At 72.1% G+C, this 48,553-nt stretch carries 36 protein-coding genes; 9 read left to right on the top strand and 27 right to left on the bottom strand.

Annotation, left to right across the window (positions count from 1 at the left end; all coding sequences use genetic code 11):
- Positions 1-352: 352 nt before the first annotated feature.
- From CW362_RS27415 to thyX, 3 genes are all read right to left on the bottom strand, one after another.
- Complete coding sequence (locus tag CW362_RS27415) at positions 353-2,038, bottom strand: ribonuclease J (protein WP_103552231.1); 1,686 nt, start codon at positions 2,036-2,038, stop codon at positions 353-355.
- Between the two features lie 132 nt (positions 2,039-2,170).
- A complete protein-coding gene (dapA, locus tag CW362_RS27410; RefSeq protein WP_103552230.1) occupies positions 2,171-3,070 on the bottom strand; it encodes a 4-hydroxy-tetrahydrodipicolinate synthase in 900 nt (299 codons plus the stop codon).
- Between the two features lie 211 nt (positions 3,071-3,281).
- Entirely contained in the window at positions 3,282-4,022 is a 741-nt protein-coding gene (thyX, locus tag CW362_RS27405) for an FAD-dependent thymidylate synthase (protein ID WP_103552234.1), read from the bottom strand.
- A 268-nt stretch (positions 4,023-4,290) separates the two neighbouring features.
- On the opposite strand from thyX, the gene CW362_RS27400 reads away from it, so the two are divergent.
- Both CW362_RS27400 and CW362_RS27395 read left to right on the top strand, forming a co-directional pair.
- Positions 4,291-4,554 carry a hypothetical protein gene (locus CW362_RS27400; RefSeq protein ID WP_103552229.1) on the top strand — a complete coding sequence of 88 codons (264 nt, stop codon included), beginning with the start codon at positions 4,291-4,293 and terminating at the stop codon, positions 4,552-4,554.
- 90 nt (positions 4,555-4,644) lie between these two features.
- Positions 4,645-5,202, top strand: coding sequence for a hypothetical protein (locus CW362_RS27395; RefSeq protein WP_103552228.1), 558 nt, complete (start codon positions 4,645-4,647; stop codon positions 5,200-5,202).
- A gap of 66 nt (positions 5,203-5,268) precedes the next feature.
- Here CW362_RS27395 and CW362_RS27390 read toward each other — a convergent pair whose 3' ends face one another.
- The 5 genes from CW362_RS27390 to rpsO all read right to left on the bottom strand — a co-directional run bounded on the left by CW362_RS27390 (position 5,269) and on the right by rpsO (position 10,773).
- Positions 5,269-5,721 carry a tetratricopeptide repeat protein gene (locus tag CW362_RS27390; RefSeq protein WP_103552227.1) on the bottom strand — a complete coding sequence of 151 codons (453 nt, stop codon included), beginning with the start codon at positions 5,719-5,721 and terminating at the stop codon, positions 5,269-5,271.
- Positions 5,722-5,752: 31 nt separating this feature from the next.
- Positions 5,753-6,505: a 4-hydroxy-tetrahydrodipicolinate reductase gene (gene dapB, locus CW362_RS27385; RefSeq protein WP_103552226.1), complete on the bottom strand. Its 753-nt coding sequence runs from the start codon at positions 6,503-6,505 to the stop codon at positions 5,753-5,755.
- 26 nt (positions 6,506-6,531) lie between these two features.
- On the bottom strand, positions 6,532-7,911 hold the full coding sequence (locus CW362_RS27380; RefSeq protein ID WP_103552225.1) for a M16 family metallopeptidase: 1,380 nt from the start codon (positions 7,909-7,911) through the stop codon (positions 6,532-6,534).
- On the bottom strand, positions 7,908-10,124 hold the full coding sequence (locus CW362_RS27375; protein WP_103552224.1) for a polyribonucleotide nucleotidyltransferase: 2,217 nt from the start codon (positions 10,122-10,124) through the stop codon (positions 7,908-7,910). Before CW362_RS27375 ends, CW362_RS27380 begins: the two co-directional genes overlap by 4 nt.
- A gap of 361 nt (positions 10,125-10,485) precedes the next feature.
- A complete protein-coding gene (gene rpsO, locus CW362_RS27370) occupies positions 10,486-10,773 on the bottom strand; it encodes a 30S ribosomal protein S15 (RefSeq protein ID WP_103552223.1) in 288 nt (95 codons plus the stop codon).
- 264 nt (positions 10,774-11,037) lie between these two features.
- Here rpsO and CW362_RS27365 point away from each other — a divergent pair, with 264 nt between their 5' ends.
- Both CW362_RS27365 and CW362_RS27360 read left to right on the top strand, forming a co-directional pair.
- The gene (locus CW362_RS27365) at positions 11,038-11,331 is read left to right on the top strand and encodes a DUF397 domain-containing protein (protein ID WP_103552222.1); all 294 of its coding nucleotides are present in this window, start codon (positions 11,038-11,040) and stop codon (positions 11,329-11,331) included.
- Positions 11,332-11,822: 491 nt separating this feature from the next.
- Positions 11,823-15,728, top strand: a complete 3,906-nt coding sequence (locus CW362_RS27360; protein WP_276313702.1) for an SCO5717 family growth-regulating ATPase — start codon at positions 11,823-11,825, stop codon at positions 15,726-15,728.
- A 139-nt stretch (positions 15,729-15,867) separates the two neighbouring features.
- On the opposite strand, the gene CW362_RS27355 is transcribed toward CW362_RS27360, so the two are convergent.
- From CW362_RS27355 to rimP, 9 genes are all read right to left on the bottom strand, one after another.
- The gene (locus tag CW362_RS27355; protein ID WP_103552221.1) at positions 15,868-16,821 is read right to left on the bottom strand and encodes a bifunctional riboflavin kinase/FAD synthetase; all 954 of its coding nucleotides are present in this window, start codon (positions 16,819-16,821) and stop codon (positions 15,868-15,870) included.
- A gap of 233 nt (positions 16,822-17,054) precedes the next feature.
- Entirely contained in the window at positions 17,055-20,999 is a 3,945-nt protein-coding gene (locus tag CW362_RS27350) for a hypothetical protein (protein ID WP_103552220.1), read from the bottom strand.
- Positions 21,000-21,265: 266 nt separating this feature from the next.
- The gene (gene truB, locus CW362_RS27345; RefSeq protein ID WP_103552219.1) at positions 21,266-22,171 is read right to left on the bottom strand and encodes a tRNA pseudouridine(55) synthase TruB; all 906 of its coding nucleotides are present in this window, start codon (positions 22,169-22,171) and stop codon (positions 21,266-21,268) included.
- A complete protein-coding gene (gene rbfA / locus CW362_RS27340) occupies positions 22,168-22,617 on the bottom strand; it encodes a 30S ribosome-binding factor RbfA (protein ID WP_103552218.1) in 450 nt (149 codons plus the stop codon). The genes truB and rbfA overlap by 4 nt, the downstream gene beginning before the upstream one ends.
- Positions 22,618-22,660: 43 nt before the next feature.
- Positions 22,661-22,954, bottom strand: a complete 294-nt coding sequence (locus tag CW362_RS27335; protein ID WP_103552217.1) for a DUF503 domain-containing protein — start codon at positions 22,952-22,954, stop codon at positions 22,661-22,663.
- A 279-nt stretch (positions 22,955-23,233) separates the two neighbouring features.
- A complete protein-coding gene (gene infB, locus CW362_RS27330; RefSeq protein ID WP_103552216.1) occupies positions 23,234-26,323 on the bottom strand; it encodes a translation initiation factor IF-2 in 3,090 nt (1,029 codons plus the stop codon).
- A gap of 148 nt (positions 26,324-26,471) precedes the next feature.
- On the bottom strand, positions 26,472-26,750 hold the full coding sequence (locus CW362_RS27325; RefSeq protein ID WP_103552215.1) for a YlxR family protein: 279 nt from the start codon (positions 26,748-26,750) through the stop codon (positions 26,472-26,474).
- 101 nt (positions 26,751-26,851) lie between these two features.
- Positions 26,852-27,850, bottom strand: a complete 999-nt coding sequence (gene nusA, locus CW362_RS27320; RefSeq protein ID WP_037626182.1) for a transcription termination factor NusA — start codon at positions 27,848-27,850, stop codon at positions 26,852-26,854.
- 2 nt (positions 27,851-27,852) lie between these two features.
- Entirely contained in the window at positions 27,853-28,350 is a 498-nt protein-coding gene (gene rimP / locus CW362_RS27315) for a ribosome maturation factor RimP (protein WP_103552214.1), read from the bottom strand.
- 251 nt (positions 28,351-28,601) lie between these two features.
- Between rimP and CW362_RS27310 the strand changes: the two genes are divergently transcribed.
- From CW362_RS27310 to CW362_RS27300, 3 genes are read left to right on the top strand one after another with little or no spacing between them, the layout of a single operon-like run.
- Positions 28,602-29,246, top strand: coding sequence for a hypothetical protein (locus tag CW362_RS27310; protein WP_103552213.1), 645 nt, complete (start codon positions 28,602-28,604; stop codon positions 29,244-29,246).
- Entirely contained in the window at positions 29,243-29,716 is a 474-nt protein-coding gene (locus CW362_RS27305; RefSeq protein ID WP_103552212.1) for a ferritin-like domain-containing protein, read from the top strand. The genes CW362_RS27310 and CW362_RS27305 overlap by 4 nt, the downstream gene beginning before the upstream one ends.
- A 39-nt stretch (positions 29,717-29,755) precedes the next feature.
- Positions 29,756-30,709, top strand: coding sequence for an aminoglycoside phosphotransferase family protein (locus CW362_RS27300; protein WP_103552232.1), 954 nt, complete (start codon positions 29,756-29,758; stop codon positions 30,707-30,709).
- Between the two features lie 438 nt (positions 30,710-31,147).
- Here the strand turns inward: CW362_RS27300 and CW362_RS27295 are convergent, their stop codons facing one another.
- The 7 genes from CW362_RS27295 to CW362_RS27265 all read right to left on the bottom strand — a co-directional run bounded on the left by CW362_RS27295 (position 31,148) and on the right by CW362_RS27265 (position 41,085).
- Positions 31,148-32,839: a proline--tRNA ligase gene (locus CW362_RS27295; RefSeq protein ID WP_103552211.1), complete on the bottom strand. Its 1,692-nt coding sequence runs from the start codon at positions 32,837-32,839 to the stop codon at positions 31,148-31,150.
- A gap of 71 nt (positions 32,840-32,910) precedes the next feature.
- Entirely contained in the window at positions 32,911-33,480 is a 570-nt protein-coding gene (locus CW362_RS27290; protein ID WP_103552210.1) for a GNAT family N-acetyltransferase, read from the bottom strand.
- A 61-nt stretch (positions 33,481-33,541) separates the two neighbouring features.
- Positions 33,542-34,390: a GNAT family N-acetyltransferase gene (locus CW362_RS27285; protein ID WP_103552209.1), complete on the bottom strand. Its 849-nt coding sequence runs from the start codon at positions 34,388-34,390 to the stop codon at positions 33,542-33,544.
- 395 nt (positions 34,391-34,785) lie between these two features.
- The gene (gene ispG, locus CW362_RS27280) at positions 34,786-35,943 is read right to left on the bottom strand and encodes a flavodoxin-dependent (E)-4-hydroxy-3-methylbut-2-enyl-diphosphate synthase (RefSeq protein WP_103552208.1); all 1,158 of its coding nucleotides are present in this window, start codon (positions 35,941-35,943) and stop codon (positions 34,786-34,788) included.
- A 170-nt stretch (positions 35,944-36,113) separates the two neighbouring features.
- Positions 36,114-37,418, bottom strand: a complete 1,305-nt coding sequence (locus CW362_RS27275; RefSeq protein WP_103552207.1) for a M50 family metallopeptidase — start codon at positions 37,416-37,418, stop codon at positions 36,114-36,116.
- Entirely contained in the window at positions 37,415-38,671 is a 1,257-nt protein-coding gene (gene dxr / locus CW362_RS27270) for a 1-deoxy-D-xylulose-5-phosphate reductoisomerase (protein ID WP_103552206.1), read from the bottom strand. Before dxr ends, CW362_RS27275 begins: the two co-directional genes overlap by 4 nt.
- A gap of 482 nt (positions 38,672-39,153) precedes the next feature.
- Complete coding sequence (locus tag CW362_RS27265) at positions 39,154-41,085, bottom strand: acyl-CoA dehydrogenase family protein (protein WP_103552205.1); 1,932 nt, start codon at positions 41,083-41,085, stop codon at positions 39,154-39,156.
- 301 nt (positions 41,086-41,386) lie between these two features.
- On the opposite strand from CW362_RS27265, the gene CW362_RS27260 reads away from it, so the two are divergent.
- Together CW362_RS27260 and CW362_RS27255 are read left to right on the top strand one after the other, a co-directional pair.
- Positions 41,387-42,400 (top strand): LacI family DNA-binding transcriptional regulator, encoded by a 1,014-nt coding sequence (locus CW362_RS27260; protein WP_103552204.1) that lies wholly within the window; start codon positions 41,387-41,389, stop codon positions 42,398-42,400.
- 259 nt (positions 42,401-42,659) lie between these two features.
- Positions 42,660-44,702, top strand: a complete 2,043-nt coding sequence (locus CW362_RS27255; RefSeq protein ID WP_103552203.1) for a glycoside hydrolase family 31 protein — start codon at positions 42,660-42,662, stop codon at positions 44,700-44,702.
- Positions 44,703-44,753: 51 nt separating this feature from the next.
- Here the strand turns inward: CW362_RS27255 and CW362_RS27250 are convergent, their stop codons facing one another.
- The 3 genes from CW362_RS27250 to CW362_RS27240 form a co-directional block, all read right to left on the bottom strand.
- Positions 44,754-45,470, bottom strand: a complete 717-nt coding sequence (locus tag CW362_RS27250; protein ID WP_103552202.1) for a glycoside hydrolase family 12 protein — start codon at positions 45,468-45,470, stop codon at positions 44,754-44,756.
- Positions 45,471-45,505: 35 nt separating this feature from the next.
- The gene (locus CW362_RS27245) at positions 45,506-47,842 is read right to left on the bottom strand and encodes a glycosyl hydrolase family 95 catalytic domain-containing protein (protein WP_103552201.1); all 2,337 of its coding nucleotides are present in this window, start codon (positions 47,840-47,842) and stop codon (positions 45,506-45,508) included.
- A partial coding sequence (locus CW362_RS27240; protein ID WP_206301065.1) for a beta-galactosidase occupies positions 47,839-48,553 on the bottom strand: 715 nt, incomplete at its 5' end. The genes CW362_RS27240 and CW362_RS27245, both read right to left, overlap by 4 nt.

Genomic DNA, 48,553 nt, shown 5'->3' with positions numbered 1-48,553 from the left:
TGGCGTTGATTTTTGGCACGCTGTTGAGTTCTCAAGGAACGGACGCTTCCTTCGTACTCACCCTCTCGGGCTTTCCTCCGGGCGCTTCCCTTCGGTCTTGCGTTTCCGACTCTATCAGATCTTTCAGGACCTGATTTCCTCGGCGCTTTTCAGGTAATCCGCTTTCGCGTTTCCCTTTCCAGCGGCTCCGACTTTATCAGATTCTCTGAGTCGGAATTCCCGCCCCGTTCGGGACCGGCTCCGGAGCATGAGGCTTCGGGGTTCCCGTTCAGGTGGAGACGTAAACGTACTGGAGCGGAGCGCCCCGATGCAAATCGAGGAGCTCCGCTCCTGGTGGAGACCTGACCGAGGGTCAGACCTCGACGACGACCGGGAGGATCATCGGGCGCCGGCGGTAGGTGTCGGACACCCACTTGCCCAGCGTGCGGCGGATGAGCTGCTGCAGCTGATGGGGCTCCACCACGCCGTCCTGGGCCGAGCGTTCCAGGACTTCCGTGATCTTCGGGATGACGTCGGCGAAGGCCGAGTCGTCGATGCCGGAACCGCGGGCCTGGACGTGCGGGCCGCCGGTGAGCTTGCCGGTGCTGGCGTCCATCACCACGAAGACCGAGATGATGCCCTCGTCCCCGAGGATCTTGCGGTCCTTGAGCGCGGGCTCACCGACGTCGCCGACCGAGAGGCCGTCGACGTAGACGTAACCCGCCTGGACCTTGCCGGAGATCTTCGCCTTGCCCTCGACCAGGTCGACGACGACGCCGTCCTCGGCGATCACGATCCGGTCGTGCGGGACGCCGGTCAGGGCGCCCAGCTCGGCGTTGGCGCGCAGGTGGCGCCATTCGCCGTGGACCGGCATCAGGTTGCGCGGCTTGCAGATGTTGTAGAAGTACAGCAGTTCGCCCGCGGAGGCGTGGCCGGAGACGTGCACCTTGGCGTTGCCCTTGTGGACGACGTTGGCGCCCCAGCGGGTGAGGCCGTTGATGACGCGGTAGACCGCGTTCTCGTTGCCGGGGATCAGTGACGACGCCAGGATCACCGTGTCGCCCTGGACGATCCGGATCTGGTGGTCGCGGTTCGCCATGCGGGAGAGCGCGGCCATCGGCTCGCCCTGGGATCCCGTACAGACGAGGACGACCTCGTGGTCCGGGAGGTCGTCGAGCGTCTTGACGTCGACGACCAGGCCCGGCGGGACCTTCAGATAGCCGAGGTCACGTGCGATGCCCATGTTGCGGACCATCGAGCGGCCGACGAAGGCGACCCTGCGGCCGTACTCGTGGGCGGTGTCGAGGATCTGCTGGATGCGGTGCACGTGGCTGGCGAAGCTCGCCACGATGATCCGCTTGCTGGCGTTCGCGAAGACCTGGCGCAGCACGTTCTGGATGTCGCGCTCGGGCGGGACGAAGCCCGGGACCTCGGCGTTCGTGGAGTCCGAGAGGAGGAGGTCGATGCCTTCCTCGCTCAGTCGGGCGAACGCGTGCAGGTCCGTGAGGCGGCCGTCCAGCGGGAGCTGGTCCATCTTGAAGTCGCCGGTGTGGACGGCCATGCCCGCGGGGGTGCGGATGGCGACCGCGAGGGCGTCCGGGATGGAGTGGTTGACCGCGACGAACTCGCAGTCGAAGGGGCCGATGCGCTCGCGGTGGCCCTCGGCCACTTCGAGCGTGTAGGGCCGGATGCGGTGCTCCTGGAGCTTCGCCTCGATGAGCGCGAGGGTCAGCTTGGAGCCGATCAGCGGGATGTCCGGCTTCTCGCGCAGCAGGAACGGGACACCGCCGATGTGGTCCTCGTGGCCGTGCGTGAGCACGATGCCCTCGATGTCGTCGAGGCGGTCCCTGATGGACGTGAAGTCCGGCAGGATCAGGTCGATTCCGGGCTGCTCCTCCTCGGGGAAGAGCACTCCGCAGTCGACGATCAGCAGGCGGCCTCCGTACTCGAAGACCGTCATGTTCCGGCCGATCTCGCCGAGACCGCCGAGCGGGGTGACCCGCAGGCCGCCCTTCGGGAGGACCGGCGGTGCGCCGAGTTCAGGATGCGGATGACTCAAAAGACTCTCCTCACCACGCGCGCCACGTGCCTGGCAAGGCACGTGGCGCGCGTGACGTTCGTGCAGTAGCTGTTGTGTGGGGTGCGGGCCCGTGGCCCGCGGGTCAGGCGTATTCAGTTGTGAAGTCTGTGGTCAGAGCTCTACCCCGCCGGCGCCAAGATCGATCTTGAGCTGGGCGATCTCCTCGGGCGACAGTTCGACCATCGGGGCGCGGAGCGGACCGGCGGGCAGGCCCTGGAGGGCGAGCGCGGCCTTGGTCGTCATGACGCCCTGGGTGCGGAACATGCCGGTGAAGACGGGGAGCAGCTTCTGGTGGATCTCGGTGGCCTTCTGGACGTCCCCCGAGAGGTACGCGTCGAGCAGCGCGCGCAGTTCCGGGGTGACGACGTGACCGACCACGGAGACGAAGCCCACCGCGCCGACGGAGAGCAGCGGCAGGTTCAGCATGTCGTCGCCGGAGTACCAGGCGAGGCCGGAGCGGGCGATGGCCCAGCTGGCGCGGCCGAGGTCTCCCTTGGCGTCCTTGTTCGCGACGATACGCGGGTGCTCGGCGAGCCGCACCAGGGTTTCGGTGTTGATCGGTACGCCGCTGCGGCCGGGGATGTCGTAGAGCATGACCGGCAGTTCGGTCGCGTCGGCGATGGCCGAGAAGTGCCGGTACAGGCCTTCCTGCGGGGGCTTGTTGTAGTAGGGCGTCACGGTGAGCAGGCCGTGCGCGCCGGCCCGCTCGGCTTCGCGGGCCAGCTCGATGCTGTGACGGGTGTCGTTCGTGCCGACGCCGGCGACGATGTGGGCGCGGTCGCCCACCGCCTCCAGCACGGCGCGTACGAGTTCCGATTTCTCCGCGTCGCTGGTGGTCGGGGACTCACCGGTGGTGCCGTTGATGATCAGGCCGTCGTTGCCTGCGTCCACCAGGTGGGCCGCGAGACGCTGAGCGCCGTCGAGGTCGAGTCCGCCGTCCGCCGTGAAGGGCGTGACCATGGCGGTGAGGACCCGCCCGAAGGGGGTCTGCGGAGTGGAGATCGGAGCCATGGGTAATACGCTACTCGCTGCTCACCGCGTGGTCTGCCCTCGGGGGCCATGACAAAGCACGACAAAGATGGAACCCGGCACTGCCTGCTCGGGGGTTCAAGCAGTGCCGAGTCCGTTTGATCAGGCTAGATGAACTTCGCGAAATGCCGCAATACGGACACTTCCCTCGGTTGATCCGTACATCTGTGCCGGGCCGGTGCGCGGAGGCGCGTTACGGCGCCACGCGCCCGTTGGCGTTGTACGCCGCGTGTGTGAGAGGCATGAGCTCCGCCCATTCCGCCTCCATCTTCTCGGCGACCATCTCGATCTCCCGCTGGGGGAACGACGGCACCTTGGCCAGCTCGTGCTGGGTGCGCAGACCGAGGAAGTGCATCAGGGACCGGGCGTTGCACGTGGCGTACATCGAGGAGAAGAGACCCACCGGGAGGGTGGCGCGGGCGACCTCGCGGGCGACGCCGGCCGCCAGCATCTCCTGGTACGCGGCGTAGGACTGCCGGTAGGACTCCTCCATGGCCGCGGTGACGGTCTTGTGCTGCTCGGGGGTGCCCTGGACGAACTCGTACTTGCCGGGGCGTCCCTGCTGGACCAGCTTGCGGTCCTCACCGGGAACGTAGAAGACGGGCTCCAGCTCCCTGTAGCGGCCGGACTCCTCGTTGTACGACCAGCCCACGCGGTGCCGCATGAACTCGCGGAAGACGAAGATCGGAGCACTGACGAAGAAGGTCATCGAGTTGTGCTCGAAGGGGCTGCCGTGGCGGTCCCGCATCAGGTAGTTGATCAGGCCCTTGGAACGCTCCGGGTCCTTCTGCAGTTCCTCCAGCGACTGCTCGCCCGCGGTGGAGACACGGGCGGCGAACAGCACGTCGGCGTCGGAGGCCGTGTGCTTGATCAGCTCGACGGTGACATCACTGCGGAAGAGGGGCTTGAGGTCGTCGGCCGGGGTGTCGGTCACGGTGCGGAGGGTCCTTCCCATCACTGGCTCGGGCGGCGACCACTCTACGGCCCGGCACCGACAACGGGCGTTCGGTGCCGGGCCCCGACATTCATCGGCGAACTTCTGCGAATTCGGTGATTCCGGGCACCTCTTGTAGCGTTCGGCCGTCTGTATGAGTGAGAAGGGCGTGTTCGAGCGGTTCGCGTCGCTCTCCACCTGATCACCCCGGTCGCCCGGATCACCCCGTCGTCGTACCCAGCAGGTCCCCAGAGGAGAAGCACCGCCCATGTCCCTCCCCCAGCTACCGCCGGGAGGTGCCCCCAGCGCGCCCGTCCCGTTCGCCTTCACCGCCGAAGCCGACCAGTTCCGCAGCAACGTCGCTCCCCCGCCCCGCGAGCGGCCCTCCGCCGGACAGCTGGCCGGCCGGGTGCTCTTCGGCCTCACACTGATCGCCGGGCTCGCCGGGTCCCTGATCCTCGGAATGCCCGCCCTGTCACAGGATGCGCCGCCCGCGCAGACGCAGCACTCCGTGGCGTCGGACGGCCGCTGACCCTTCCGGACCCCCGAGGGTGGTGGGCCCGCAACCGGCTCGATAACCTCACCGGGCACTGCCCATGCGTGGATCGAGTGAGGATCAGTCGTGCCCCTGCCCTTTCTGACGGCGGACCGCGCCTTTGACGAGGCGGCGGAGGATGTCGCGCTGCCCTTCGACGACCGCGACCGCTGGCGGCGCCCCTACCGGCCCGGCCCCTGGCGGGTGGGCGCGGCCGCACTCGTCCTGCTCCTCTCCTCGTACGTGCTCGTCGCGGCCGTGGTCATCGCCGTCGCCGGGACGCTGTCCGGCGCCGCGGTCTGCATGGCCGTCGCCACGGCCGTCGTCCTGTGCGCGCTGCGGCTGCTGCGCATGGGGGTGTGGGTCAGTGCCCGAGGGCTGCGCCGGGTGGGCTTCTTCCTCACGCGGACGACTCCGTGGGAGCGGGTCGTGGCGGTGCGCACGGTCCAGCAGCCGGTGCGCTGGCTGGGGCTGCCGCGCACGGTTCAGGGCCAGGCCCTGACGCTGGTGAGCGCGGACCGCGCGCCCGGGGACGTGCCGCCGCTGATGACCACGCACAACGCCGACTTCCTGGCGCGCGCCGAGGCCTTCGACCGGGCGGCGGACGTCATCGAGGTGTGGGCCGACGAGTACCGCCGGGCCTGAGACATCACGGCGAAGGGGCCGGTCCGCACGATGTGCGGACCGGCCCCTTCGCCGTACGGCCCCTGATCAGGCTTCCAGCGTCCTGCCCTCGTGCAGGGCGATGGCCCTCTGCATGGCCTTGCGGGCGCGCGGGGTGTCTCGGGCGTCGTGGTAGGCGACGGCGAGGCGGAACCAGTTGCGCCAGTCGTCCGGGGCGTCCTCGGTCTCGGCCTTGCGGCGGGCGAAGACCTCGTCGGCCGAGTCGCGGTCGATGCGGCCCCCCTCGGTGCGCCGCAGCTCGTCCACGGGCAGCCCGCCCTCGGAGTCGAGCACGGCCGCGAGCCGGTTGGCCTTCCGGACGAACTGGGTGTTCTGCCAGAGGAACCAGATGCCGATGACCGGCAGGATGAGCACCGCGACACCGAAGGTGACGGTGATCAGGGTGCCGTTCTGGATGAGCAGCACGCCCCGGCTGCCGACCAGGACGAAATAGACGACCAGGACGGCGGCCGTGACGGCATAGGTGATCTTCGCGCGCATGTCTGCCGGCTAACTGTCGTACGTCCCCGGCTCAGCCGAGGTCGAGGAAGTGTTCCAGGCCGAAGGTCAGGCCCGGGGTGGTCACCACGCGGCGGGCGCCGAGCAGGATGCCCGGCATGAAGCTGCTGTGGTGGAGGGAGTCGTGGCGGATGGTCAGGGTCTCGCCCTCGCCGCCGAGCAGGACCTCCTGGTGGGCCAGGAGGCCGCGCAGCCGGATCGCGTGCACCGGGACGCCGTCGACGTCGGCGCCACGGGCGCCGTCCAGGGCGGTCACCGTGGCGTCGGGCTGCGGGGCGCTGCCCGCGCGCTCCCTGGCCGCGGCGATGAGCTGAGCGGTGCGCGTGGCGGTGCCGCTGGGGGCGTCCACCTTGTTCGGGTGGTGCAGCTCGACGACCTCGACGGACTCGAAGTACGGCGCGGCGGCCTCGGCGAACTTCATCGTCAGCACGGCCCCGATGGAGAAGTTGGGCGCGATGAGAACGCCCGTCTCCGGGGACGCGGCGAGCGAGGTGCCGAGCTGTGCGAGGCGCTCCTCGGTCCAGCCGGTGGTGCCGACCACGGCGTGGATGCCGTGCCGGACGCAGAAGTCGAGGTTGCCCATCACCGAGGCCGGGGTGGTCAGCTCGACCACGACCTGGGTACCGGCCTCGACCAGCGTCTCCAGCTTGTCGCCGCGGCTCAGCGCGGCCACCAGCTCCATGTCCTCGGCGGCCTCGACGGCTCGCACCGCCTCGGCCCCGATCCGGCCCTTGGCACCGAGGACCGCCACGCGCAGCTTGCTCATTGCTTCGTTCCTTACCGAGACGGGATTCACGCGACCGCGTCGTGCAGTCGGGAGGCCTGCTTGTCCTTGACCGGGCCGATGACCGCCAGCGAGGGCCGCTGTCCCAGGACGTCCCGGGCGACGGAGCGGACCTCGTCGGGGGTGACCGACGCTATCCGGGCGAGCATGTCGTCGACCGACATCTGCTCGCCCCAGCACAGCTCACTCTTGCCGATGCGGTTCATCAACGCGCCGGTGTCCTCCAGGCCGAGGACCGTGGATCCCTGGAGCTGGCCGATGGCACGGCCGATCTCGTCGTCCGAGAGGCCGTGCTCGGCGACCTGGTCGAGCTCGTCGCGGCAGAGCTTGAGGACGTCGTGGACCTGGTTCGGGCGGCAGCCCGCGTAGACGCCGAAGAGGCCGCAGTCGGCGAAGCCCGAGGTGTACGAGTACACGCTGTAGGCCAGGCCGCGCTTCTCGCGGACCTCCTGGAACAGGCGCGAGGACATGCCCCCGCCGAGGGCGGTGTTCAGCACACCGAGGGCCCAGCGGCGGTCGTCGGTGCGGGCCAGGCCCGGCATGCCGAGGACGACGTGGGCCTGCTCGGTCTTGCGGCCGAGGAGTTCGACGCGGCCCGCCGTGCGGATGCTGCGCCGGCCGTCGCGCGGGGCGATGGGGGCGGCCGTCGCGTTCTTGAAGGCGCCGGCCTTCTCGAAGGCGGCGCGCACCTGGCGTACGACCTTGTTGTGGTCGACGTTGCCCGCGCAGGCCACGACGAGGTGCGTCGGGTCGTAGTGCTTCTTGTAGAAGCGGCGGATGCGGTCCGCGGTGAGGGCGTTGACGGTGTTGACGGTGCCGAGGACCGGGCGGCCGAGGGGGTTGTCGCCGAACATCGTGTGCGCGAACAGGTCGTGCACGCAGTCGCCCGGGTCGTCCTCGGTCATCGCGATCTCTTCGAGGATGGCTCCTCGTTCGACGTTGACGTCGTCCTCGAGGATCAGCGAGCCGGTCAGCATGTCGCAGACGACGTCGATCGCCAGCGGCAGGTCGGTGTCGAGCACGCGCGCGTAGTAGCACGTGTACTCCTTGGCCGTGAACGCGTTCATCTCGCCGCCGACCGCGTCGATCGCCGAGGAGATGTCCAGCGCGCTGCGGCGCGAGGTGCCCTTGAAGAGCAGGTGCTCCAGGTAGTGCGTGGCGCCGTTCAGGGACGGCGTCTCGTCGCGGGAGCCCACGTGCGCCCAGATGCCGAACGTGGCGGAGCGCACCGAGGGGAGCGTCTCGGTGACGATGCGCAGGCCGCCGGGCAGGGTGGTCTTGCGGACCGTGCCGATGCCGTTCGCGCCCTTGATGAGGGTTTGGGTACGGGCGACGGCCCGCGCCTCCGAAGAGGTGCGGGCCGTCGTCGTGGAGCTACTCGACGTCACTGGTCGGTGTCGTCCTTCTTGTCGTCGTCGCCTTCGCCCTCGACCACGGGGATCAGGGAGAGCTTGCCGCGGGAGTCGATCTCGGCGATCTCGACCTGGACCTTCTGGCCCACACCGAGGACGTCCTCGACGTTCTCCACGCGCTTGCCGCCGGCGAGCTTGCGGATCTGCGAGATGTGCAGCAGACCGTCCTTGCCCGGGAGCAGCGACACGAACGCGCCGAACGTCGTCGTCTTCACGACGGTGCCCAGGTAGCGCTCGCCGACCTCCGGCATGGTCGGGTTGGCGATGCCGTTGATCGTGGCGCGGGCGGCCTCGGCGGCCGGGCCGTCGGCGGCACCGATGTAGATGGTGCCGTCGTCCTCGATCGTGATCTCGGCGCCGGTGTCCTCCTGGATCTGGTTGATCATCTTGCCCTTGGGGCCGATGACCTCACCGATCTTGTCCACGGGGATCTTGACGGTGATGATCCGCGGGGCGTTCGGGGACATCTCGTCCGGCGTGTCGATCGCTTCCATCATCACGTCGAGGATGTGGAGGCGGGCGTCGCGGGCCTGCTTGAGGGCCGCGGCCAGGACGGAGGCGGGGATGCCGTCCAGCTTGGTGTCGAGCTGGAGGGCGGTCACGAACTCCTTGGTGCCGGCGACCTTGAAGTCCATGTCGCCGAAGGCGTCCTCCGCACCGAGGATGTCGGTGAGGGCGACGTAGTGCGTCTGGCCGTCGATCTCCTGGGAGATGAGGCCCATGGCGATACCGGCGACGGCGGCCTTCAGCGGCACACCGGCGTTGAGCAGCGACATGGTGGAGGCGCAGACCGAGCCCATGGACGTCGAGCCGTTGGAGCCGAGGGCCTCGGACACCTGGCGGATCGCGTAGGGGAACTCCTCGCGGGTCGGCAGGACCGGCACGATCGCGCGCTCGGCGAGCGCGCCGTGGCCGATCTCGCGGCGCTTCGGGGAGCCGACGCGGCCCGTCTCGCCGACGGAGTACGGCGGGAAGTTGTAGTTGTGCATGTAGCGCTTGCGGGTCACCGGGGAGAGGGTGTCCAGCTGCTGCTCCATGCGGAGCATGTTGAGGGTGGTGACGCCCAGGATCTGGGTCTCGCCACGCTCGAACAGCGCCGAGCCGTGCACGCGCGGGATGGCCTCGACCTCGGCGGCCAGCGTACGGATGTCCGTGACGCCGCGGCCGTCGATGCGGACCTTGTCCTTGATGACGCGCTCGCGGACGAGCTTCTTCGTCAGCGCGCGGTACGCGGCGGAGATCTCCTTCTCGCGCCCCTCGAACTGCGGGAGCAGCTTCTCGGCGGCGATCTCCTTGACGCGGTCCAGCTCGGCCTCGCGGTCCTGCTTGCCGGCGATGGTGAGCGCCTGGGCGAGCTCGCTCTTGACCGCGGCGGTGAGGGCCTCCAGGACGTCGTCCTGGTAGTCGAGGAAGATCGGGAACTCGGCGGTCGGCTTGGCGGCCTTCGCGGCGAGGTCCGACTGCGCCTTGCACAGGACCTTGATGAAGGGCTTCGCGGCGTCGAGGCCGGCGGCCACGACCTCCTCGGTCGGCGCCTCGGCGCCACCCTTGACGAGCTGGATCGTCTTCTCGGTGGCCTCGGCCTCGACCATCATGATCGCGACGTCGCCGTCCTCGAGGACGCGACCGGCGACGACCATGTCGAAGACGGCGTCCTCGAGCTCGGTGTGCGTCGGGAACGCGACCCACTGGCCGTTGATCAGCGCGACGCGGACGCCGCCGACCGGGCCGGAGAAGGGAAGACCGGCCAGCTGGGTGGACGCGGAGGCGGCGTTGATCGCCACGACGTCGTACAGGTGGTCGGGGTTGAGCGCCATGATCGTGGCGACGACCTGGATCTCGTTGCGGAGGCCCTTCTTGAAGGACGGACGCAGCGGGCGGTCGATGAGACGGCAGGTGAGGACGGCGTCCTCGGAGGGACGACCCTCACGGCGGAAGAAGCTGCCGGGGATCTTGCCCGCGGCGTACATCCGCTCCTCGACGTCGACCGTCAGGGGGAAGAAGTCGAGCTGGTCCTTGGGCTTCTTGGAAGCGCTGGTGGCCGACAGCACCATGGTGTCGTCGTCCAGGTACGCGACGGCGGAGCCGGCGGCCTGCTTGGCCAGGCGGCCCGTCTCGAAGCGGATGGTGCGGGTGCCGAAGGAACCGTTGTCGATAACGGCCTCGGCGTAGTGGGTCTCGTTCTCCACTAGCGTTTTCTCCTCGTCTTCGTCCCGTCCTGCCCGTGTGGCAGGGGGACGGTGGCGGAGAAGCGCTCCTTCTCGTGCGGGCCGGTCTTCGATCGAAGCACCCGGGCTCTCGCGCCCGGGGGCCACTACCGAGGACCGGCGGCGATGAGGCGCGCTTCTCCTCGTTCGTTGTCGTGAGATGCCCTACCCGGCGGGTACGGCACCGTCACGCTGTGTTCGTACGTGCTGTTTCCTGCGTATTGCGTTGTGCTACTACACTACAAAGCGTCGGTGACACTCCGCACGTAGAGAGAGCGTCCGGCAGCACGTACAGCAAAAGGAGCGGCTCCCAAGAAGTGGGAACCGCTCCCTTCACGGCGTCTTACTTGGCGCCCGCAGCACCGCGGCGGATGCCCAGGCGCTCGACCAGCGTACGGAAGCGCTGGATGTCCTTCTTGGCCAGGTACTGGAGAAGGCGGCGACGCTGACCGACCAGGATCAGCAGACCACGGCGGGAGTGGTGGTCGTGCTTGTGCGTCTTGAGGTGCTCGGTCAGGTCCGAGATGCGGCGCGAGAGCATGGCGACCTGGACCTCGGGGGAGCCGGTGTCGCCCTCCTTCTGACCGAACTCGCTGATGATCTGCTTCTTCGTGGCGGCGTCGAGCGACACGCGTACTCCTCGTAGTCTCAATGTCTGCCACCGAGTGCCCCTGGTCCACTTCTCAGGGGAGCTTCCGTGACTCGGGAGGCGGGATCCGCTGGGCGCGGCCTCCAGAGCGGTGCTCCGGGGGTGCGTACACAAACGGCCGTTACACAGGGTACCAGCCTGGGCGGATACGTCTGTCCGGGTATCCGAACCTTCCCGGACGGCGCGGACCGGGCCACTAGGGTGACGGCAGAGGTCATTCGTACGTGGGGAAGGGGCCGACGGAACATGGCCGAGGAAGCGGAGAACGACGTCAGGGCGCGCAAGGAGCGGGAGAAGGACGAGCTCTACGCCCTCGACATCTCGGGCGTCGAATGGCAGAGCGCGCCGGGCACCGAGGAGCACGAGGAGCGGGTCGAGATCGCCCATCTGCCCGGGGGCGCGGTGGCCATGCGGTCCTCGCTCGACCCGGGGACGGTCCTGCGGTACACGGAGGCCGAGTGGCGGGCCTTCGTGCTGGGCGCGCGGGACGGCGAGTTCGACCTGGAGCCCGCTCCCCACGCGGGCGGTCCGGCGGAGTAGCCGACTGCCGGGAACCCGGGGCCGGTGCGGAGACGTCGACATCTCCGTGTCGGCCCTTTCGTCTGTCCGCTCCGCCCGTCCGCCTCGCGACGGTTCCCCCGTGGGAGGCACATGGACGCCGGGCGGGCGGGGAAGGCACGTGGGCGCCGGGCGGGTGGCCGTGCGACAAGTGGACGCACCGTGCCGCTGTTTGTCCGCTTTCGATGCCAATCGTGAGCGTGCGCAGGCCACTTCTGGGCAGGGTGTGCCGTAAAGGGCCGCCGCGGCCGGGTGGACGGGCCTGCCCCGTGAACAGCCATGGTGATTAGGCTGGGACCGGGCGCGACGCCTGAACCTATGGACGGGAGGCTCGCGTTATCCGGGGGGCCGGTCAATTCGGGCGGTCTCGTACGGACTTCGGGCGGCCTCGGTCGTCCGTGAACGTCAGCGGACGACAAGCAGACGGTCGGCCCTGCACGACGCGAGGGTGCTCGACCACACCAGGAGGAATTGTGAACAGCGATCGGGACGGGATCCGCGGGGGCTGGGCCACGCCCGGCGATGACCAGTCCGACGCCGAGTCCGCCGCCGAGACGACGGGCGAGTTCACCATCGACTACGCGCCGCCCGCCTGGTACACGCAGAACGCCTCGGACAGCGCCGGGGGTTCGGGGGACACGGGCGACGCGCGGGCACAGGGTGGTCCGGGTGGCTCGGAGGCTCCGGAGGACTCGGAGGACTCGGAGGAGTCCGACGGTCTCGAGGAGTCCGCGGACTCGAAGGAGGCCGAGGGCTCGAAGGAGGCCGAGGGCTCGAAGGAGGCCGAGGGCTCGAAGGAGGCCGAGGGCTCGAAGGAGGCCGAGGGCTCGAAGGAGGCCGAGGGCTCGAAGGAGGCCGAGGGCTCGAAGGAGGCCGAGGGCTCGAAGGAGTCCGAGGAGCCGCAGGAGTCGCGGGGTTCGGAGGATTCGGCGTCCGCGGGTGGCTCGTCGTCCTCGGAGGACGCGCCGGCCGTCGACGCTCCGGTGGCCGGCCCGGAGCCCGTCGCGCAGCCCCACGCCGTACAGACCCACGCGGCCGCCCCGGCTCCTGTCGCCGACGTCGTCGGCGGCCCGGCCGTTCTGCCGAGCCTTCCCGCGGGCGGATTCCAGGGGCCGTGGACGCCCGCCGCTCCCCTCGCCGCCTCCGCCACCGCTCCCGACGCGCCGGATTCCGGGAACGGGGACCTCGAGAGCGGCGCGACGATGCGGTTCTCCGCCGTCGCGCTGAAGCGTGAGATCGCCGAGCGGGCGGCCGCCGAGGACGCCGGGCCCGGGGAGGCACCCGCGGCCGGCTCCGGGGACGCGGACACGGAGACCGGGAGCACGGAGGCCGAGGACTCGGCGAGGGTCGAGGACGGCACCACCGAAGGTGACGACCAGGGCGACAGCGACGGCGACAGCGGCGCGGCACGGGGCGAGGACCGGGCCGAGACCACGGGCGCGCCCGTGACCGGGCCCGAACACGCCGATCGGTCCGGGCAGATGGCCCACGCCCGGCCGGTGGCCGCGCCCGAGCCCGTCATCGACCCCGTGCTCGCCTACCAGTCGCTGGAGGCCGCCTCCCAGTCCCGGCGCGTGACCGCGGCCGACGTACCGGTGGCGGACCGGACCGCCCCGGCCGACTCCGTCGCCGCTTCCCCGGCCTCCGGGTCCGTCGAGGAGCCGGACACCGACACGGCCGGGACCGACGGCGAGGACCGGGCCGCGGACGCCGCGGAACCCCGCCCCACGGACGACGGGGCCGGTCCGGACGCCGGTGCCCACGGCACCGACGATTTCCGGCTCCAGGGTGCCGTTCCTCAGGACGCGTCACTCCAGCCCGGCGAGCCCCAGGACCACGAGCCGCAGGACCACGAGCCGCAGGACGCGGTGCCCGTGGTCCGGCCGGAGGAGCCCGTGGGGGTGCAGGACACGCCTCCCGCCTGGGCTCCGCCGCCGCTGCCGGGGGGCGGGCTGCCGCCGCTGCCGCCCGCCTACCAGCCCGCGGCCCCCGCGTCGGCCCCCCAGTGGCCCGCCGCCACGGAGCCCGCTCCGGCCGCGCAGAGCAGGGTGCCGTACCAGGCGCCGGTACCGCAGCAGGCACCGGCACCGGCACCGGGGGCGCCTTTCCAGCCCCCGGCCGCGCAGGCACCCGCGCCCGGCCGCCCCTTCCAGCCCCCCGCTCCGGTCCCCGCGCCCGGCCAGCCGTTCCAGCCCCCGGCACCGCAGCAGCCCGCTCCGGTGCAGCAGGCCGGACCCGAGAACCCCGTGCCTGTTCCGCCGCAGGCCCAGCCCCCGGTGGCGTCGGCCCCCGCGCCCACGGCTCCCGCACCGGCCCCGCCGCAGCAGGGGAGTTACGGGTTCCCGGGGTCCGGCACCCCGGCCCCGGCGCCCGCCCCGCAGGACGGCTACGGCTTCCCGGGGCCCGGCGCACCGGCTCCGGCGGCCCCGCCCGCCCCGGCTCCGGCGGCCCCGCCCGCCCCGGCCCCCGGCTACGGGTTCCCGCAGCCGGACACCGCGCCCGGGGACCAGCAGACGGCCCACACCGCCTCGCCCCAGGGCCCGCAGGCTCCGCAAGCGGTCGCTCCGCAGGCCCCCGGCCACGGGTTCCCGCAGCAGGGCGCCCCCGCCCCGCAGCAGCAGGCACCCGCCCAGCCCGCCCCGGGCTACGGATTCCCGCAGCAGAACCCCGAGCCCCAGGACCGGCAGACGCCCCAGCCGACCGCCCCGCAGGTCCCCGGCTACGGGTTCCCGGGGCCCGCCCCGGCCGCCCCCGTGTCGGACGCCGTGCCGCCGCACGCCCCGGCCCCCGCTCCTCAGCAGGGGTACGGATTCCCGCAGCCGACGGCCGAGTCCCCCGCTCCGCAGCCCGGTTACGACCTCGCGCAGCCGCAGCAGAGTGGACAGCCGCAGCCCCCGGCACAGACCGCCCCGCCTCACCCGGCGCCGGCCCAGCAGGGGAGCGGGCAGCCACAGCCTCCGTACCAGCCGGGCCCGCCGCCCGCGCAGCAGCAGCCCGCCGCCCCCGTCGACCCGCGGACCGGTACCGCCTGGCCGCAGCCCGTGCGGCACGACCAACGGCAGCCGACCAATCCCGGTGCGGCCCCGCTCGGGTACACCGCGGCGGTGGAACTGTCGTCCGACCGGCTGCTCAACAACAAGCGGCAGAAGGCCAAGAGCGGTCGCCCGGCCGCCGCGTCGTCGCGTTTCAAGCTGGGCGGGAAGAAGGAAGAGGCCGAGCGGCAGCGGAAGCTGCAACTGATCCGGACCCCGGTGCTCTCCTGCTACCGGATCGCCGTCATCAGCCTCAAGGGCGGCGTCGGCAAGACGACCACGACCACCGCGCTCGGCTCCACGCTCGCCACCGAGCGCCAGGACAAGATCCTCGCCATCGACGCCAACCCGGACGCCGGCACGCTCGGCCGCCGGGTGCGTCGCGAGACCGGCGCCACCATCCGTGACCTCGTCCAGGCGATCCCGTACATCAACTCGTACATGGACATCCGGCGGTTCACCTCCCAGGCGCCCTCCGGACTGGAGATCATCGCCAATGACGTCGACCCCGCCGTGTCCACGGCCTTCAACGACGAGGACTACCGGCGCGCGATCGACGTCCTGGGCAAGCAGTACCCGATCATCCTGACCGACTCCGGCACGGGTCTGCTGTACAGCGCCATGCGCGGGGTGCTCGACCTCGCCGACCAGCTCATCATCATCTCGACGCCGTCGGTGGACGGGGCGAGCAGCGCCAGTACGACGCTGGACTGGCTGTCGGCGCACGGCTACGCGGACCTCGTCGCGCGGTCGATCACCGTCATCTCCGGAGTCCGCGAGACCGGCAAGATGATCAAGGTGGACGACATCGTCAGCCACTTCGAGACGCGCTGCCGCGGTGTCGTGGTCGTGCCGTTCGACGAGCACCTGTCCGCGGGCGCCGAGGTCGATCTCGACATGATGCGGCCCAAGGTGCGCGAGGCGTACTTCAACCTGTCCGCGCTGGTCGCCGAGGACTTCGCGCGGCACCAACAGTCGCACGGACTGTGGACCAACGACGGCAACCCGCCGCCGGTGGCCGCGCCGCCCATGCCGGGTCAGTACGTCCCGGGTCAGCGGGTTCCCGGGCACCACGCTCCCGGACAGCAGGTGCCGACGGCGCCCGCGCCGGGTCAGGCTCCGTACCAGCCGCAGCCCGGACAGCCGTACGCCCAGCCGGGACAGCCCTACCCGCCGCAGCCCGGTCAGCCCTACCCGCCGCAGCCCGGTCAGTCCTATCCGCAGGCGCCGGCGCAGGGACACCCGCAGCAGCCGCAGCCGCAGCCGGGGCAGCAGTTCCAGCCCGGTCAGCCCCACCCGCCGCACCAGGGGCAGACCCCGCCGCCTCCGGCGCCCCCGCAGCAGTAGCGGCGGCCGGCTCCGCCGAGGGGCCGGGCGCCGGAGAACCGCGAAGACCCGCACCGTTCACGGACGGTGCGGGTCTTCGTGTGCCGGAGCGGAGTCGGAACGGGAAGGGCTGGGAAGGACCGGGAACGACCGGGAGGGTCTACTCCCCGTCGTACGCCTCGATCAGTTCCCGTGAGCGCTTCACGTCGTCGCCGATCGCCACCAGCAGGGCCTCGATGGAGTCGAACCTGGCCTGGCCGCGGACGAAGGCGAGGAAGTCGACGGCGACGTGCAGACCGTAGAGGTCGAGGCCGACACGGTCGATGGCGTACGCCTCCACCGTGCGCTCGGTGCCGTCGAACTGCGGGTTCGTGCCCACGGAGATCGCGGCGGGCATGGCCTCGCCCTGGGCGTGCAGCCAGCCGGCGTAGACGCCGTCGGCGGGGATCGCGGTGTGCGGGAGGGTCTCCACGTTCGCCGTGGGGAAACCGAGCTCGCGGCCGCGCTGGGCACCGCGGACGACGACGCCCTCGACCCGGTGCGGCCGTCCGAGGATCTCGCGCGCTCCCTCGACGTCGCCCTCGGCGACCAGGCGCCGGGTGAGGGTCGAGGAGAACGGCTCGCCGCCGCCCGCCTCGCCGGACACGAAGAGGTCGACGACCTCGACCTCGAAGTCGTACGTCTCCCCCTGCTCACGCAGGAAGTCGACGTTGCCCGCGGCCCTGTGGCCGAAGCGGAAGTTGGGGCCCTCCACGACCGCCTTGGCGTGCAGCTTGTCGACGAGCACCTTCACCACGAAGTCGGCGGGCGACAGCTTCGAGAACTCGGTGGTGAACGGCAGGATGAGCAGGGCGTCCACGCCGAGTTCGGCCATCAGTTCGGCGCGGCGGTGGTGCGGGGCGAGCAACGGGGGGTGGCTGCCGGGGCGGACCACCTCGCTGGGGTGCGGGTCGAAGGTGACCACGACGGAGGGGACGCCCAGCTCGCGGGCGCGGTCCACGGCATGCCGGATGATCAGCTGGTGTCCGCGGTGCACCCCGTCGTAGGAACCGATGGTGACGACGCTGCGCCCCCAGTCCTCGGGGATGTCCTCCAAGCCACGCCAGCGCTGCACTGTGACCGCTCCTTGTCGAACCCGTGTCCGTGATTGCCTTATTCGCAGCTCTAAGGGTGCCATGCCGTGCGCTCTCGGCTTGCATCGGCATCGGGCTGTGACCGATCGCTCAGCGCCGTGGAACGCGGCGCCGAGTTCGACGGGGTGCGCGGTGCCGGACCCGACGCGGGGTCCGGCGTGGCGCGCGACGGGGGTCCGGTGCGGTGCGGGGGCCGGTTGTACGCGGGCGTGGTTCAGGCGGGAGCCCTCGCCCCGGCCAGGTCCTCGATCGTGTGGCGGGTGCCGGGGCCGACCAGGACGGACCACTCCCCGGGGGTGCCGGTGACCCAGCGGGCCACCAGGGTGGCGAAGCCCGGAACACGCCGGGCCAGGTCGGCCAGGCCCCGGTCGAAGGCGAGGGCCCCGGCCGGTGTGCGGGCGAGGAGGAGTCCGACGCGCCGCACCAGCTCGCGGGTGGGTGCCTCGCCCCTGCGGTCGAGGCCGTCGGCGGCGGCCCTCAGCACGGTGCCGAGAACGGCCGGGTCCCGCTCGTGCGCCAGCAGCAGATCGAGCAGCTCGCGCCGCAGCGGGTCCGACGCCTTGTCCCCCGGCTCCGCGAGGATCTGGGCGAGTGCCGTCCGCACCGGTGTGCCTCCGCTCTCCAGCAGACCGCTGACCAGGGGGAACAGCATTCCTTGGCGGGCTTTTCCGTGGTCGATGCGCCGGTCCACGTCCGCGGCCATGTACGCGGCGACCCCGGGCCACAGCTCCACGGTCTCCCGCACCAGCGCGGCGACAGGGCGGGCCAGCGCGGGGGTGGTGACGTCGGCGAGGGCGCTCAGCAGTTCGGCCGTGTCGGGACCGAGCCGCCGCAGTCGGTCGCGGAAGGCGGCGAGCACGGGCTCCGGGTCGGTGGTGAGCGCGGCGGCCAGCGCGTTCGGGGGCAGCCGGGAGTCGTCGGCCGCGAAGTGCTCCAGGGCCCGCGGCAGACAGCGGGCACGCGTGAGCGGGTCCTGCACGAGGATGCCGAGCGCTCCGCCGTGCGGCGCCTGGTCGGCGGGACGGGCGAGCAGGATGAGGGCGGCGTGACGCAACAGCTCGCGGTCGGCCGGGGTGGCCGCGAACGGTGCCGCCCGCAGCCCGTGGGTGACCGCCGCCGCCCACCGTGCCGGCCGTTCGTCCCGCGCCCACCGGTCGACCGCCCGGCACACGGCCGACGGCTCCTCCTCGGCCAGCACGGCCAGCAGTTCGTCGCCCCGCTGGTGCGCTCCGGCCAGCAGTGCCTCGGTCAGGTCGTCGGGGGCACGCCGCCGGTGTGCGTACAGCAGTGCCTGCGCGGCCGTCGCCACGGTCGCGTCCGGTGTCGCGGGGAGGGGCCGCTCGTCGTCGAACCAGCCGGTGAGATGGCGGTGCACGGCGATGGGGTCGGCGGCGAGGAGGCGGGAGACGGTGTCGAGATGACGTGGGGCGGCGAGGGCCTCATCGTGATGCGGGGGCTCGGCCGCCGGGACCCGGCGGGGGTCGGCGGCCACCAGACGCCTGAGCAGGTCGAAGCGTTCCGCGTCCGGGACGGGCAGCGCCACCCAGAAGGCCGGACCGAACTCCGCCGGTACGGCCCTGCCCTGCCGCCGCCACTCCACGATCCGCTCGGTGAGCAGCCGCAGCGTGCTGATGTACGGGGTCGCGTCGGGCACGCGGAGCAGGACGGTGGCGCAGAGACGGGTGGCCCACCAGAGGGGGTCGCCCGGCGAGGCGGCCGGCCGGGTGTCGTGGGCGGCGGCGAGCCGTTCGGGTGCCTCGGGCAGCAGATCGTCGACCGCGTGGACGAGGTCCTCCAGACGGAAGGCCAGTTCGGCGGTGGCCTGTCGGCGGGCCGGCAGGAGCAGGGCCTCGACGACGGGACCGATCCTGTGCCGGGGGACGGGGAGGGTGTCCGCCCCGGAGGCGAGGTTCCCGGAGCCGTGGGTCCCGGTGTCGGGCGAGGCGGACCGGCCGCGGCGGGCGGGCCGGCGGCCGGGGGCCGTGCTCTCCGCGCGCCCGGAGCCGGTGCCGGGTGTGCCGCGCCCGCGGTGGACCAGGCTGTCCAGCGCCGGGTCCAGGTCGAGGTGGGCGCCCTGGATCCAGTCGGCGAGTTCCTCGTGGACGAAGCGGTAACCGTCGCCGGCGGGGACGAGGAGGCCTTCGGTGAGGACGGCGGACGCCCAGCCGGTGATGCCCGCGAGGCGTCCCCGGGCGGGGCCCCAGGGGAAGACGTCCTCGAAGGCGGCCCGGTCCAGTTGGCCCTGTCCGGGGCCCAGGCAGCGCCGGGCGGCTTCGTGCACCTGGCCGGAGACACGGGCGGCGAGCCGGCGCACGGCGGTGCCGCCCAGTCCGTTCGCGGCGGCGAGCCGGACCGCGACGCGCAGGCACATGAGGTCGAGGTGGGCGGCGAACACGTCGTCGCGGTCGAGTTGTCCGGCCGGCAGGTCCACGGGCGCGGCCCTCACCTCGGAGAGCAGCCACAGCACCAGGGGGTGGCGGGCGTCGGCCGGCACGAGGGCCCCTTCCGGGATCCCGGCCCGGGCCCGCGCCCGCCGCCCCTCCTTCTCGGTCAGGTCACCGAGCGGCAGACAGGCGGGCAGGGCCCCGTCCGTGGCCGGGAGCGGCCGCCCTCCGGCATCCGGCGCCGGTTCCCGGCCCGCTTCCGCCGGCATCCGCACGTTCCGGTGGGCGGCCACCGGGCCGCCGAGTTCCTCCACCGGGCGACGCCAGGCGTCCGACGGCGGCTGTCCGGTCTCGTCCGGTGTCCACCACTCTCCCCGGTGGGCCGTCGGGCGGTGCAGCAGCGGCACCGGGAATTCCGCCCCGGCCCGTTCCCAGTACTCCGCCCGGCAGCCGACCACGAGCCGGGTGCCGGTCTCCGTCAGCCAGGCGGCCGTCTCCCCGGTCCAGGCCGGGAGGCGGTGGGCGAGTTCGGGGGGCATCTCCTCGGGGCCGTCGAGGAGGAGCAGCAGGGGACGGCCCGCGGCGCGGGCGGGGACGGCCAGGCGGTCCGGCGCGATGTCGCCGAGTTCGCCGCCGTACCCCTCGGGGGGCAGGACGCTCGTCTCGGCCCGGGACCGCCGCGCGGCCGCCGTCCCGGTCTCCCCGGGGCCGCGCCGGGACGCGGCCACGATCCGTCCGGCGCGCTCCAGGGCACGCGTCGCCGCGTCCGCCACCGAGGTGTCGTCGGCGCGGAGGTCGGCGCCGCGCAGCCACAGGGTGGGAGCCGGTTCGGGGCGGTAGAGGCGGCGGGCGGCGAGGGCGGCCAGTTCCGTCGTACGGCCGCTTCCGGGCGGGCCGACGAGTCCGAGGACGAGGGCCGGGCCACTCTCGAAGGCCGCGAACTCCCTGACCACACCGGCCCGTTCGACGATCCCGGGGTACGCGCCCGCGGCCGCGGGCGGGACCGGTGGACGGGGTCCGTCCGAGCCGACCGAGGTCGCGGTGAGTTCCAGCGCGCCCGCGAGGTTCAGATCGGCGCCGTAGGCGGGCACGGTGGCCGCGTTGCGGGCCAGCAGCTCGGCGAGCGGCCCCGCGGCGCTCCGCAGGGGGACGGCGAAGCCGGGCACCCGACGGCCCGCCGGGTCCTCCCCCGGCCCGGCGCCGTCCGGGGTGCGGGCGGACAGGGCGGTGCCGATGACGGCCACCACGGCGCCGGTGCCGGCGTCGAGGACCGGTCCCCCGGCCGCTCCGCCGCCGGGCCTGAGCGCGTCGGCGCCCGCCGTTCCGATCGCCAACTCCAGTGCGTCGCCGAGGAGATGGGTGCGGCCGACGGCCGCGTGGGTCACGGCGGAGGAACCCAGCACGCGCGCCTCGCGCCAGCCGCCCGCGGCGAGCCTGACGTACGTGCCGGTCGCGACGTGGTCCCGCACGGTGACGGGGAGCGGGACGAGACCGAGGCCTTCGGTGCGTACGAGGGCCAGACCGAGCTCGGGCAGCGGGGTGACGGCGTCGGCGCCCAGCACGCAGGTGCGGTCGCCGGGGGCGTGCAGGACGAACCGGTCCAGGCCGTCGACCGCCTCGTGAGCGGTGATCACGGTGCCGTGGTGATCGGCCGCGAAACCCGTGCCGCGCGGACGGCCCGCCGGATCACAGACGCGTACGAGGGCGTCGTCCCCCGCCCGTCCGGCACCGTCCGCCGCCTCTTCGTTCCCGGTCCGCGGGCCTCGCCCCGCCATACTCGAACCTCCCCGCCGTGCTCCTTGATCCGACGGTAGGGGCGAGTTGATCAGCGGGACAGATCGTGAGGGAAAAGCGCCCCCTTCTACTCCCCTGGTTCACTCCGAGCGCCCGCCCGATGGGGTGAATACGGCAGGTCGGATGGATACACCCTTGGGTGGGGGAACCGAGGGGGGACCGTCGAGCGGCGGGCACGAGGCCCCGTTCCCGCCGCTCCACGGGCGTGTGTCCGCCCGGCCGCGCGCCCCGCTGGGGCGCGCGGTGCTCAGGCGAAGACGGCCAGGCTCTTAGCCTTGCCCTTCTGTTCCTCCACCAGCGCGAGGAACTGGCCCTCGGGACCGAAGACCGCCACGGTGCCCTCGCCCGCGTACTCGTCGGGCATCTCGAGCCGGACGCCGTTGAGCAGCAGCCGGGCCCGCTTGGAGTCCACGTCCCAGCGCGGGAACGCGGCCGCGGCCGCCTCCGCGAGCGGCATCACCGTCAGCTCCTCCTGGAGCTGGTCGAGGGTGCGCGCGGAGTCCAGCTTGTAGGGGCCGACGCGGGTGCGGCGCAGGGCCGTGAGGTGACCGCCGACGCCCAGGTCCGCGCCGAGGTCGCGGGCGATCGCCCGGATGTACGTCCCGGACGAGCAGACGACGGAGACGACGAGGTCGAGCACCGGGGTGCCGTCCTCGGCGACCGCGTCACGGATGTCGTACACCGTGAACGACGAGATGGTCACCGGGCGGGCCGGGATCTCGAACTCCTCGCCCTCGCGCGCCCTCTTGTACGAGCGCACTCCGTCGATCTTGATGGCGCTGACCTTGGACGGCACCTGCATGATGGCGCCGGTCAGCTTGGCCACCCCGGCGTCGATCGCGTCGCGCTTGACGCCGGAGGCGTCCGTGGAGGAGGTGATCTCGCCCTCGGCGTCGTCGGTCAGCGTGTTCTGGCCGAGCCGGATCGTGCCGAGGTACTCCTTCTCGGTGAGCGCGAGGTGCCCGAGGAGCTTGGTGGCCTTCTCGACGCCGAGGACGAGAACGCCCGTCGCCATGGGGTCGAGGGTGCCGGCGTGGCCGACCCGGCGGGTCCTGGCGATCCCGCGCATCTTGGCGACCACGTCGTGCGAGGTGAAGCCCGACGGCTTGTCGACGATGACAAGCCCGTCGGGCGTTTTGGTCTTCTGCGTCATCGAGCCGAGTCGTCCTCGTCGTCCTCGCCCGGCTTCTTGTACGGGTCCGCGTCGCCCGCGAAGGCCGCGCCGGCCGAGACCTCGCGCACCTTCGCGTCCGAGGCCCGTGCCTTGTCGAGCAGGTCCTCGATGGTCCTGGCGGTGTCCGGGAGGGCGTCCGCGACGAACGTCAGCGTCGGCGTGAACTTCACGCCCGCCGCCGCGCCGACGGCCGAGCGGAGCACGCCCTTGGCGCTCTCCAGGCCCGCGGCCGCCTCGGCGCGCGTCTCGTCGTCCCCGTACACCGTGTAGAAGACGGTGGCCTCCCGGAGGTCCCCGGTGACCCGGGTGTCCGTGATGGTGACGTGAGTGCCGAGCCGCGGGTCCTTGATCCCGCGCTGCAGCTTCTGGGCCACCACCTCTCGGATGAGGTCCGCCAGCCTCTTCGCCCGCGCGTTGTCGGCCACTGGTCCGTCTCCTTCTTCGCCTTGCGTGTTGCGTCGGTCTTCGTCAGTCTTCGTCGCTGTGGAGCCTGCGTCGTACCGACAGCAGTTCCACCTCCGGCCGCCCCGCGACCAGCCGTTCGCACCGGTCCAGTACGTCGGTCAGGTGCCGGTGGTCCCCGGAGACCACCGCCAGGCCGATCTCCGCCCTGCGGTGAAGGTCCTGGTTGCCCGTCTCGGCGGCACTCACCGCGTACTTCCGCTGGAGTTCGGCGACGATCGGCCGGACGAGAGAGCGTTTCTCCTTGAGCGAGTGAACGTCGCCGAGGAGCAGATCGAAGGACAGCGTCCCCACATACATGTGTAACCGGATGTCCCGCCGGTACGGGGTAGACGGCCTGCCAATGCGCTTGGCAGGGACATCAGAACCGTACAACGAACCGTCGGCCCGCTCGACGGGGTTTCCGGGCCCCGGCCGTACGCCGGGCGGGTGACCGCCACCCCGGCCGGCCGTGGGGCCGGTTGGGGCCGGTCACGCGATTCCCCGCGCCCCGGGGAGGGACGCGGGGAATCGCGTGGTCTCGCAAAAGCCAGGCTGGCCGGCGGTGACTGCTCACCGCCGGCCAGCCTGGGAACCGCTTTACGAGCGCGGCTTCTCGCGCATCTCGTACGTCGCGATGACGTCGTCGACCTTGATGTCGTTGAAGTTTCCGAGGTTGATACCACCCTCGAAGCCTTCGCGGATCTCGGTGACGTCGTCCTTGAAGCGACGCAGACCGGAGATGTTGAGGTTCTCCGCGATGACCTTGCCGTCGCGGATGAGGCGCGCCTTGGTGTTGCGCTTGACCTCGCCCGAGCGGACCAGGACACCGGCGATGTTGCCCAGCTTGGACGACTTGAAGACCTCGCGGATCTCCGCCGTGCCGAGCTCGACCTCCTCGTACTCCGGCTTGAGCATGCCCTTGAGGGCCGCCTCGATCTCCTCGATGGCCTGGTAGATCACCGAGTAGTACCGGACGTCGACGCCCTCGCGCTCCGCCATCTGCTGCGCACGGCCGGCTGCCCGGACGTTGAAGCCGATGACGATGGCGTCGGAGCCGGTCGCCAGGTTGATGTCGGACTCGGTGACCGCACCCACACCGCGGTGCAGGACGCGGATGTCGACCTCGTCGCCGACGTCGAGCTGGAGCAGCGAGGACTCGAGGGCCTCCACCGAACCGGACGCGTCGCCCTTGATGATGAGGTTGAGTTCCTGCACCAGACCGGCCTTGAGGGCCTCGTCCAGGTTCTCCAGGGAGAACCGGACACCCCGGCGGGCGAAGTTGGCGTTGCGCTCGCGCGCCGCGCGCTTCTCGGCGATCTGACGGGCCGTGCGGTCCTCGTCGACGACGAGGAAGTTGTCGCCGGCGCCCGGGACGTTGGTGAGACCGAGGACGAGGACCGGGGTCGAGGGACCCGCCTCCTCCACGTTCTCGCCCTTGTCGTCGAGCATCGCGCGGACACGGCCGTACGCGTCGCCGACCACCATGGTGTCGCCGACCCGCAGGGTGCCTCGCTGGACCAGGACGGTCGCGACGGCACCGCGGCCGCGGTCGAGGTGGGACTCGATCGCAATACCCTGCGCGTCCTGCTCCGGGTTGGCCCGCAGGTCGAGCGAGGCGTCCGCGGTCAGGACCACGGCCTCGAGCAGCTGGTCGATGTTCAGACCCTGCTTGGCGGAGATGTCGACGAACATCGTGTCGCCGCCGTACTCCTCGGCCACCAGACCGAACTCGGTGAGCTGACCGCGCACCTTGGTCGGGTCGGCACCCTCGACGTCGATCTTGTTGACCGCGACCACGATCGGCACGTCGGCCGCCTTGGCGTGGTTCAGCGCCTCGATCGTCTGGGGCATCACACCGTCGTTGGCCGCCACCACGAGGATCGCGATGTCGGTCGACTTGGCACCACGGGCACGCATGGCGGTGAACGCCTCGTGACCCGGGGTGTCGATGAAGGTGATCCTGCGCTCTTCGTCGTTGACCGAGGTCGTGACCTGGTAAGCACCGATGTGCTGGGTGATACCGCCGGCCTCGCCCGCGACGACGTTCGTCTTGCGGATGGTGTCGAGGAGGCGGGTCTTACCGTGGTCGACGTGACCCATGACGGTCACGACCGGCGGACGCGCGACGAGGAACTCCTCGCCACCCTCGTCCTCGCCGAACTCGATGTCGAAGGACTCGAGCAGCTCGCGGTCCTCCTCCTCCGGGCTGACGATCTCGACGACATAGTTCATCTCGCCGGCGAGCAGCTGGAGGGTCTCGTCGGAGACGGACTGCGTGGCAGTGACCATCTCGCCGAGGTTCATCATCACGGCGACGAGCGACGCCGGGTTGGCGTTGATCTTCTCCGCGAAGTCGGTGAGGGAGGCACCGCGCGACAGGCGGACGCTCTGTCCGTTGCCGCGAGGCAGCATCACGCCGCCGACCGACGGGGCCTGCATGGCCTCGTACTCCTGGCGCCTCTGCCGCTTCGACTTGCGGCCACGACGCGCCGGACCGCCGGGACGGCCGAACGCACCCTGCGTGCCACCACGGCCACCGGGACCACCCGGACGACCGCCGAAGCCGGGACGACCGCCGCCGCCACCGGGACCACCGGGACGACCGGCGAAACCGCCGCCACCGCCACCGGGACCGGCCGGACGACCGGCGAAGCCGGGACGACCGCCGCCACCGGGACCACCGGGACGACCGCCTGCACCGGGACCACGGCCACCGGGGCCGCCGCCGGGACGCGGGCTGCCCGCGGCCGGACGCTGCGGCATCATGCCGGGGTTCGGGCGGTTACCGCCCGGACCGCCACCGGGACGCGGGGCCTGCGGACGGGGCATGCCGCCCGGGGTGGGACGGGCACCACCCGGACCGCCCTGCGGACGCGGAGCGCCGCCGGGACCGCCCTGGGGACGGGGAGCACGGTCCTGGCCGCCCGGTCCCTGGGGACGCGGACCACCGGGAGCACCCGCGCCGCCACCGGGGCCGGGACGGGCACCGCCCGGACGGGGCGCCTGCGGGCGCGCCATGCCGGTGGAGCCGCCGGAGGTGAACGGGTTGTTGCCCGGACGGGGACCGGCCGGACGGGCACCCGGACGCGGAGCCTGGCCGCCCGGACGCGGGGCGCCCTGACGGTCGCCGCGCTCGGGACGGTCACCACGGCCCTGGCCGCCCTGGCCGGGACCGGCCGGACGGGCACCGGGACGCGGGGCCTGGCCGCCCGGACGCGGAGCGCCGGGACGGGGACCCGCGGCGGGGGCCGAGGGGGTCTGCGGCGCGGCCGGCGCCGACGGGGGCGCGGTGAACTCGGGCGCCGCCGGGGCCGGAGCCGCCGGAGCGGGCCTCGGGGCCGGCTTGGGACCCGGAGTCGGGCGCGGGCCCGGGGTCGCCGGGGTCACCGGACCGCCCGCGGGCTTCTCGGCCACGGCCGGCTTCGGGGCCGCCGGGCGCGGGGCGGCCGGACGGGCAGCCTGCGTCGGGGAGGGGGCGCCCGGCTTGGCCGGGGCAGCCTTGCGGGGGGCGGGCTTGCCGCCACCGTTGCCCTGCTGGAGGGCATCTGTCAGTTTGCGTACGACGGGCGCCTCGATCGTCGAGGACGCCGAACGGACGAATTCACCGAGTTCTTGGAGCTTGGCCATGACGACCTTGCTCTCCACGCCGAACTCCTTGGCGAGTTCGTATACCCGGACCTTAGCCACTTCGCTCCTTTTAGGTCCGGGTCTGCGTCCGGACCGTCGCTACTTCATGGGCGTACTCATCGCGTGCTCATCGAGTGCTCATCGCAATCTCGACCTACTTCCAACTCGCGGAATACCAGGGCCGCACGGGGGTCCCGCACGACTCGCCTTACGGTGTCGCCTGCTCGACGGTGAGGCGCAACGCCGCGGTGTCGAGCGGTCCCGGAGCGCGCAGCGCCCGTGGGATCGCCCGGCGGCGGACCGCCAGATCGAGACAGGCCGGAACGGGATGCACGTACGCACCCCGACCAGGCAGCGTACCGCGATGATCGGGGACGCACGCGCCCTCGACCGCCACGATGCGCAGCAAGTCTCCCTTGGCCGCTCGCTCCCGGCACCCCACACAGGTGCGTTCAGGGCATGCGCGGGCTCGCGTCCGGCCAGACACTCTTAAGTCTACCTCCCCGTACCGACCTCACCCCTTTGGGGCATGAATCGAACGGTTGTTGTCGTGATGTAAGCGATGCGCGGGCCGGATCTATTCCCGGTCTATTCCCCGCGCTGCTCGGCGGGCTGCTCGGTGTCCGGACGGATGTCGATCCGCCAGCCCGTGAGGCGGGCGGCGAGACGGGCGTTCTGGCCCTCCTTGCCGATCGCCAGCGACAGCTGGTAGTCGGGGACCGTCACGCGCGCCGAGCGGGCCGCGAGGTCGACGACCTCGACCTTGGAGACCCGGGCCGGGGAGAGCGCGTTGGCCACCATGTCCGCCGGGTCGTCCGACCAGTCGACGATGTCGATCTTCTCGCCGTTCAGCTCGGCCATCACGTTGCGCACCCGGCCGCCCATGGGACCGATGCAGGCGCCCTTGGCGTTCAGGCCGCTGCGGTTGGAGCGGACGGCGATCTTCGTGCGGTGGCCGGCCTCACGGGCGATGGCGGCGATCTCGACGGATCCGTCGGCGATCTCCGGCACCTCCAGCGCGAAGAGCTTCTTCACGAGGTTGGGGTGCGTGCGGGACAGGGTCACGGACGGACCGCGGACGCCCTTGGCCACCCGTACGACGTACGAGCGCAGGCGCAGACCGTGCTCGTAGGTCTCGCCGGGGACCTGCTCCTGCACCGGCAGGATGGCCTCCAGCTTGCCGATGTCGACGAGCACGTTCTTCGGGTCGCGGCCCTGCTGGACCACGCCGGTGACGATGTCGCCCTCGCGGCCCGCGTACTCGCCGAGGGTCGCGTCGTCCTCGGCGTCCCGCAGGCGCTGCAGGATGACCTGCTTGGCGGTGGTCGCGGCGATCCGGCCGAACCCCGAGGGGGTGTCGTCGAACTCGCGGGCCTCCTGCCCCTCCTCCAGGTCCTCGGGGTCCTCCTTCGCCCACACGGTCACATGGCCGGTCTCCCGGTCGAGTTTCACGCGCGCGCGGCGGCGGCTTCCCTCGGTGCGGTGGTAGGCGATGAGGAGGGCCGACTCGATCGCCTCGACCAGCAGGTCGAAGGAGATCTCCTTCTCCCGCACCAGACCCCGCAGGGCACTCATGTCGATGTCCACGGCTACGCCTCCTCTTCCTTCTTGTCCTTGCGGTTGAACTCGACCTGGACCCGGGCCTTGACGACGTCACCGAAGGCGAGCCGGCGGGCGGTGGGCTTGCGCCCCTTCACGCCCGGCACCTCGACATCGAGACCGTCGTCCTCGACCCGCAGGATCCTGGCGAGCAGTTCGCCGTCCTCCGCCAGCTGGAACTTCACCAGGCGGTCGGTGGCGCGTACGTAGTGACGGTGCTCCTTGAGCTCGCGCTCGGCACCGGGGGTTCCGACCTCGAGGGTGTACTCACCCGAACCCATCACGTCGGTCTCGTCGAGCTTCGCCGAGAGCGCGCGGCTCACATCGGCGATCGCGTCCAGGTCGGCACCTTCGTCCGAGTCGACGACGACGCGCAGAACACGCTTGCGGCCCACGGTCTCCACTTCGATCTCTTCCAGATCGAGGCCCTGGGAGCTCACGAGCGGATCCAGGAGTTCTCGAAGCCTCTCGCTCTGGGTCGTGCTCATCCGGGTGACTCCTCGGCCGCGTGTGCTGTTGTGGGTTGGTCGCGTGTCAGCTCAAAGGGTATCCGGTCGCGGAGGGTGTTGCCGTCCACCGTGCGGGCGCGCCCACGCGGACGGGTGCCGCCGGAACCCCCCGGAACCGCCCCGGGGACAGTTGGAGGAGAGCCGCTGGACCGTGATCGGCCCATGCGCGGGTACCGTGATCACGGGCAGTTCGCCCACACATTCGTACGAGCCCTCCGAGGACGTCTGCCGTGTCGTTCCCCCTGCCGTCGCGCACCCCGTCGGGTCCGCGCCGAAGGACCCTGTTCGCGGCCGCCGCGGGTGCCTTCGCGCTCGCGGGCTGTTCCGCTCCCGAGCCGTCCGGCGACACGACGGGCGGCAGCCGCCCCTCGGCGGCGGACCGGGCACGCGCGCGTGCGGCCCGCGACAGCATGGCCCTCTCCGACCGGTACACCGCGGTGATCGCCGCCCATCCGCAGCTGGCCGAGCGGCTCGCCCCGCTGCGGGCGGAGGTCGTCCGGCACGCGAAGGCGTTCGGGGGCGGCGGGGCCGGGGCGTCGGCGTCTCCGGCGGGGTCCGCGTCGCCGTCGGCCTCGGCACCGGCGTCCTCGGCCGGGTCTCCGTCCGCGTCCCCGTCCTCCTCGGCTTCGGAGTCGGCTCCGGCGTCCGCTTCGGGTTCGGGTTCAGCTTCGGCTTCGGCTTCCGCCGGTGCCTCCCCCGGCGTGGCGGCCCGGCCCAAGGACGCGCTCGCCGACCTCGCCTCCGCCGAACTGGCGCTCGCGGACGAACGCACACAGACCCTGGTGGACGTCCCCGGCGAACTCGCCCGACTGCTCGCCTCCGTGGCGGCGTCCGGGGCGGCCCACGCGTTCCTGCTGACGAAGGCGGCGAAGTGAGCAAGCGGAACAAGACCGAGGAAGCCGAGCTCAAGGCCCTACAGGCCGCGCTGGGCGCCGAGCACGCGGCCGTCTACGGCTACGGCGTCGTGGGAGCCCGGATCGGCACGGCCCGGCAGAGCGACGCCCGGTCGGCGTACGACGCCCATCGGGCCCGGCGGGACACACTGGCGCGAGCGGTGAAGGACATGGGTGACACGCCCCGGGCCGCGTCGGCCGCGTACATGCTGCCGTTCCCGGTGACGGACACCGCCGCCGCCATACGGTTCGCGGCCGAGCTGGAGGAACGGGTGGCCGACGTCTACTCCGACCTCGTGCGCGCCGCCACGGGCGACCGGCGGCGCATGGCGGCCGGAGCGCTGCGCGAGGCCGCGGTCCGCGCGGTGCGCTGGAGCGGCGAGAGCGTAGCCTTCCCTGGGCTCGCCGAGCGGGCGGCCTCCCCGTCCCCCACGGCACCCTCGCCGACGTAACGCGACCTGGAAGGGAACACCTCGCGCATGGACTCGCGCATGGCCTTCGAACCGCCGCAGCGCCTTCTCCGGGCGCTCGGCGAGACCCGCCGGAGCGGGCCGGAGGGCGCCGACGAGACCGACGAGTGGCTGGAGAGCCTGCCCGAGCTGGCCGGACGGGCCGTCGAGCTGCGCGAGCTGACCGTGGAGCGGGTGCAGGCACCGGGCGGACGCAGCAGTCTGGTCGTCCTGGTGCGCCGGGCCGACGGCACTCCTGCCGTGCTGAAGCTGGCACCCGGACGGGCGCGTCCGGGGAGCGAGCGGGCCGCGCTCGCCCACTGGGACGGCCGCGGCGCGGTCCGGCTCCTCGACGACGAACTCCAGGAGGACTCCGGGACCGATGGCGTCCTGCTCCTCGAACGGCTGCACCCGGACGTGTCCGTACGGTCGCTGCCCGAGGCCAAGGCCCTGCTGGAGGCTGCGGGGACGCTGCGGCGGCTGTGGGTCGAGCCGCCCGCCGACCCGGTCTTCGAGACCGTGGCGGAGAGGACGGGGCGGCAGGCCGAGGTCATGCGGGCGACGGCGGCGGGCGAGAGCGGCATCGGTGCCGGAGCCGGGGCCGGGGCTCTGGTCGAGGCGGCCCTCGCGGCACGCGAGGAACTGCTGGACCGGCCCCCCGAGACACGGCTGCTGCACGGCACGTTCCGGCAGAGCAAGGTGCTCGCCGGGGAGCGCGTGCCCTGGCTGGCCGTGGGACCGGACCCGGTGGTCGGCGAGTGCGCCTTCGATCTGGCCCGGCTGGTCCGCGACCGGGTCGAGGACCTGATCGCGTCGCCCTCGGGACCGTCGATCACCCGGCGGCGGATCAAGCGGCTCGCCGAGTCCCTGGAGGTGGACCAGGCGCGGCTGCGCGGCTGGACCCTGTTCCGCGCCGTCGAGTCGGGTGTCCGGGCCGGCCGGGTCGGCCGCCTCCAGGACGCCGAACTGCTCCTGGAGTTCGCCGGCTGGCTCTGAGCACCGGCCGCCTCACGACGCCGGGCCCGGCCGCGGGCACGGTGACGACGAACCTGCCCCGCTGCCCCGCTGCCCCGCTGCCCCGCTGCCCCGCTGCCCCGCTGCCCCGCGACGGTACTCCTCCCGCGCACGCCGGACCACGTTTTGCCCGTCGGCTGGCAGGCACGTCCGACTCCCCACGGGCGGACGGCATGTGCGGCGGACTTGGGACGCGCCCCGGGCTTCGCGGCCCGGGGCAACCCGGCTCACGAAGACGGAGCACCCCGGTCCTCCGACAGGCCCGGCCCTCCGCCCCCTCACCAGCGAACCGCATGCGGGCGGGCCCCGGGACCGGGCCCCGGCTCCTCGCGGCCCCCGGGACGGTACGGCTCACGGACCGCGAACCGCCGGTGCCCCGTGTCTCCGGGGAGGAGGCACGGGGCACCGGCGGGTGAACGGTTACGCGGTCAGGCGGGCGATCGCCTCTTCGACGGTCAGTTCCTCGCGCTCGCCGGTGCGGCGGTCCTTCAGCTCCAGGACGCCCTCGGCCGAACGGCGGCCCGCGACCAGGATCTTCGGCACGCCGATGAGCTCCGCGTCGGTGAACTTCACGCCCGGGGAGACGCCGGCACGGTCGTCGACCAGGACCCGGACGCCCGCGGCGCCGAGCTTCTCGGACACGTCGAGCGCCAGCTCGGTCTGGAGTGCCTTGCCCGCGGCGACCACGTGCACGTCGGCGGGGGCGATCTCCTTGGGCCAGCACAGACCCTGGTCGTCTGCCGACTGCTCGGCCAGCGCGGCGACGGCGCGGGAGACGCCGATGCCGTACGAGCCCATGGTCACGCGGACCGGCTTGCCGTGCTGGCCGAGGACGTCGAGGCCGAAGGTGTCGGCGTACTTGCGGCCGAGCTGGAAGATGTGGCCGATCTCGATGGCGCGGTCCAGCTTGAGGCCGGTGCCGCACTTCGGGCAGGGGTCGCCCTCTTCCACCACGACGACGTCCAGGTAGTCGTCGACCTCGAAGTCACGGCCGGCCACGACGTTCTTCGCGTGCGTGTCGGCCTTGTTGGCGCCGGTGATCCAGGCCGTGCCGGGAGCGACGCGCGGGTCGGCGATGTAGCGGACCTTCTCCAGACCCTGGGGGCCCACGTAGCCGCGCACGAGGTCCTCGCGGCCCTCGAAGTCCTCCGCCGTGACGAGCTCGACGACGGCGGGGGCGAGGTGCTCGCCCAGCTTGCCGAGGTCGACCTCGCGGTCGCCGGGGACGCCCACGGCCACGATCTCGCCGTCGACCTTGACCAGCAGGTTCTTCAGGGTCGCGGAGGCGGGCACGCCGAGGTGCTCGGCGAGCGTCTCGATGGTCGGGGTGTCGGGGGTGGCCAGCTCCTCGACCGGACCGTGCTCCTCGGAGACGGGCGTGAGCTTGAAGGTCACGGCCTCCGTGTTGGCGGCGTAGTCGCAGGCGGGGCAGTCCACGAAGGTGTCCTCACCGGCCGGGGCGGGTGCGAGGAACTCCTCGGAGGCGGAGCCGCCCATGGCGCCGGAGACGGCGGACACGATGCGGTAGTCGAGACCCAGACGCGCAAAGATCTTCTGGTAGGCCTCGCGGTGCAGGCGGTAGGACTCGGCGAGGCCCTCGTCCGTGATGTCGAAGGAGTACGAGTCCTTCATCTGGAACTCACGGCCGCGCAGCACACCGGCGCGCGGACGGGCCTCGTCCCGGTACTTCGTCTGGATCTGGTACAGCATGACCGGCAGGTCCTTGTACGAGGCCACCTGGTCCTTCACGATCAGCGTGAAGATCTCCTCGTGCGTCGGACCGAGCAGGTACTCCGCGCCCTTGCGGTCCTTGAGGCGGAAGAGCAGGTCGCCGTACTCCTCCCAGCGGGCCGAGGCCTCGTAGGGCTCCTTGGGCAGCAGGGCCGGCAGGAGGACCTCCTGGGCGCCGATCGCGTCCATCTCCTCGCGGACCACGCGGGAGATGTTGTCGAGGACCTTCTTGCCGAGCGGCAGCCAGGTCCAGATGCCCGCGGCGTTGCGACGGACGTAGCCGGCGCGGACGAGCAGCTTGTGATTGAGCGTCTCGGCGTCCGCCGGGTCGTCACGCAATGTCTTGACCATCAAACGGGACATGCGCTGGACCTGGGCCATGATTCTCGACTCCTGCTGCGTAAGGGTGATGTCTGGAGGTTAGCCGGGCAGCGGCCGTCCCCGGAAATCCATTAGGGGTGTCGCAGCGGGAGGGGGGCGCCCATCACGGCGTACGGCTTGGGTGCGCTGGGGAACAGGACCTGCCGCGCGAGGTCCTCGTAGCCGAGGGAGCGGTACAGGCCTCGGGCCGGGCTGTCGATGTCGATCGCGGAGAGGATCGAGCGGGGCTCGGCCGCCGAGTCCGTGATCGCGGTGATCAGGGTGCGGCCGACGCCCCGGTTCTGGAAACGGGGGTGGACGTGCAGTTCGGTGATCACGAAGGAGTCGTCGAGCCAGCCGTCGTTGTCCTGGGCGCGCAGGTACGGTTCGACGACGGTGGACCACCAGTGCGCGCGGTCGTTGGGCATGCCGTAGACGAAGCCCACGAGCCGTCCGTCGGTGGTGGTGGCGCCGAGCGCGCGGGCTCCCGGGTAGGTCAGGTGGCGCAGCACGATCTGGCGCCGTACGGCGATCTCGTCGGCGCCCAGCCCGAAGGCGAGCGCCTGTACGGCGAGCGCCTCGTCGACGCGCGCGGCGAGATCCAGCGGACCGATGACCACGTCGTCGGCGTCGCGGTGGCCGTGACCGGGAAAGCGCAGCATGCCGGGAGACTACCTGGCGGACCGTGTGACGCGTGAGGTCCCGGCGGGCCCGTACCGGGCGTCAGAACAGGACGCTCATGAACGCTCCGGCCTCCTGGAACCCGACGCGGCGGTACGTCGCCCGCGCCGCCGTGTTGAAGTCGTTGACGTAGAGGCTGACGACCGGGGCGACATCGGCGAGGGCGTAGCGCAGCACGGCCGCCATGCCGGGGGCCGCGAGTCCCCGGCCCCGGTGTTCGGGGGCCACCCACACCCCCTGGATCTGGCAGGCCTCGGCGGTCGCGGCGCCGATCTCCGCCTTGAAGACGACGTTGCCGTCCTGGTCGAGGCGGGCGAAGGACCGGCCGGAGCCGACGAGTTCGGCGACCCGGGCCTGGTAGAGCAGACCGCCGTCGCCGGCCAGCGGCGAGACGCCGACCTCCTCGGTGAACATGGCGACGCAGGCCGGCATGATCGTCTCCATCTCGTCCTTGCGGATGCGGCGGACGTACGGATCCGGGGTGACGTCGGCGGGCAGCCGGTCGGTCACCATCAGCGGCTGGTGGGCGCGGATCTCGCGGGCCGGGCCCCAGCTCGGTTCGAGCAGCCGCCACAGCTGGGCGGTGGGTTCGGCGGGCCCGACGATCGAGGAGCAGCGGCGGCCGCCCCTGCGGGCCCGGTCGGCGAAGCCGCGCACGGCGCGGGGGGTGGCGCAGATCGGGACGAGGTTGGCGCCCGCGTAGCAGAGGGACTGGAGCATGCCGTCCTCGTACCAGCCCCACATCTCGCCGCCGAGCCGCCATGGGTCGAGCCCGGCGATCTGCACTCGGGAGGTGACGAAGGCGTTCGCCACCGGCTCACGGCCGAGGACGGCGAGCGCGGCGTCCAGGTCACTCGGTTCGAGGACCCTGGTGGTGGTCTGGGTCAACACGTGCGGGGGCCTCACCCTGGGATCTGCTGGTCTCCGCACTGTACCTGGCGGGATTGTGCCCCGCTGCCGGGTCCTCTGGCCGGACAGGGGGGCAGGGGCCACGGGGGTGGGGCCCAGTGTCCGTCGCCCGGGTGCGGGTCGTGGGGGCCGGGCGCGCAGTTCTCCGCGCCCCTGGGTGGCTCCGCCCGACCGGAGCTCGAAAGGGAGCCTTGTCGCCTGCGGCTGCCGGGACGGTGCCAGGGGTGATCGCCCGGGTGCGGGCACGCTGGGGCCGGGCGCGCAGTTCCCCGCGCCCCTGGAAGTCCGCCTGGCCGCAACTCGGACGCGCGGGCTCGTTCCACGCGTCCCTGAGGCCGGGCGAGGTGTCCGTTCTCGCCCGGCCGCGGGCGGCGGGGTCAGCCCGCCACGGAGATCGTGGGCTCGCCGGAGGCGACGCCGTCGGCCTCCATCTGCTCGGCGAGCTTCATGGCCTCTTCGATGAGGGTCTCCACGATCTTCGACTCGGGGACGGTCTTGATGACCTCGCCCTTGACGAAGATCTGGCCCTTGCCGTTGCCGGAGGCGACGCCGAGGTCGGCCTCGCGGGCCTCGCCGGGACCGTTGACGACACAGCCCATGACGGCGACGCGGAGCGGCACCTCCATGCCGGTGAGGCCGGCGGTGACCTCCTCGGCCAGCTTGTAGACGTCGACCTGGGCGCGGCCGCAGGACGGGCAGGAGACGATCTCCAGACCGCGCTGGCGGAGGTTCAGCGACTGGAGGATCTGCAGGCCGACCTTGACCTCCTCGACCGGCGGGGCCGAGAGGGAGACGCGGATGGTGTCGCCGATGCCCTCGGAGAGCAGGGCGCCGAAGGCGACGGCCGACTTGATGGTGCCCTGGAAGGCGGGGCCGGCCTCGGTGACGCCGAGGTGCAGCGGGTAGTCGCAGGCGGCGGCGAGCTGACGGTAGGCGTTGACCATGACGACCGGGTCGTTGTGCTTGACCGAGATCTTGATGTCGTGGAAGTCGTGCTCCTCGAAGAGGGAGGCCTCCCACAGCGCGGACTCCACCAGCGCCTCGGGCGTCGCCTTGCCGTACTTCTGGAGCAGCCGCTTGTCGAGCGAACCCGCGTTGACGCCGATGCGGATCGGGGTGCCGGTGTCCTTCGCGGCCCGCGCGATCTCCTTGACCTGGTCGTCGAACTGCTTGATGTTGCCGGGGTTGACGCGCACGGCCGCGCAGCCGGCCTCGATCGCGGCGAACACGTACTTCGGCTGGAAGTGGATGTCCGCGATCACCGGGATCTGCGACTTCTTGGCGATGGTCGCGAGCGCGTCCGCGTCGTCCTGCGTGGGACAGGCGACCCGCACGATCTGGCAGCCGGACGCGGTCAGCTCGGCGATCTGCTGGAGCGTGGCGCCGATGTCCGACGTGCGCGTGGTCGTCATCGACTGCACCGAGACGGGTGCGTCTCCGCCCACGGCCACGGTCCCGACCTGGATCTGCCGGGTCTTGCGGCGCTCGGCCAGCTTGGTCGGAACGGACGGCATGCCGAGAGAAATCGCAGTCATCTGCTGTGCAACCCCAAGTTGTGGATCAAGGTCCCGGAAATCCTGGGCTCCGGGGTTCGAGATTATGGTACGGGCGCGCCACCGGGCACATCACGCCCCCGGCGTTCAAACCCGCCGAACGGAAGATGGCCGGACACCCAGGGTGCCCGGCCACCGTCAACGCAGTGTGACTAAGAGATTTTCACGGGATTGACGACGTCCGCGATCAGGACGAGGACCGTGAAGCAGACGAAGATCCCGGCCACCACGTAGGCCACCGGCATCAGCTTCGCCACGTCGAACGGGCCCGGGTCGGGGCGCCGGAGCACCCTCGCCGTGTGGCGCCGCAGCGACTCCCACAGGGCTCCCGCGATGTGCCCGCCGTCGAGCGGGAGCAGCGGGAGCATGTTGAACAGGAACAGCGAGAGGTTGAACCCGGCGACCAGCAGGAGCATCATCGCGACCTGCTGCGAGGCCGGGATGTCCAGGGTGAAGACGTCGCCGCCGATGCGGGCCGCGCCGACCACGCCCATCGGGGAGTCGGCCTTGCGCGGGGCGTCGCCGAAGGCCGCGTTCCACAGGTCGGGGACCTTGCCGGGCAGCGACACCAGGGACTCGACGCCGTTCTGCATCATGTCGCCCATGCGGTCGACGGACTGGCCGAAGGACTGCTCGACGATGCCGGTGGCGGGCGTGAAGCCGAACCAGCCGGCCTCCACGTACTTGCCCTCCACGTAGCCGCCGCTGCCGTCCGTCTTGCTGACCGTGTTCTTGACCAGGTGGGCGGTGAGGCTGAGCTGCTCGCCCTTGCGGTCGACGGTGATCATGACCTTCTTACCGGGGTTGGCCCGGATGTCGGACTGAAGCGCGGACCAGTCCGAGACGGGCGTGCCGTTGAAGGCGACGATCTTGTCACCGGGCTTGAGTCCCGCCTCCGCGGCGGGCGCGACCGGGTCCTTCTTCGTGCACTTGTCGCGGTTCTCGCTGGCCTGGATCACGCAGGGGGAGACCGTACTGACCGTGGTGGTCTGGGTCTGGACGCCGAACGTCATCATCACGCCGAGGAAGATCGCCACGGCCAGGATCAGGTTCATGAAGGGGCCGGCGAACATCACGATCACGCGCTTCCACGGCTTGCGCGTGTAGAAGAGGCGGGTCTCGTCCCCGGGCCTCAGTTCCTCGAAGGCGGCGGAGCGGGCGTCCTCGATCATGCCCCGGAAGGGGGACGTCGAGCGGGCCTCGATCCGGCCGTCCGGGCCGGGCGGGAACATGCCGATCATGCGGATGTAGCCGCCGAGCGGAACGGCCTTGATGCCGTACTCGGTCTCGCCCTTCTTGCGCGACCAGATGGTCGGCCCGAAGCCCACCATGTACTGCGGCACCCGGATGCCGAAGAGTTTGGCCGTCGACAGATGTCCCAGCTCGTGCCACGCGATCGAGATCAGCAGCCCGAGCACGAAGACGACTATGCCGAGGATCATCATCAGGGTCGTCATGCACGAGCCTCCGCGATTGTCGTCTGTGCCGTCAGTTCACGGGCCCGGGCGCGCGCCCAGGTCTCCGCTTCGAGGACGTCCGCGACGGTCAGGGAAGTTCCCGTACGCGGTGTGCCGTGTTCCTCGACGACCCGGGTGACGGTCTCCATGATCCCGTTGAACGCCAGCGCGCCGTTCAGGAACGCGTCCACGCACTCCTCGTTGGCGGCATTGAACACCGCCGGGGCCGTACCCGCGAGCTGCCCCACGTGCCGGGCGAGTCCCACCGACGGGAAGGCGTCGTCGTCGAGCGGGAAGAACTCCCAGCTCGACGCCTTCGTCCAGTCGAAGGCGGGCGCCGCGTCCGGGACGCGCTCGGGCCAGCCGATGCCGATGGCGATGGGCCCCCGCATGTCGGGGGGCGTCGCCTGGGCCATCGTCGAGCCGTCCGTGAATTCCACCATCGAGTGGACATACGACTGCGGGTGCACGACCACCTCAATGCGGTCGAAGGGAATGTCGTAGAGGAGGTGCGCCTCGATGACTTCCAGTCCCTTGTTGACCAGGGTCGCGGAGTTGACGGTGATGACCGGGCCCATGGCCCAGGTGGGGTGCGCGAGGGCGTCGGCCGGCTTCACGTCCGCCAGCTCCGCCTTCGTCCGGCCGCGGAACGGGCCGCCGGAGGCGGTCACAACGAGCTTGCGCACGTCCGCGCGGGTGCCGGAGGCCAGTGCCTGGAAGAGGGCCGCGTGCTCGGAGTCGACCGGGATGATCTGGCCCGGCTTCGCCAGCGCCTTGACCAGCGGGCCGCCGACGATGAGCGACTCCTTGTTGGCGAGCGCGAGGGTGCGGCCCGCCTCCAGCGCGGCGAGGGTGGGCGCGAGGCCGATGGAACCGGTGATGCCGTTCAGGACGGTGTGGCAGTCCGACGCGGCGACCTGGGTGGCCGCGTCGGGGCCGGCGAGGATCTCGGGAAGGGTCTCGCCGGGTGCGTAGCGGGCCGCGAGTGCCTCCCTGAGCGCGGGGACGGCGTCCTCGCGCGCCACGGCGACCGTCCGTACCCGCAGCCGGTGGGCCTGCTCGGCGAGCAGGTCGGTCCTGCCGCCGGCGGCGGACAGCGCGGTGACCCGGAACCGGTCGGGGTTGCGCAGCACGAGGTCGATGGCCTGGGTGCCGATCGAGCCGGTGGATCCGAGGATCACGACATCCCGGACTCCGTTCACGGGGTCGAAGACGAGATGCGGATCAGCGAGGGGGGCTGGACTGTCGCTCATTCCCCCATTGTGGCCGCATCGCATCGGCCGGAGGACAGGGCGTCCCTCATTGCCGCCGTCCGTCCCCGTGACCGGTGGTGCCCGGCCGCGCCGAGGGGCCCCGGCGGAGAGCGGGCGGTCCGTACGGGCCACGGTGGGCGGTGCCCGCCCGCGGGACCGTGGCAGGACCTCACGCCCCGCCGGTCCGCAGGTCAGCGCTCGCCGCGGCGCCCGGGGACCGGGTTCGGCAACCGGGGGCGGTGGCACGCGGGCCGTCCGCCGACGGGCCCGGGAACGGCCGGCGTCGTCCCGGGCGGCGACACGGGGCGAACACGTCTTCAACCGCGTCGTCGGCCGTGTCGGGCGCCGGCGCGGTGGAGGGGAACCGCCGGGACGCGTGGCGGAGGCCCCGTCCGCCGTCGCGTTCGCCGCCGGCGCGCGGACGGGGCGTCGACGGACGGCGCGGCGGCGGACGCGGCGGGTGCGCACCACCGGGGAGGGCGTCAGCGGATGGGCCGGTGCACGTTCTCCCGGGTGCTCGCGCCGGGGGTGGCATCGGCGATCCAGGGACCGTCGCCCGAGGGGTCGAGGACGCCTTCCTCCAGCCAGGTGTAGGTACCGGACAGGACGCCCTTGACGACCTTGCGGTCGATGTCGTCGGTGTTGGTCCACAGGCGTCCGAAGAGCTCCTCGACGCGGATGCGGGACTGGCGGCAGAAGGCGTCGGCGAGCTGGTAGGCCTCGCGCCCGTGGTCGCCCTGGGTGCGCAGGAGTTCGGCCCGCACGCAGGCCGCGCTCATCGCGAAGAGCTCGGCGCCGATGTCGACGATCCGGCCCAGGAATCCCTGCTTGGTCTCCATGCGGCCCTGCCAGCGCGACATCGCGTAGAAGGTGGACCGGGCGAGCTTGCGGGCGCTGCGCTCGACGTAGCGCAGATGGGTGGAGAGGTCCACGTCGTGGTGGAACTCGTTGTACGAGCGCGGGAGCTGGCCCGCTCCCGCGACCAGTTTCGGCAGCCACTTGGCGTAGAAGACACCGGCGTTCGCGCCCGCCTTCGCCTTCTCGGAGAGCGACTTGTCGGGGTCGATGAGGTCTCCGGCGACCGAGAGGTGGGCGTCGACGGCCTCCCGGGCGATCAGCAGGTGCATGATCTCGGTGGAGCCCTCGAAGATGCGGTTGATGCGCAGGTCGCGCAGGACCTGCTCGGCGGGGACCGCGCGCTCGCCGCGGGCCGCCAGCGAGGCGGCCGTCTCGAAGCCGCGGCCGCCGCGGATCTGGACCAGTTCGTCGGCCATCAGACAGGCCATCTCGGAGCCGTAGAGCTTGGCGAGGGCGGCCTCGATGCGGATGTCGTTGCGGTTCTCGTCGGCCATCTGCGACGACAGGTCGAGGACGGCCTCGAGCGCGAAGGTGGTGGCCGCGATGAAGGAGATCTTGGAGCCGACGGCCTCGTGGAGGGCGACCGGCTTGCCCCACTGCTCCCGCACCGACGTCCACTCGCGGGCGATCTTCAGGCACCACTTGCCCGCGCCCGCGCACATGGCGGGCAGCGAGAGACGGCCGGTGTTGAGGGTGGTGAGGGCGATCTTCAGGCCCGCGCCCTCGGGTCCGATGCGGTTGGCGGCCGGTACCCGCACCCGGTGGAAGCGGGTGACGCCGTTCTCCAGGCCGCGCAGGCCCATGAACGCGTTGCGGTTCTCGACGGTGACGCCCTCCGAGGCGGCCTCCACCACGAAGGCCGTGATGCCGCCCTTGCCCTCCTCGGACTTCGGGACGCGCGCCATGACCACGAGGAGGTCGGCGACGACGCCGTTGGTCGTCCAGAGTTTCACCCCGTCGAGGACGTAGTCGTCGCCGTCCCGGACGGCGGTCGTGGCGAGCCGCGCCGGGTCGGAGCCGACGTCCGGTTCGGTGAGCAGGAAGGCGGAGATGTCGGTGCGGGCGCAGCGCGGCAGGAAGGTGTCCCGCTGTTCCTGGGTGCCGAAGAGCTTCAGCGGCTGCGGCACACCGATCGACTGGTGGGCGGAGAGCAGCGCGCCGAGCGCCGGGTTCACCGAGCCGACCAGGGCGAGGGCCTTGTTGTAGTACACCTGGGTGAGGCCGAGGCCGCCGTACTTGGTGTCGATCTTCATGCCGAGGGCGCCGAGCTCCTTGAGCCCGGTGATGGTCTCGTCCGGGATCCGCGCCTCCCGTTCGATCCGGGCGGAGTCGATCTTCGTCTCGCAGAAGTCCCGCAGTTTGGCCAGGAACTCCTCGCCGCGCAGTGTGTCCTCGGCGGCCGGGAGCGGGTGCGGGTGGATGAGGTCGAGCCGGAAGCGGCCGAGGAAGAGCTCCTTGGCGAAGCTGGGCTTCTGCCAGCCCTGTTCGCGCGCGGCCTCGGCTACCTGCCGGGCCTCGCGTTCGGTGACTGTGGGCTGGTGGGGTGTTGCGGACATGAGGCTCACCTCGCCGCGAATAGGGATCTTGGGACAGTCCGTTACCGACCGGTTCTACCCGATCGTATTTACCTGATTCCGGATGGCCCCACCAGTCTTGGCGCAGCGTTCGGCCCAATGGACCCCCCTTGGACCGGCCGTCGCCGCCGCGCCCGGGGTCCGTTCCGCGGGAATTCACTGTCGAAGCGCTTCGACAGCTATGGACACCATTCCTTCACCGGGCTAGTGTCGAGCCACTCTCATTCGCCCCTATCGGTACCGCGCGCACTGTCGAAGCGCTTCACAAAGCTGGGAGAGCTGGATGGTCACCCTCGCCGAGGTCGCCCAGCACGCCGGAGTGTCGGCGAGCACGGTGAGCTATGTCCTCAGCGGCAAGCGGTCCATCTCCGTGAGCACCCGGCAGCGGGTCGAGCGGAGCATCCAGGAACTCGGCTACCACCCGAACGCGGGCGCCCGCGCCCTGGCGAGCAGCAGGTCCAACATCATCGCGCTGATGGTTCCGCTGCGCACCGACATGTACGTACCCGTGATGATGGAGATCGCCATCGCGGTGGCCACCACCGCCCGGGCCCACGGCTACGACGTCCTGCTGCTCACCGGCGAGGAGGGACCCGACGCGGTGCGCCGGGTCACCGGCAGCGGGCTCGCCGACGCGATGATCCTGATGGACGTCGAACTCGACGACGAGCGGCTGCCGTTGCTGCGCGAGACGGACCAGCCGTCCGTGCTCATCGGTCTCCCCGCCGACACCACCGGCCTGACCTGCGTCGACCTCGACTTCGGGGCGACGGGCGCGCTGTGCGCCGAGCACCTGGCACTGCTCGGCCACCGTGACATCGCTGTCATCGGCGAGGCGCCCGCCGTCTACGAGCGGCACACCGGCTTCGCCGAGCGGACGCTCGACGGGCTCCGTTCCCGCTCGCGGGAACTGGGGCTGCGGGTGCTGCACCGGCCCTGCGAGGGCGGCTACGACGCGATGGCCCTCACCCTCGCCCGCATCCTCGACGAGCGCCCGGGCACCACGGGCTTCGTCGTGCAGAACGAGTCGGCGGTCGAACCGCTGCTCGCCCTGCTGCGCCAGAAGGGCCGCGCCGTGCCCGAGGACGTCTCGGTGATCGCGATCTGCCCGGACCAGGTCGCCACCCAGGCCTCGGTGCGGCTGACGTCGGTCGCCATCCCCGCGCAGGACATGGGCCGCCACGCCGTCGAGCACCTGATCGCCAAGCTCGAGGGCCGCGGCGAGGACGACGTCGTACTGATCGCCCCCGAACTGACGGTACGGGCGAGCACGGGGCCGGCGCCGGCCGCGCCCTGAACCGGTCTTCCCCGCCGGGCGCGCCCGGCGGCTCCCCCTTCGCGGACCCCGCGCCCCCGCCGGGCGCACCCGCCGTCCACGTGCCCTCCGTGCCGCCGCCCGGCCCGAACCGTCACGCCCACGCCCTGTCCGCGCCCCCGCCCCCGCCCCCGTCCCCGCTCCGCTCCTCCGGGCCGCCCCCGGGTCCGCACCCGGACGCCCCCGGCCGCACTCCCTGTCTGCATTCCTCCATGTCTGCACTCCCCCAGGAGCACTCCAGGTGAATCAGTCCGCCGAGATCCAGCCCCAGGTCAGCCTCGCGCAGTCCTCCCCGACCGTCGGCACGTTCCGTGAGCGGGACGGCGCGCTGGAGTGGAGCGGCCGCACGGAGACCGTCCGGATCGAGCCGTGGGGCCCCGACGCCGTCCGGGTCCGCGCCCGGCTCGGCGGCCCCCTGCTCGAGGGCCTCCCCGGAGCACTGCTCGACGAGCCGGAGGCCGCCGCGAGCACGCTCGAACTCCGGGACGGCGAGGGCCGGCTGACGGTGGGGGCGCTGACCGTCGAGGTGAGCTCCGAGGGACTGGTCCGCTTCACCCGCACCGCGGACGGCGCCGAACTCCTCGCCGAGGAGCGTGCCCACTTCTGGTGGCCCGGTCCACGGCTGTACACCCCCACCGGCAACGGCCACCACCGCCTCGAGCAGCGCTTCGCCGCGTACGACGGCGAGCGGCTGTACGGCCTCGGGCAGCACCAGCACGGGCTGTTCGACCAGAAGGGCGCGGTCCTGGACCTGGTCCAGCGCAACGCCGAGGTCACCGTTCCGGTGCTCACCTCCAGCCGCGGCTACACGCTCCTGTGGAACAACCCGGCCGTCGGCCGGGTGGAACTCGCGGGCAACGGCACCCGCTGGGTGGCCGACTCGGCCCGCCAGATCGACTACTGGATCACCGCGGGCACCCCGGCCGACGCCCAGCGCCGCTACAGCGCGGCGACCGGCCGGACGCCGATGCTGCCCGAGTGGGCGGCCGGGTTCTGGCAGTGCAAGCTGCGCTACCGCACCCAGGAGGAACTCCTGGAGGTGGCGCGGGAGTACAGGCGCCGGGGCCTGCCGCTGTCGGTCATCGTCTGCGACTTCTTCCACTGGACCCACCTCGGCGACTGGAAGTTCGACCCGGCCGAGTGGCCCGACCCCGCGGCCATGCAGGCCGAACTCGCCGAACTCGGCGTCAGACTGGCCGTGTCCGTCTGGCCGTCGGTCTCCCCGCTCTCGGAGAACCACGGGCTCATGGAGCAGCGGGGCTGGTTCATCGGCACCGAGTACGGGCCCATGGCGCACGCCGACTGGCCGGACAAGCAGGTCGCGTCCACGGTCCAGGTGGCCTTCTACGACGCCACGAACCCCGAGGCCCGCGACTTCCTGTGGTCACGGGTGAAGGACAACTACCTCGACCCGTACGGCATCTCGGCCTTCTGGCTGGACGCCTGCGAGCCGGAGCTGAAGCCGGGCTTCTCCGAGAACCTGCGCTACCACGCGGGCCCGGGACTCGAAGTGGGCAACCTCTACCCGCGCGAGAACGCCCGCACCTTCTACGAGGGCCTGCGCGCCGCCGGGGAGACCGAGATCGTCTCCCTCAACCGCTCGGCCTGGGCGGGCAGTCAGCGCTACGGGGCCGCCCTGTGGTCGGGGGACATCGGGACCGACTTCGCGACCCTGCGCCGCCAGATCGCGGCGGGCCTCAACACCGCGCTGTCCGGCATCCCGTGGTGGAACACCGACATCGGCGGCTTCCACGGCGGCGACCCGGACGACCCGGCCTACCGCGAGGTCATGGTCCGCTGGTTCCAGTTCGGCGCGCTGTCGCCGCTGATGCGGCTGCACGGCTTCCGCGACCCGGGGCTTCCGCTCGGCCCCTCCATGACCGGCGGCCCGAACGAGGTCTGGTCCTACGGCGAGGAGGCCGGCGCGGTCATGGAGAAGTACCTGCGGCTGCGGGAGCGTCTGAAGCCGTACCTGCTGGAGGTCATGCGGGAGGCTCACGAGGAGGGGCTGCCGGTGATGCGCCCGCTGCTCCTGGAGTTCCCCGGCGACCAGGCGGCCTGGTCGGTGGACGACGCCTACCTCCTCGGCCCGGACCTGCTGGTCGCGCCGGTCCTCACCGCGGGCGCGACGGCCCGTACGGCGTACCTCCCGGCGGGCGCCCGCTGGACGGACGCGTGGACCGGGACGCCGTACGAGGGGGGCGCGGCCGTCACCGTGGACGCGCCGCTGGACCGGATCCCGCTGTTCCTGCGGGACGGGGCGCGGCTGCCCGTGGCGGACTAGGGCGTGCGCGGCCGGCCCCGTGGGGGGACCGGCCGCGCCTTCGGGCCCGGGTCAGCTGCTGCTGACGGTGAGGTTGTTGGTGACGAAGTCGAGACCGCCCGAGGACGAGGTGATCTCGAAGCCGAACTGCACGTCACCGATGGTCTTCGTGTTCGGCATCCAGCCCTTGGTGTTCGCGATCCACTTCAGGATCGGCAGGATGTCGATGGTGCCGGAGGTGGAGTCCGAGCTGCGCAGGAACGAGAAGACGTCGTTCGCGCCGTTGTTGCCCTTGTAGACGGTCCAGGTGTTGCCGTTCAGGGTGAGCGTGCCCTGCGAGGTGCCGAGCGCGCCGACGGCTCCGTTGTAGTTGACCCAGAGCATGGTCTCGTAGGCGTAGCCGGTGTCCCAGATGTCGTACGAGGTGTTGTACGCGCCCGACGACGGGACGGTGACGTTGTAGGTGCTGGTGAGGGAGGACAGTCCCGCGATCGTCCTGCCCACGTACTTCTTGGAGTTGGGGTAGGACTTGATCCCGCCGGTGTTGGGGTGGTTGGCCCAGACTCCCCAGTTGGTGCCGGAGTTGGCCCAGACGCACTGGCTGCCCGCGCCGGAGCCCCAGATGTTGTTGTAGAGCGTGTACCCGTTCAGGGTGGTGTTGCCCCACTGGTCGCAGGAGGACCAGACGGCGGCCTGGGCGGGGGCCGAGGCGAGACCGATCGTCGCGCCGAGCGCCAGCGCGGGGGCGACGAGGGCCTTGACGAGCCTGTTCGGTGTGCGAAGTGCCATGGTTTTCCTTCCATGGGTGGGGGGAGGTGCGGGGGCTACCGCGGCCCCAGGGTGAGGACGCGGTCCTCTCCGGCGCTCAGGGAGAGCGGTCGCGCGCCGGAGGAGGTCCGGAGTTCGACGCGGCAGGTACGGCCGGGCCGCAGGACGGCCGTGGCGCCGTCGGGGGTCCAGGTGAGATCGATCCGTGCGCCGAACCTCGTGCGGACGCCCCGGAGTTCGCCGCTCGGCAGGCCGGCGGGGAGCGCGGGGAACAGGACGAGCCGCCGCGGTGTGGACTGGATCAGTGCCTCGATGAGCACGGCGGGCAGGGCGTGGGCGGCGTCGGCGTTGTAGACGTGCCGGTTCGGGTAGTGGCCGCTCATCAGGGAGACGTGGAAGAAGTCCCCGGCCAGGACGTCGTCGAGGGCGTTCGCCACGCGCCCGGCGTCCCGCAGCCGGGCGGCGATCAGGGCATGGTGGAGGTGGCCGTGCGCCGAGTCGTTCTCGGCGCCGCGCAGTTCGAGGGCGCGACGGGCCGCCGCGGCGAGACCGGGGGTGTCGTACGGGTTGATCTCGTCGAGCGGCCAAACGCCGTACAGGTGGCTGAGGTGCCGGTGGTCGTAGGTGTCGAGGAGTCCGGGGCGGGCCCATTCGGCCAGCGCGCCCTCGGCGTTGACCCGGTGCGGCGGCAGCCGGTCGGCGAGCGCGAGCCAGCGCTCGGCGTCGGGGCCCGGGTGGTACGCGGCCGCGGTGCACAGGGCGTGCCGGGCGGCCGAGAGGTCCATGGCGGCGTTGACGGTGATCCAGCCCGCGTTCGCGGGACGGTTCTCCGGTGAGTAGGACGGCACGATCACCAGGTGGCCGTCCTCGTCGGTCCGGGTGAGGAAGTCCTCGTAGAAGCGGGCGGTCTCGGCGAGCGCGGCGGCGAGCCGCGGGTCGCGTCCGCCGCGGGTCTCGTCGTGGTCCACGAGGGGCTTGAGCAGCCAGTCGGCGCCCGCGGTCCACACGTGCAGCGGGTAGGCGCGGCTGAGGTGGTGGGCGTGGCCGGACTCGCCGTCGGTGTGGGCCGGGGCGACCACGCCGCGGGTGCCGAAGACCGCCCGGGCGTTGTCCCGCCAGTGCGGCAACTGGCCGTGGACCAGGGCCGCGTGGGCCTCGGTGACCTCGGGGAGGGCGGCCGCGGCGGCCGACGCCGTCTGTAGATTGAGGTTGGCATCCGTGGTGAACGCCCCGGACCAGGCGGTGTCCCAGTCACCGGTCCACAGGCCGGTCAGCCGCGGCGGGAGCGTGCCGGACGCGGACAGCAGGTGGTAGCGGCCCGCCGCGAAGAGCCGCTCCAGGAGAGCCGGGCTCCTCGGCCGTCGGACCAGTTCCGATCCGGGCAGCGCCCGTTCGGCGGGGTCGGCGCCCAGGTCGAGGGTGACCCGCAGGTAGGCGGCGCGGTGCAGGGCGGTGTGGCGGGCGAGCAGGCGGGCGTAGGCCTGCTCGACGTCCTCCGCGCCGGGACCGGCACCGGCGTCCTCGGCGCCGCCCCCGCTCCCGGCTCCGCTCCCACTCCCGCTCCCGCTCCCGGGCAGCAGTTCCCGCAGGGCGCGCAGCTCCGCGAGGACGTCCAGGTCGCCCGGGTGTCGGCGCACCCGGGTGAGCAGCAGCATCGAGCGGGCGCCCTCGACCCGTACGCCGGGAAGGGCGGGACGGGTGACGCCGTCCGTGACGAAAAGGGTGACCCCGGTGTACGCCAGGCCGCTGCCCGGGTAGCGGGCGAGCAGCGTGAGCAGGGCGCCCTCGGGGGTGCGGACGGCCCCGTGCTCCACCGCCAGGCCTTTGGGCGCTCCCGGCAGCCGGTGGTCGAGCGTCACCTCGGCCGCGGGGCCGGGAGCGGTCACGTACTGCGCGATCACGTCGTCGGCGCGCGAGACGAAGACCTCGCCGCGCCGGTCGCCGCACACCGCGCGGACGACCCCACTGGTGAAGTCGGCCTCGCGCCGGTAGTCGCGCGGTTCCCCGGCGGGGCGGCGCACCCGCACCTGGAACGCCGGGTGGAAGGGCTGCACCCACGACAGCGGCCGTCCGTCGGTGAAGTCCTCGCCCGCACGCACGTCTCCGGCCAGGAGCCGGTCCTGTAGGGCGGCGAGGCGGGCGGCGAGCTCGGGCGGGCGGGCGTCCGAGCTGCCGTTCGGACGGACCAGACGGTGATGATTGACGATCACCCGGTCGTCGTTCGGATCACCGAACACCATGGCGCCGTGGGTGCCGTTCCCACTCAGGAAGGCGTCCTCCCAGCGGGCGGCGGGCAGGGGTTCCCAGGTGCCGTGGACGGGAGCGGAGTCGCGGCCGCCGTCCGCCGGGCCGCAGGCACGGGAGCCGGAGCCGGAGCGAGCCTCGTCCGTCATGGGGCGAGCACCGCCGCTCCATGGCGCTCCAGTCGTACGGAGTCCCGCACGGACACGCCGCCGAGCAGGTCGCGGTGGCCGCCCGGCACCTCGACGGTCACCGGGCCGCGTCCGTGGTTGAGCAGGAAGAGCAGGTCGCCGCGCCGGACGGCCTCGACACCGTCGGGCAGCCCGTCCAGCACCGGCCGGACGCCCGCCCGGTGCGCCGCCGCGGCCAGCAGTGCGCGCAGGGCGGGCGGTTCGGGGAGGGTGGAGAGGTAGCGGGCGGTGCCCTTGCGGAGCACGGCGGGCAGTCCGTCCAGCTCGCCGCCGCGGTACCGCGCCTCGACGACCGCGGCGGGGCCGGGCTCGATCTCCTCGGACCAGAGCGTGCCCGAGAAGCCGTCGCAGGCGATGCTCTCCCCCGCGTCCAGCGGCCACCACTCGTGCAGCGCCCGGATGCCGAACAGGTCGCGCAGCCGCTCGTCCATGCCGCCCGGCCGCACCCGGTCGTCCTCGTCGGCGACGCCGGTGAGGAAGCCGCAGACGAGCGTGCCGCCCGCTCGCGCATAGGCGAGAAGGTTCTCGATCGCCGTGTCCGTGAGGAGGTACAGCTGGGGCACGACGACCATCCGGTACGCGGAGAGGTCGTGCTCGGGGTGGGCGAACGCGGTGGTGAGGTGCGCCTCCCACAGGGCGCGGTGCCAGGCCCGTAGGACCTCGGCGTAGTCG

The sequence above is a fragment of the Streptomyces populi genome (assembly GCF_002911015.1).
Lineage (GTDB): Bacteria > Actinomycetota > Actinomycetes > Streptomycetales > Streptomycetaceae > Streptomyces > Streptomyces populi.
The sequence above is the reverse complement of the archived record's forward strand: the minus strand, read 5'-3'. Positions and strand labels throughout refer to the sequence as shown.

Bases quoted from the DNA above. Each gene is read 5' to 3' on its own strand.
- CW362_RS27265 (WP_103552205.1), bottom strand. From the start codon at position 41,085: ATGTCCGCAACACCCCACCAGCCCACAGTCACCGAACGCGAGGCCCGG.
- CW362_RS27390 (WP_103552227.1), bottom strand. From the start codon at position 5,721: ATGCGCGCGAAGATCACCTATGCCGTCACGGCCGCCGTCCTGGTCGTC.
- truB (WP_103552219.1), bottom strand. From the start codon at position 22,171: ATGACGCAGAAGACCAAAACGCCCGACGGGCTTGTCATCGTCGACAAG.
- CW362_RS27400 (WP_103552229.1), top strand. From the start codon at position 4,291: ATGTCCCTCCCCCAGCTACCGCCGGGAGGTGCCCCCAGCGCGCCCGTC.
- ispG (WP_103552208.1), bottom strand. From the start codon at position 35,943: ATGACTGCGATTTCTCTCGGCATGCCGTCCGTTCCGACCAAGCTGGCC.
- dxr (WP_103552206.1), bottom strand. From the start codon at position 38,671: ATGAGCGACAGTCCAGCCCCCCTCGCTGATCCGCATCTCGTCTTCGAC.
- CW362_RS27365 (WP_103552222.1), top strand. From the start codon at position 11,038: ATGGCCGAGGAAGCGGAGAACGACGTCAGGGCGCGCAAGGAGCGGGAG.
- dapA (WP_103552230.1), bottom strand. From the start codon at position 3,070: ATGGCTCCGATCTCCACTCCGCAGACCCCCTTCGGGCGGGTCCTCACC.
- CW362_RS27300 (WP_103552232.1), top strand. From the start codon at position 29,756: ATGGCCTTCGAACCGCCGCAGCGCCTTCTCCGGGCGCTCGGCGAGACC.
- dapB (WP_103552226.1), bottom strand. From the start codon at position 6,505: ATGAGCAAGCTGCGCGTGGCGGTCCTCGGTGCCAAGGGCCGGATCGGG.
- CW362_RS27245 (WP_103552201.1), bottom strand. From the start codon at position 47,842: ATGACGGACGAGGCTCGCTCCGGCTCCGGCTCCCGTGCCTGCGGCCCG.
- CW362_RS27275 (WP_103552207.1), bottom strand. From the start codon at position 37,418: ATGACGACCCTGATGATGATCCTCGGCATAGTCGTCTTCGTGCTCGGG.
- CW362_RS27290 (WP_103552210.1), bottom strand. From the start codon at position 33,480: ATGCTGCGCTTTCCCGGTCACGGCCACCGCGACGCCGACGACGTGGTC.
- CW362_RS27350 (WP_103552220.1), bottom strand. From the start codon at position 20,999: ATGGCGGGGCGAGGCCCGCGGACCGGGAACGAAGAGGCGGCGGACGGT.
- rimP (WP_103552214.1), bottom strand. From the start codon at position 28,350: ATGAGCACGACCCAGAGCGAGAGGCTTCGAGAACTCCTGGATCCGCTC.
- CW362_RS27295 (WP_103552211.1), bottom strand. From the start codon at position 32,839: ATGGCCCAGGTCCAGCGCATGTCCCGTTTGATGGTCAAGACATTGCGT.
- CW362_RS27250 (WP_103552202.1), bottom strand. From the start codon at position 45,470: ATGGCACTTCGCACACCGAACAGGCTCGTCAAGGCCCTCGTCGCCCCC.
- CW362_RS27260 (WP_103552204.1), top strand. From the start codon at position 41,387: ATGGTCACCCTCGCCGAGGTCGCCCAGCACGCCGGAGTGTCGGCGAGC.
- CW362_RS27335 (WP_103552217.1), bottom strand. From the start codon at position 22,954: ATGTATGTGGGGACGCTGTCCTTCGATCTGCTCCTCGGCGACGTTCAC.